Origin of the sequence: Halobacillus seohaensis (assembly GCF_042663045.1) — a bacterium.
Lineage (GTDB): Bacteria > Bacillota > Bacilli > Bacillales > Halobacillaceae > Halobacillus_A > Halobacillus_A seohaensis.
This window is the reverse complement of the sequence record NZ_JBHSZV010000047.1, coordinates 1-57,671: the sequence shown is the minus strand read 5'-3', so window position 1 is coordinate 57,671 and position 57,671 is coordinate 1. Positions and strand designations below refer to the sequence as shown.

Annotated in this window: 49 protein-coding genes (1 of these 49 running past the window's edge); 37 read left to right on the top strand and 12 right to left on the bottom strand. The window is 39.4% G+C overall.

The genetic code is table 11. The features are described from left to right. From ACFQIC_RS16530 to ACFQIC_RS16480, 11 genes are all read left to right on the top strand, one after another. On the top strand, window positions 1-60 hold the 3' end of the coding sequence (locus ACFQIC_RS16530) for an MFS transporter (RefSeq protein WP_204708522.1). 1,203 nt of this gene lie to the left of the window's left edge; only the last 60 of its 1,263 coding nucleotides appear in the window; the start codon falls outside the window, past its left edge; it ends in the stop codon at window positions 58-60. Between the two features lie 4 nt (window positions 61-64). Continuing rightward, the gene (locus tag ACFQIC_RS16525; RefSeq protein ID WP_390217454.1) at window positions 65-634 is read left to right on the top strand and encodes a TetR/AcrR family transcriptional regulator; all 570 of its coding nucleotides are present in this window, start codon (window positions 65-67) and stop codon (window positions 632-634) included. A 731-nt stretch (window positions 635-1,365) separates the two neighbouring features. Next, window positions 1,366-2,388, top strand: a complete 1,023-nt coding sequence (locus ACFQIC_RS16520) for a LacI family DNA-binding transcriptional regulator (RefSeq protein WP_204708520.1) — start codon at window positions 1,366-1,368, stop codon at window positions 2,386-2,388. Window positions 2,389-2,402: 14 nt separating this feature from the next. Next, window positions 2,403-3,356, top strand: a complete 954-nt coding sequence (locus ACFQIC_RS16515) for a sugar kinase (protein WP_204708519.1) — start codon at window positions 2,403-2,405, stop codon at window positions 3,354-3,356. 9 nt (window positions 3,357-3,365) lie between these two features. Continuing rightward, entirely contained in the window at window positions 3,366-4,019 is a 654-nt protein-coding gene (gene hxlA, locus ACFQIC_RS16510) for a 3-hexulose-6-phosphate synthase (RefSeq protein ID WP_204708518.1), read from the top strand. After that, window positions 3,988-4,542, top strand: a complete 555-nt coding sequence (gene hxlB / locus ACFQIC_RS16505; protein ID WP_204708517.1) for a 6-phospho-3-hexuloisomerase — start codon at window positions 3,988-3,990, stop codon at window positions 4,540-4,542. The genes hxlA and hxlB overlap by 32 nt, the downstream gene beginning before the upstream one ends. Before the next feature lie 11 nt (window positions 4,543-4,553). Beyond that, a complete protein-coding gene (locus ACFQIC_RS16500) occupies window positions 4,554-5,192 on the top strand; it encodes a bifunctional 4-hydroxy-2-oxoglutarate aldolase/2-dehydro-3-deoxy-phosphogluconate aldolase (RefSeq protein WP_204708516.1) in 639 nt (212 codons plus the stop codon). A 57-nt stretch (window positions 5,193-5,249) separates the two neighbouring features. Then, window positions 5,250-6,284, top strand: a complete 1,035-nt coding sequence (locus tag ACFQIC_RS16495; protein WP_204708515.1) for a TRAP transporter substrate-binding protein — start codon at window positions 5,250-5,252, stop codon at window positions 6,282-6,284. Between the two features lie 73 nt (window positions 6,285-6,357). Further along, window positions 6,358-6,837: a TRAP transporter small permease gene (locus ACFQIC_RS16490; RefSeq protein WP_390217451.1), complete on the top strand. Its 480-nt coding sequence runs from the start codon at window positions 6,358-6,360 to the stop codon at window positions 6,835-6,837. After that, window positions 6,834-8,123 (top strand): TRAP transporter large permease, encoded by a 1,290-nt coding sequence (locus ACFQIC_RS16485; protein ID WP_204708514.1) that lies wholly within the window; start codon window positions 6,834-6,836, stop codon window positions 8,121-8,123. Before ACFQIC_RS16490 ends, ACFQIC_RS16485 begins: the two co-directional genes overlap by 4 nt. A 188-nt stretch (window positions 8,124-8,311) precedes the next feature. Beyond that, entirely contained in the window at window positions 8,312-10,129 is a 1,818-nt protein-coding gene (locus ACFQIC_RS16480) for a LysM peptidoglycan-binding domain-containing protein (protein ID WP_204708513.1), read from the top strand. 92 nt (window positions 10,130-10,221) lie between these two features. Here the strand turns inward: ACFQIC_RS16480 and ACFQIC_RS16475 are convergent, their stop codons facing one another. Next, window positions 10,222-10,713: a hypothetical protein gene (locus ACFQIC_RS16475; RefSeq protein WP_204708512.1), complete on the bottom strand. Its 492-nt coding sequence runs from the start codon at window positions 10,711-10,713 to the stop codon at window positions 10,222-10,224. Between the two features lie 656 nt (window positions 10,714-11,369). Here ACFQIC_RS16475 and ACFQIC_RS16470 point away from each other — a divergent pair. Then, window positions 11,370-12,773 (top strand): spore germination protein, encoded by a 1,404-nt coding sequence (locus tag ACFQIC_RS16470; RefSeq protein WP_390217501.1) that lies wholly within the window; start codon window positions 11,370-11,372, stop codon window positions 12,771-12,773. 728 nt (window positions 12,774-13,501) lie between these two features. On the opposite strand, the gene ACFQIC_RS16465 is transcribed toward ACFQIC_RS16470, so the two are convergent. Then, entirely contained in the window at window positions 13,502-14,512 is a 1,011-nt protein-coding gene (locus ACFQIC_RS16465) for a DUF3231 family protein (RefSeq protein ID WP_204708510.1), read from the bottom strand. Window positions 14,513-15,181: 669 nt separating this feature from the next. Here ACFQIC_RS16465 and ACFQIC_RS16460 point away from each other — a divergent pair. The 3 genes from ACFQIC_RS16460 (at window position 15,182) to ACFQIC_RS16450 (ending at window position 19,182) form a co-directional block, all read left to right on the top strand. Beyond that, window positions 15,182-16,792 (top strand): spore germination protein, encoded by a 1,611-nt coding sequence (locus tag ACFQIC_RS16460; RefSeq protein WP_204708509.1) that lies wholly within the window; start codon window positions 15,182-15,184, stop codon window positions 16,790-16,792. A gap of 9 nt (window positions 16,793-16,801) precedes the next feature. After that, window positions 16,802-18,004: a Ger(x)C family spore germination protein gene (locus ACFQIC_RS16455; protein WP_204708508.1), complete on the top strand. Its 1,203-nt coding sequence runs from the start codon at window positions 16,802-16,804 to the stop codon at window positions 18,002-18,004. Between the two features lie 83 nt (window positions 18,005-18,087). Then, a complete protein-coding gene (locus tag ACFQIC_RS16450; RefSeq protein ID WP_204708507.1) occupies window positions 18,088-19,182 on the top strand; it encodes a GerAB/ArcD/ProY family transporter in 1,095 nt (364 codons plus the stop codon). Here the strand turns inward: ACFQIC_RS16450 and ACFQIC_RS16445 are convergent. Continuing rightward, the gene (locus tag ACFQIC_RS16445; protein ID WP_204708506.1) at window positions 19,169-19,399 is read right to left on the bottom strand and encodes a YczF family membrane protein; all 231 of its coding nucleotides are present in this window, start codon (window positions 19,397-19,399) and stop codon (window positions 19,169-19,171) included. The genes ACFQIC_RS16450 and ACFQIC_RS16445 overlap by 14 nt on opposite strands. A gap of 208 nt (window positions 19,400-19,607) precedes the next feature. Between ACFQIC_RS16445 and ACFQIC_RS16440 the strand changes: the two genes are divergently transcribed. Then, window positions 19,608-20,702: a GerAB/ArcD/ProY family transporter gene (locus tag ACFQIC_RS16440; RefSeq protein WP_204708505.1), complete on the top strand. Its 1,095-nt coding sequence runs from the start codon at window positions 19,608-19,610 to the stop codon at window positions 20,700-20,702. A gap of 133 nt (window positions 20,703-20,835) precedes the next feature. Here the strand turns inward: ACFQIC_RS16440 and ACFQIC_RS16435 are convergent, their stop codons facing one another. Continuing rightward, window positions 20,836-21,753, bottom strand: coding sequence for a DMT family transporter (locus ACFQIC_RS16435; RefSeq protein ID WP_204708636.1), 918 nt, complete (start codon window positions 21,751-21,753; stop codon window positions 20,836-20,838). 105 nt (window positions 21,754-21,858) lie between these two features. Next, entirely contained in the window at window positions 21,859-22,686 is an 828-nt protein-coding gene (locus tag ACFQIC_RS16430; RefSeq protein ID WP_204708504.1) for an MBL fold metallo-hydrolase, read from the bottom strand. Window positions 22,687-22,956: 270 nt separating this feature from the next. Here ACFQIC_RS16430 and ACFQIC_RS16425 point away from each other — a divergent pair, with 270 nt between their 5' ends. Then, window positions 22,957-23,754, top strand: coding sequence for a transposase (locus tag ACFQIC_RS16425; protein ID WP_390217447.1), 798 nt, complete (start codon window positions 22,957-22,959; stop codon window positions 23,752-23,754). Window positions 23,755-23,830: 76 nt separating this feature from the next. Here the strand turns inward: ACFQIC_RS16425 and ACFQIC_RS16420 are convergent, their stop codons facing one another. The 3 genes from ACFQIC_RS16420 to ACFQIC_RS16410 form a co-directional block, all read right to left on the bottom strand. Then, complete coding sequence (locus ACFQIC_RS16420) at window positions 23,831-24,592, bottom strand: MerR family transcriptional regulator (protein WP_204708503.1); 762 nt, start codon at window positions 24,590-24,592, stop codon at window positions 23,831-23,833. A gap of 422 nt (window positions 24,593-25,014) precedes the next feature. Further along, window positions 25,015-25,518: a DoxX family protein gene (locus tag ACFQIC_RS16415; protein ID WP_204708502.1), complete on the bottom strand. Its 504-nt coding sequence runs from the start codon at window positions 25,516-25,518 to the stop codon at window positions 25,015-25,017. A 405-nt stretch (window positions 25,519-25,923) separates the two neighbouring features. Further along, window positions 25,924-26,820: a DMT family transporter gene (locus ACFQIC_RS16410; RefSeq protein ID WP_204708501.1), complete on the bottom strand. Its 897-nt coding sequence runs from the start codon at window positions 26,818-26,820 to the stop codon at window positions 25,924-25,926. 412 nt (window positions 26,821-27,232) lie between these two features. On the opposite strand from ACFQIC_RS16410, the gene ACFQIC_RS16405 reads away from it, so the two are divergent. After that, a complete protein-coding gene (locus ACFQIC_RS16405) occupies window positions 27,233-27,427 on the top strand; it encodes a DUF6199 family natural product biosynthesis protein (protein ID WP_204708500.1) in 195 nt (64 codons plus the stop codon). A 199-nt stretch (window positions 27,428-27,626) separates the two neighbouring features. Here ACFQIC_RS16405 and sleB read toward each other — a convergent pair whose 3' ends face one another. After that, on the bottom strand, window positions 27,627-28,367 hold the full coding sequence (gene sleB, locus ACFQIC_RS16400) for a spore cortex-lytic enzyme (protein ID WP_204708499.1): 741 nt from the start codon (window positions 28,365-28,367) through the stop codon (window positions 27,627-27,629). Window positions 28,368-28,941: 574 nt separating this feature from the next. Here sleB and ACFQIC_RS16395 point away from each other — a divergent pair. After that, on the top strand, window positions 28,942-29,115 hold the full coding sequence (locus ACFQIC_RS16395; protein ID WP_390217444.1) for a hypothetical protein: 174 nt from the start codon (window positions 28,942-28,944) through the stop codon (window positions 29,113-29,115). Window positions 29,116-29,277: 162 nt separating this feature from the next. Continuing rightward, complete coding sequence (locus tag ACFQIC_RS16390) at window positions 29,278-30,120, top strand: aldo/keto reductase (protein WP_204708497.1); 843 nt, start codon at window positions 29,278-29,280, stop codon at window positions 30,118-30,120. Between the two features lie 170 nt (window positions 30,121-30,290). Here the strand turns inward: ACFQIC_RS16390 and ACFQIC_RS16385 are convergent, their stop codons facing one another. Next, window positions 30,291-30,827: a YczE/YyaS/YitT family protein gene (locus tag ACFQIC_RS16385; protein ID WP_390217442.1), complete on the bottom strand. Its 537-nt coding sequence runs from the start codon at window positions 30,825-30,827 to the stop codon at window positions 30,291-30,293. Between the two features lie 498 nt (window positions 30,828-31,325). Here ACFQIC_RS16385 and ACFQIC_RS16380 point away from each other — a divergent pair, with 498 nt between their 5' ends. From ACFQIC_RS16380 to uxuA, 12 genes are all read left to right on the top strand, one after another. Beyond that, window positions 31,326-32,183 (top strand): VanW family protein, encoded by an 858-nt coding sequence (locus ACFQIC_RS16380; RefSeq protein ID WP_390217440.1) that lies wholly within the window; start codon window positions 31,326-31,328, stop codon window positions 32,181-32,183. A 190-nt stretch (window positions 32,184-32,373) separates the two neighbouring features. After that, a complete protein-coding gene (locus ACFQIC_RS16375) occupies window positions 32,374-33,288 on the top strand; it encodes an endonuclease I family protein (RefSeq protein ID WP_204708496.1) in 915 nt (304 codons plus the stop codon). A gap of 304 nt (window positions 33,289-33,592) precedes the next feature. Next, entirely contained in the window at window positions 33,593-35,158 is a 1,566-nt protein-coding gene (locus ACFQIC_RS16370) for a Vga family ABC-F type ribosomal protection protein (protein WP_204708495.1), read from the top strand. A gap of 336 nt (window positions 35,159-35,494) precedes the next feature. Beyond that, window positions 35,495-36,541, top strand: a complete 1,047-nt coding sequence (locus tag ACFQIC_RS16365; protein ID WP_204708494.1) for a lactonase family protein — start codon at window positions 35,495-35,497, stop codon at window positions 36,539-36,541. 331 nt (window positions 36,542-36,872) lie between these two features. Then, window positions 36,873-37,373: a hypothetical protein gene (locus ACFQIC_RS16360; RefSeq protein ID WP_204708493.1), complete on the top strand. Its 501-nt coding sequence runs from the start codon at window positions 36,873-36,875 to the stop codon at window positions 37,371-37,373. Window positions 37,374-38,256: 883 nt separating this feature from the next. Further along, window positions 38,257-39,555 carry an extracellular solute-binding protein gene (locus ACFQIC_RS16355; RefSeq protein WP_204708633.1) on the top strand — a complete coding sequence of 433 codons (1,299 nt, stop codon included), beginning with the start codon at window positions 38,257-38,259 and terminating at the stop codon, window positions 39,553-39,555. A 66-nt stretch (window positions 39,556-39,621) separates the two neighbouring features. Further along, window positions 39,622-40,497, top strand: a complete 876-nt coding sequence (locus ACFQIC_RS16350) for a carbohydrate ABC transporter permease (protein WP_204708491.1) — start codon at window positions 39,622-39,624, stop codon at window positions 40,495-40,497. Window positions 40,498-40,515: 18 nt separating this feature from the next. Beyond that, a complete protein-coding gene (locus ACFQIC_RS16345) occupies window positions 40,516-41,394 on the top strand; it encodes a carbohydrate ABC transporter permease (RefSeq protein WP_390217437.1) in 879 nt (292 codons plus the stop codon). A gap of 36 nt (window positions 41,395-41,430) precedes the next feature. Beyond that, window positions 41,431-43,224, top strand: a complete 1,794-nt coding sequence (locus ACFQIC_RS16340) for a sensor histidine kinase (RefSeq protein WP_204708489.1) — start codon at window positions 41,431-41,433, stop codon at window positions 43,222-43,224. After that, complete coding sequence (locus ACFQIC_RS16335) at window positions 43,214-44,758, top strand: response regulator transcription factor (RefSeq protein WP_204708488.1); 1,545 nt, start codon at window positions 43,214-43,216, stop codon at window positions 44,756-44,758. Before ACFQIC_RS16340 ends, ACFQIC_RS16335 begins: the two co-directional genes overlap by 11 nt. 57 nt (window positions 44,759-44,815) lie before the next feature. Further along, window positions 44,816-47,329, top strand: coding sequence for a beta-mannosidase (locus ACFQIC_RS16330; protein WP_204708487.1), 2,514 nt, complete (start codon window positions 44,816-44,818; stop codon window positions 47,327-47,329). 34 nt (window positions 47,330-47,363) lie between these two features. After that, window positions 47,364-48,428, top strand: coding sequence for a mannonate dehydratase (uxuA, locus tag ACFQIC_RS16325; RefSeq protein ID WP_204708486.1), 1,065 nt, complete (start codon window positions 47,364-47,366; stop codon window positions 48,426-48,428). Window positions 48,429-48,473: 45 nt separating this feature from the next. On the opposite strand, the gene ACFQIC_RS16320 is transcribed toward uxuA, so the two are convergent. Then, complete coding sequence (locus ACFQIC_RS16320) at window positions 48,474-49,646, bottom strand: MFS transporter (protein WP_204708485.1); 1,173 nt, start codon at window positions 49,644-49,646, stop codon at window positions 48,474-48,476. Between the two features lie 228 nt (window positions 49,647-49,874). Here ACFQIC_RS16320 and ACFQIC_RS16315 point away from each other — a divergent pair, with 228 nt between their 5' ends. From ACFQIC_RS16315 to ACFQIC_RS16295, 5 genes are all read left to right on the top strand, one after another. Further along, window positions 49,875-50,876 (top strand): LacI family DNA-binding transcriptional regulator, encoded by a 1,002-nt coding sequence (locus ACFQIC_RS16315; RefSeq protein WP_204708632.1) that lies wholly within the window; start codon window positions 49,875-49,877, stop codon window positions 50,874-50,876. A 64-nt stretch (window positions 50,877-50,940) separates the two neighbouring features. After that, on the top strand, window positions 50,941-51,978 hold the full coding sequence (locus ACFQIC_RS16310) for a LacI family DNA-binding transcriptional regulator (RefSeq protein ID WP_204708484.1): 1,038 nt from the start codon (window positions 50,941-50,943) through the stop codon (window positions 51,976-51,978). A gap of 143 nt (window positions 51,979-52,121) precedes the next feature. Then, window positions 52,122-54,680 (top strand): beta-mannosidase, encoded by a 2,559-nt coding sequence (locus ACFQIC_RS16305; RefSeq protein ID WP_204708483.1) that lies wholly within the window; start codon window positions 52,122-52,124, stop codon window positions 54,678-54,680. 363 nt (window positions 54,681-55,043) lie between these two features. Continuing rightward, window positions 55,044-56,003 (top strand): acetylxylan esterase, encoded by a 960-nt coding sequence (locus ACFQIC_RS16300; protein WP_204708482.1) that lies wholly within the window; start codon window positions 55,044-55,046, stop codon window positions 56,001-56,003. 159 nt (window positions 56,004-56,162) lie between these two features. Further along, window positions 56,163-56,513: a YuzC family spore coat inner layer protein gene (locus ACFQIC_RS16295; RefSeq protein ID WP_204708481.1), complete on the top strand. Its 351-nt coding sequence runs from the start codon at window positions 56,163-56,165 to the stop codon at window positions 56,511-56,513. Between the two features lie 189 nt (window positions 56,514-56,702). Here ACFQIC_RS16295 and ACFQIC_RS16290 read toward each other — a convergent pair whose 3' ends face one another. Continuing rightward, complete coding sequence (locus ACFQIC_RS16290; RefSeq protein WP_204708480.1) at window positions 56,703-56,915, bottom strand: YjcZ family sporulation protein; 213 nt, start codon at window positions 56,913-56,915, stop codon at window positions 56,703-56,705. Window positions 56,916-57,671 lie beyond the last annotated feature (756 nt).

Genomic DNA, 57,671 nt, shown 5'->3' with positions numbered 1-57,671 from the left:
CGAGGGAATGCAGATGTCTCCACGAGTAAGCAAAGAACACCTGAAGCAACGACGAGCTGACATTATGGAGGCCGCAACCAAAGTCTTCATCGAGCATGGCTATGAACATACGACGATGAAACACGTTTTGGAAGCCGCCAATGTCAGCCGAGGCGGTCTCTATCAATATTTTTCCAACAAAGAGGATTTGTTCGAAGCGATTCTTGAAGAAGGACTTAGTCATGAAGCGGAAACGACTGGTTTTTCTCTTGAAGAAGTAGAATCGCACTGGACATTGCTCATGAAGCTGATGTTCGGTGAAGATGGAAGTCCGGATTCGAAAATGGACCCACTCGCCCCGAGCAAGCTCGAATTTTTCATCACCGGCCGCAACGATGAGCGCCGTCGTGCCTATGGGGGAAAGCGCTATGAGAAGGGGCTCAGCATCTTCAATGAAATCATCAAAGCCGGTCAGGAAGCCGATGAGTTCAGCAACCGCTATGATAGCGAGTTGGTAGCGAGGTCGATCATTACGTTTGTGGATGGTTTGGCTCTTGATGATGCGATTTTGCCTGAGGAAAAGGTGAGAGTGAAGGAACAGTCGGTGTTGTTTGTGGATTATTTGAAGATGGCGTTGGGTGTGTCCTCCTCTTGATGAGGGGGATTTTTAGTTTGCCCTGATGGCTATGCGGCCTTTCCGTCGTAATATACATAAAGAAATCAGGAAAACAAGTGATTTCTCGGACCTCCAAACGCTTTCAACCATAACGGAAACAACATCTTACCAAGGTTATTTCAAATTCATCCATTTTCTCAGTGAAAATATCCATATAAAACCTTAGTAATTAATACAGTAGGATCTTCAGCTATTGCCCCTTATGTTTGAGAAGGTGAATGGGGGATGGAAACTACTGGCCCTGAAAAAAGTCCTAACAATTTAAAAAGAAGCGAGCGGCCTGCTCTATGTTGGTGGCTCGTTTTTTTATGTCTTTATGTGGTTTGTTTTGGCTTTCAATTTTTTAGTAAGTCAGTATTTCACAGCTGTCACGTTCATGTAATGATAATCATAATCCTCAACTTAAAGTGGTTTCGTTTTCCCTGATCCCATTCCTCTTTTTAAATACGGAACCATTCTTTTCACTCGCTACTCAACAATCCTGCTCTATAACTAAACGACAAAAAAACTTTTTGAAATTTTTTTGGAAAATCTTTATTCATTATTGATAGCGCTGTCATGGGGTTTGTGGTTTCTCACTATTAGATTAAGAGAGATTATGAATCAATCAAGGGTTGTAAAACGCTTACATGGGTTTTATACTATTACTAAATCGATTTACTAAACCGGTTTAGCAGAAATAAATAGTGATGAGATATGGAGATAACATTATGAAATCAATAACAATATCAGATGTTGCTGCACACGCAGAAGTTTCGAAAAGCACAGTATCTCAATTTCTTAATAAACGTTATGACTACATGGGTGAGAAGACGAAGCAGCGGATTGAGATGGCTATTGATACGTTGGGGTATCAACCAAATATTGTAGCTCGTAGCCTGAAACAAAAGTCTACGAAAACTATTGGAGTGATTGTCGCCAATATTTTACACAACTTCTCTACTGAGGTTAGCCGGGCGATTGAGGATGTTTGTAACCATTCAGGCTTCCATATGATCATTTGCAATGCGGATGATGATCCGGTTAAGGAAAAGCATTATATTGAGATTTTATTAGCGAAACAAGTCGATGGTTTGATTATTTTCCCAACAGGAAATAACCGTGATTTGTATCAGAAGATGCTTGATAATCAATATCCTCTTGTTTTTCTCGACCGTTCTGTTGAGGGGATTCCGATATCAGCGATTATGCTTGAGAATGAGAAGGCATCAAGACTTGCTGTTGAACATTTAGTTCAGAAAGACTACAAGCGAATAGGGATGCTTACAACTTCGATTATTCATAATATTTCACCAAGGTTAGAACGAGTTAGTGGTTATAAGAAAGCGCTTCATGATTATGGCTTGCCTATGAGAGATGATTATGTGAATAGTGTAGAGTCCTCTAGCGTTCAAGATTCACTTGAGGAGATGCTGGGTTTAAGTGAGCCGCCTGAAGCGATCGTAGCTGGTAATGATCTTGTTTTGATCGAAATCTTAAAGTTTGTTAAGCGCCATCATTTGCGCTTGCCTGAGGACTTGGCTGTCATAGGGATTGATGATGTATCTTTTGCAAGCTTCTTCACACCCCCGATAACTACCGTTGCTCAACCAACTTTCAAAATGGGCAAAATGGCTGCAGAAGTGTTAATGGATAAAATTAATCAGAAGAGAATTGAGGATGAACGGTTAGATTACCGATTTGAACCTACATTAATGGTTCGGGATTCTGTTGATAATAAGGATGTAACGTAAAGGAGGGGTAAAACATGAATGATGTAATTACGATAGGGGACGCGATGATAACATTTGATCCGTCACACAATGGACCCATGAGATATGCTTCATCTTTTGAAAGAAAAGCTGGAGGAGCTGAATTTAACTTTGCGATTGGTTGTGCCCGCCTTGGCTTAAATACGGGATGGATTAGCCGTTTAGGGAACGATGAATTCGGTAAATACATTCGAAATTTTGCTAGAGGTGAAGGAATTGATGTATCAGCGGTGGAGTTGAAGGAGGGCTATCCTACTTCGCTAAACTTTAAAGAGATCCGTGAAGATGGAAGTGGCAGGACATTTTATTATCGAGCCAATTCCCCAACAGAAACGTTAACCGAAAAGACCCTTGATGAGGCTGCGATTAGAAATGCACGTTTACTCCATATTACCGGTGTTTTTGTTGCGATTGATCCAGAGAAAAATATTGAACTGATCAAACGTGCTGTTACGATTGCTAAGGATAATGGAGTACTCGTTTCTTTTGATCCCAATATTCGTTTAAAGCTTTGGAATAAAGAACAAGCGAAACAAGTACTTACCCAGCTATTACCATATGTAGATATTATCTTAACAGGCTTAGATGAGGCGGAGTTACTGTTTGGTGTTAATCAACCAGACGAAATCCTAAAATGCTGTAAACGGTATGGAATTTCTACTGTTGCCATTAAAAAGGGAGCAGAGGGGGCGATGGCTAATCATGATAATGAATGGATTGAAAGATCGGCTGTACCACCACAGAAAGTAGTAGATACGGTCGGAGCTGGTGACGGCTTTGATGCAGGGTTTGTCTACGGTGTATTGCAAGGCTGGTCACTTGAAAAAACGCTGCGTTTTGCAAACACGATTGGTTCTATGGTTGTGAGTGTATATGGCGATAATGAAGGCCTTCCTGAATTAGATGATGTACTTGTTCAACTTGGTGAAAAAGAATTTATCGAACGGTGAGGTGATAAGATGAATCTTCAATTAGCGTTAGATCGTTTGTCTAAACAAGAATGTATGGATATCTTGGCTGATACAACGGATTCGATTGACTGGATTGAAATAGGAACAGGGGTAATTAAAGAGTATGGAATGGAAATTGTTCGCGAAGTAAGAGCAGCTTATCCATCCGTCACGATTGTTGCAGACATGAAAACTTGTGATACAGGGAAACATGAAGCAGCCCAAGCTTTTGAATCCGGAGCAGATATCACAACGGTTATGGCATTCTCTGCCGATCAAACCATTACAGATACACTAAAAGTAGCGGAAGATTACAGTGGAAGAATCATGATTGATTTGCTTGGAATTCAAGATCCGGAACGAATGGAGGAACTTTCTGACCTAGGGGTGGATCTGGTCAGTCTTCACTTTGGTAAAGATATGCAGCAAACGGGTGAGCTCGATGATGATCTGTTTTCACTAGTAAAAGATTATCCTAATTTGGAGGTGGCTGTAGCAGGAGGAATCAACCTTGAATCCTTACCTCTAATGTTAAAACACAATCCTGACACATTCATTGTTGGGAGCGCTATTACTAAACAGACAAATCGTACAGAAATCGCTGCAAAGATGAGAGGAGTGCTTGATGAATATGAAGCAAACAATTCACACGGTCGGTTATGAAATTAGCCAGGTCTTAGCAAATGTGGAGGAAGCGCAAGCAAAGAATTTTTCCAAGGCTATCGGGAAGGCTAAGCGAATCTTTGTTTCTGGAGAAGGACGTTCAGGGTTAATGGGAAAAGCTTTTGCCATGCGTCTGATGCACGGGGGATATAACGTATTTGTAACGGGTGAGACCATCACTCCAAGTATCGAAAAGGACGACCTGTTGGTTGCTATATCTGGGTCTGGTTCTACCAGCGCACTTTATCAATATGCAACGAAGGCAAAAGAGGCTGGGGCAACAGTGGCCTTAGTGACAACAAATCCTCAATCCAAAATAGCAGAAATCAGTGAGGTTACTCTTGTAGTTCCAGCAGCAACAAAGAAACGCTTGCCGGAAGAACCTGATACCATTCAGCCTTTAGGTAATCAATTTGATCAATCGGTTCATTTGTTATTAGATGCCATTATTATTTACACAATAGATCAAGGTGAACAAAGTTCTCATGAGCAAATGGCTAATCGTCATGCAAATTTGGAATAAGGGGTGTTTAAATGAGTGAAATTGAACGAATTAAACAAGCAAGAATTGTACCTGTCATCCGTAAGGCAAATCTCGAGAATATTGTACCGATTACAACTGCATTAGTAAAAGGGGGGATTCAAGCCATAGAAATTACGGCAGAAACACCACGTGTTGGCGAACTTATTCAAAAGGTAAAAGAAAATGTAAGTGATGAGCTTATGGTTGGTGCGGGAACCGTGCTCGACCCAGAGACGGCCAGGCAGCTGATGCTGGCAGGGGCTGAGTTTATTGTCTCTCCATCGTTAAACACGGAAACTATTAGGATGGCGAATCGATACGGTATTCCTTGTATTCCAGGAGCTTTAACACCAACAGAAATTTTGACCGCTTATGAAGCGGGAGCTAACATGGTTAAAGTATTTCCAGCCCACACATTTGGACCTCATTATATTAAGAACATTAAAGGTCCACTGCCTCATGTTTCTGTTATGGCGACAGGCGGGATTCATTTAGAAAATATGATGGATTATTTTGAAAATGGTGCGGAAGTTGTTGGGATTGGAAGTCAGCTTGTAAATGCAACGAAGCTAACGACAGAGGAAGATTATCAGAACTTGGAGACGCTTGCAGGTAGTTATAAAGAGAAAATTGCTGAGATGAACGATTAGCCTTTGAATCATTTGTAAACGTATACAATTTGTAAACAAAAGAGGGAGGATTTAATTATGAGAAAGTCAATATCGTTATTCTTTCTAATTATGATTTCAACTGTTGTCGGGTTAGTCGGTTGTGGTAGTGGAGAAGAAAGTGGTTCAGGAGATGATTCAGGGGATGGAGAGAGCCTGAAAATTATCGCCGCCCATAACCAGACTGATCCAGAAAACCCGTACCAAATTGGGATGAAAGAATTCAAAAAAGAAGCAGAAGCTTCAGATGCTAATATAGAAGTTGAAGTTCACGCAGGAACGCTAGGTACAAGTGAATCTGAGCTTGTAGAGAAACTTAAACTGGGAGGCGCAGATGTTGTACTAGTCTCTCCAGGGTTTATGTCTAAGACTGGCATTGACGAAATCGATCTTTTCGCAACACCGTATATTTTCGACAGCTACGATCACTGGGAAAAGGTTGTTGATGGTGAAATCGGTGACCAAATGGCAGAAACTATTAATGAAAAGTCCAACAATGACTTTAAACTACTAGGATATTGGACAGCTGGTGTCCGTCACTATTACGGAAAGAAACCTCTTGAGTCTATTGACGATATTGATGGAATGAAATATCGTACGCAGACATCTGGTGTAGTAGCGAACTATTGGGAGAAAACTGGTGCCGTACCGACTTCTGTAGCTTGGGGCGAACTTTATCAAGGTCTACAGCAAGGAGTCGTTGACGCTGCAGAAAATGCTTACCCATACTTTGTTCAGCAAAATCACCACAAAACAGATAACGGGAAATTCATCACAGAAACAGGTCACGATTACACGACTCGTTTCATGCTTATCAATGGAAAGAAATTTGATTCCTATTCAGAAGAACAACAGCAAGCGGTTATGGAAGCAGCTGATGCAGCTGTGAAGAAAGAACGCGAAGTTCTATATGAACAAGAAGAAGAGTATAAACAACAAGCCATTGACGATGGTGCTAAAGTGAATGAAATTGACCGTCAACCATTTATCGAACTGGCTAAACCGATTCAAGATCAAATGGCTGAAGAAAGCGGCGTAACCGATATGCTTGAGAAAATAAGAGACATGAAGTAAGAAAATATAAGATAGAGGTGAGGGCACGTGAAGTGTGTCCTTCCCTTTTATCTTCTTTAAAGGAGGTAGGAGCATGTTGATTAAACTTCTAGAGAAAATACAGTTAACGATTGGAGTTATCTTCCTCATTCTATTTTTCGTTACTATCGTTATACAAGTGACCACTCGGTTTATGGGGGTTTCTGCCGTTTGGACCGGGGAAGTTGCTACGTATTCATTTATATGGGCAGTCTTTATGGGAGCAGCAGTCATGCTCAACAGGAGAGAACATTTCAATTTTGACTTACTCTTGAAGAAGTTAAAAGGGAAGGGCAGGAACAGTCTCTATCTGTTCAATGACGTCATTCTATTATTGTTTAGCTTTGCCATCTTCTATTACGGCATTCAAACTGTACAGAACTTCTGGGACTATAATTGGGTATCCTTGCCAGAAATGAAAATGGGCTATGTATGGATTTCTGTACCCATTATGGGAGGTACAATGGCTATTTATACGTTGTCAAATATCTTTCGTACGATCAAAAATTTCAATAGAGAGGAGGCAGCTGAATGATTGGACCTATACTAGTCGGACTGTTCGTTATCTTAATGCTTGTAGGAATTCCGATCGCATTTGTTATTGGAATTGTTGCCATGATTGGGATTTTCAATGTACCTTACATTCCTGAAGTAACTGTTCCTGTTAAAATGCTGAACGGTCTAGATTCATTCGTACTACTCGCCGTCCCTTTGTTTATTTTGGCGGCAAACTTAATGAATAGTGGACAAATCTCTCAAAAACTGATTGATTTCTCACTTTCAATTGTTGGTCACATTCGTGGTGGCTTAGCTCATGCGAATATTCTAGTTTCAATGTTGTTTGCTGGAGTATCAGGAGCTTCACAAGCTGATACAGCCGGTGTCGGTAAAATTCTTATTCCTAATATGAAGAAACAAGGATATGATACCGAGAATGCTGTCGGAATTACAGCTGCCTCTTCTACTATTGGTGTGATCATCCCCCCAAGTATCCCGATGATTATATACGCGGGGTTAACGAACGTATCTGTGGGTGCATTGTTCCTTGTTGGAATCATCCCAGGGATTTTAGTGGGTCTTGGTATGATGACAATTGTCTTTATTCTTGCCAAGAAACGTGGATATCCAACTTACCAAAAGGCTTCATTGAAAAACTTTTTTAAGCAATTGCTAGATGCAACTCCTGCTTTAATGACACCAATTATTTTAATTGGCGGAATTATTACAGGCCTTTTCACAGCAACAGAAGCAGCAGCTATTGCTTCTCTGTATACTGTAGTCATTGCCATGTTCTACTATAAGACATTGAAGATAAAAGACTTTCCGAAGATTTTTGTAGATACACTAACGCTCAGTTCATTATCATTATTTGCCTTAGCAGCAGCTAACGCACTTGGTGAGCTTATGAGTTATTATCAACTCTCTACATGGGCAGAGCAATTCTTCGCTAATAATATTGATAGTAAGTGGATTTTCTTGCTTATTGTCATTGGTTTCTTCCTTTTCATTGGTACATTTATGGATGCAATTCCTGCCATGATCTTATTTATTCCGGTTATTCTTCCGGTAGCATTGAGCTTTGATGTAAGTCCAATACTACTCGGAATTATTACGATTATGACACTAGCTGTAGGTCTTGTTACACCACCATATGGACTTTGCTTATTATTAGCAGCCAAAATCGGGAAGTTACCGGTTGAGCGCTCGTTCAAAGCGGTCTTACCTTATATCGGTGTAGTTGTCGTTGTGTTGCTAGTTGTAGCATTTATCCCAGGTGTCGCCTTTTATATACCTGAAATGATTAATCCGAGTCTATTTTGACGACTAAGTAAAAGCCAAGAGCCTTTAAGCGCTCTTGGCTTTTTTGTGATTTATGGGTCACTAAAATCGCGGCTATGATCCTATTACAAATAGATAGAAAGGGGGCATGTTTAGCATCTTGTTGCGATAGGTTATAGTAATCGTTAAAAAAGTAGTGAATGAATATATTGCGGGAGGAGTAATGATGGATGCAATTTTTTTATACAGTCCGTCCAGGTGATACGCTGTATCAGATTGCGAGGCGATGGGAGCTGCCGGTCGAATCGCTGGCTGCCGCAAACAATCTGAGCTCACCGTATACGATTTTTGTTGGTCAGCAGCTTTCCGTTCCGCCGGGTGTTAATGTTGTTCGTGTGGATCCAGGGGACACGGTTTTTCGAATGTCTCAATTTTTTGGTGTCCCCTTATCGATAATTATTGAAACAAACCGGCTTCAGCCTCCTTATATTTTACAGATAGGTCAACTGTTAAACGTTCCTGCTGGTGTTCCTTACTATGTTGTTCAACCTGGGGACTCATTGTTTCAAATCGCTAGACGTTTTAACGTAACTACGAGTGGACATAGCAACCCTGAGTTGATCAGGAGGGTGAACCAGCTGTCTTCCACGGTTATTTTCCCAGGGGATAGGTTGACTATTCCTTATGCACCTCCAGGGGACCGAGGATTAATCGCTTATACATTTAACCGTGGGGGTGGCTATGATCTATGGTTATATAATCCGAGTAATGGTGGGAATAGACAGCTGACAACCGGCTTAGGAGAAGCTTTTTCTGTTCCTTTTTGGTCACCGGACAATTGCCGAATCGCTTTTGTAGGGAAAAGCGGAATTCTTTACGTCGTTTCATTAGCTGACGGTGTCGTTACACGGATTGATCAGTTTGAGGAAGGTTTAGGTGTTTATGTGAATTGGTCACCAAACGGTCAAAAATTAGCTTACACAAAACAAGAGGATATAATTTTATATCATGTGATTACTCATCAAGTAGAAAGAATCAATCAACCTGGGGCTAGTGATGTTCAGTGGTTTCCTAGCGGTACGGAATTGCTTTTTCAAGCACTTGATTCATCCGGGATCAGTCAGCTTTTCATGATGCAAACCGATGGATCTAGCAAACGGCAAATCACTGAAAACACTGGTTCCGCATATAATCATGTTCGGCTCTCCCCTGATGGATCGTTTGTACTTTATACAACTCCTGGAGCTAGCATTTCGATTATTTATACGATTGAGCTCTCAACAGGGAACGTATTTGAAGTGAGGGGAGGGCCGCTTGCCAAAAATTATTTTCCAGCATGGCCACCTGATTCTTCGAAAATTGCCTATAGCGCCACGGCGTTTGAGGACGTTGGATATTTTTCATTAATAAAAATAACAGGCAGTCAAGCCGAGGGTGATCGAACCAAAGCGATTTCTAATTGTTTTGCTACCCCTGTTACATGGTCCACTGATAGCAGGAAAGTTGCGTATCTATCAGGTTGTGACAACCAGGGAACGGCCAGCGAAATGTGGGTGATCGACGTAGCTCATCCTGTTCCGATCCGGTTAATAGCAGGGGGACTAATTACGTCTCTCCAATGGTCTCCTAAACCCGATTTTTATAGGAAAACGACTTATACGAATCAAGCATACAACGTACAGCTTCGATATCCAAGCCACTGGCAAAGAGTAGCGGATGATCGATATGAGGGGACCGATGGATTCTTTCAAATTTCAGCGATTTCTTCAGAGGAAAGTATTCGCGCTGTTTGCCAAGGTGAGGCCTTTCATCCATTATTACCATATGGTTCCGAACCCCGTATCGAAAGTAAGCAAATTCAAAATCAAGAAGCTTGCTTTATTTTTCCATCACATGACCAGCCTGCAGAAATGCGAAGTCAAGCCGCTTTGATTGTTCGTTATCCAGACCCCGTGCAAATCGAGGCAACCACCTATCATTATTTTATATTATGGGCAGACGAGAATCATTTGAAGGAAATAGGGTTGTCCGTGACTTTTCTGTCTTAAAGTTATAGTGCCAGTTGTTTCATGTCAAAAAGAATAGACGCAGTTTTCCGTTGAGGGAAAATCGCGTCTATTCTTTTTAAACAATGATATCCTTATTTACGTTGGGTGACCTGGTTTCGGTCAAAACTCCTTTGAGATGATCCAGATGAAAAAGGAATAAGCTGTTCATCCCTATCATATTCGGAAATACTTTGTTCCCCAAAGGACTTATATCTTATTTGAAATTCTTCTTGAAAATCAGGTGTATCTTGTGCTGGAAATGACTGTTTCATGCCAGCTATCCATGTTTCAAAATTATAAGTTCCTCTATCAATAATTACACATAGATCTTCAAGGGATGAGGTCAACTCAATTAAACAATCCAATCCGTTTTTTAAAAGAATCCCTCTTTTTTTTGCTTTTTCAATAGAGTGTTCCAACTTGTAAGAGTGATCCTGATAACTGAATTCAATAAAGCAACTGCTACGATCCCAATTGAAATTAAAATCTTCAATTTGTAGACGTTTCATAACACGTGTGAGTTTTCTTTCACACATACTTTGTTCTTTATGTGGCATCCATTTGAATAGATTATTCTTGAACATACCAATCACCTTCCTTGTTTGTGTCTAGTTTCTTGTGCAATAACCTCATATCTTATAGTTTCGACAAGGTGGATAAAATCCCTGTAGAAATCGTTTTCCATTTATCGACGTTTTTTTACAAATTGTTTTTTTAGATTATCTTCAATTACTTCTCCATTTTTAATCAGAAGGGGTGGTTCGCCTATTGAAGAAAAGGATCAGCCTGACCAACATCAAGAAACTAGTGGAATGAAAGAAAAAATAGGTTTGATCAAAGGGATGAAAGTTAAGTCGAATAAATCGTTTGATGCTTACCTGATATTAAACAACAGTCATATTGAGTTAAACCCTTCACATCAAGGGTTATACCCATTGAAGAATGAATCCTTGCAATCAATTTATTGTTAGGGGGATTAAAAATGAATGAAGTGGAACTATTCGGATAGTGAAAGGTCTCAAGAAAATAGATGCTGACCTCTTATAAACTATAATTATATTTTTGATTTTCAACCAACTATTAATCGTGAACATTCCCAGATAAATAGTTCTACCCTTGTAAGTATAAACCTCACTCTATTTGGAGAAGAATGATAGAAAGGAGGTGCGCCGTGAGTTACGAGGGTTATAACCGATCTAAACAACCAGTCTTTAATAGTTTTGATGACAACATTGAATATATGAAAAAGGAGCTTGGCATCGGCGAGAGTTTTGATGCTATTCATCTCGACTTGAACTATGCCGGGCGGGATATGGGTCTGTTTTTAATTGATGGTTTTGCAAAGGATGAAATTTTGCATTACTTAATGAAGTTGCTGGCAGATCTCAACCCAGATCAACTCGAATCTGAACCATTAATGAAACTGATGAAAACCTACCTTCCGTACATTGAAATAAGTACAGAAGATGACTTGGATAAAACCGTATTCTGGGTGTTAAGCGGAGCCTCAGCGCTGGTTGTTAATGGTATTGACAAAGTCATTATAATCGATGCAAGAACCTATCCTGTTAGAAGTCCAGCGGAGCCCGATTTGGAACGCGTTACCCGCGGGTCCCGTGATGGATTTGTAGAAACGATTGTGTTCAATACTGCACTAACGAGACGGCGTGTCCGGGATCCTTCCCTTAGGATGGAGTACTTGTCGATCGGGAGACGATCCCAAACAGACATTTGTTTATCGTATATAAAGGATATTGCTGACCCCGACATTATAAAACAGATTAAGAGTTCACTTGAAGAAATTGATACAGACGGGTTGCCCATGGGTGAGAAGACGGTGGAGGAATTTATTTGTGGGCGGGGCTGGAATCCGTATCCTACTGTTCGATTCACCGAGCGTCCCGATACGGCAGCTACTCATTTATACGAGGGTCACGTGCTTGTCATGGTCGACGGTTCGCCGAGCGTAATGATTACTCCAGCTACATTCTGGCATCACTTTCAACATGCTGAAGAGTACCGGCAACGTCCGATAGTAGGCGCCTACTACCGTTTAGTGAGGTTTTTTGCCATTTTGTTGTCAATCTTTTTGACCCCGATTTGGTTCTTCTTTGCCGAAAACCAACATTTATTACCTGAAGCACTAGCTTTTATCGGACCGAAAGAATCGATTGCGATCCCGTTACTTGTTCAGCTCATTTTAGTTGAACTCGGAATGGATATGTTGAGGATGGCGACCATTCATACGTCGTCCTCGATGGCAACGGCGCTCGGTCTTGTGGCAGCAGTTATTATCGGGCAGATCGCAGTTTCCATCGGTATTTTTACAAATGAAGTTATTTTCTACATTTCAATCGTGGCTATTGGTACATTCGCAACCCCATCGTATGAATTAAGTTTGGCGAACCGTTTATTTCGATTGCTTCTCCTGCTTGTAACAGCCGCCTTTGGTTTGATCGGTTTTGTAATTGGTACCACTTTGTTGGTTCTATCCCTTGCACGGATAAAGACATTCACCATTCCATATTTGTGGCCGTTTATCCCATTTTCTTTCCGTTCGATTAGGGATGTTGTTTTGAGAGCTCCAATGCCGTTGAAAAATAGACGACCAACTGCTTTACACCCAAAAGATCCTGATCGTTAAGATTTTCCCTATATATCAAATAGATATCTTAAGCGTCTATCCTAAAGGGTAGGCGTTTTGTCTATGTTCACTCTTAGACCTATATAATTGTACGTGAATTAAAGTGAGTGATAAGAGAGAGGTTCCACAGAAAAGTAGAAAGTTATAAATTGTGTGGTACCAGTTACCACACAATTATTTGGTTTCGAGATGATAGGGATTCGTTACCGTATAAGACTTAGGGGTGGCTTTGAAACAACTCACTTTCCTGTGGGGAAACTGGCGAGCTTACTCGGGCTGCGCCCTGCGGGATCTCTCCTAGCTCCTTCTCCCGCAGGAGTTTCGTCGTTTCAAAGCCCACCCCCATTCGACATGGAAATGAACGAGCCTCTAGCACATACCTATGCTATAGAATAAATCCTCACCCCACACGATTCTCACGCATGAGGCGTTCTACTCACGAAATCTAGAAGGTCAGGGAAAGCGAGCTGTTTCCCTGACCTCCCAAACTCCATACGACAAACGGAACCTCTTGTTATTAAACAACAGTGGGATTTAAAGGAATAAGATAAGTAATCTGCCTAATAAATAAATCGATACTTTTTGTATAAAATCAACAACTAGATTTACAATCCACATCAAAGATCACAATAATAATACACACGCTAATTTCAATGTGAAGTAACGTGTGTATTGATATTTTATTTAAATTTTTGACCGGTGAAGTAAAACCGTTAGAAGAAAGTAAGTTACCTCGGTTTGTTTTTTAATTCCTCTCTGTCTAAACTGGATGGAGGTTTTTCCATCCAACCATTTTTAATTAATAATTTTGCTCCCTCATTTATATATTGAGCAGTCTCTAATAATAGTTTTGAATAATTAACTCCTAAGTCCTTTCTTATACTTGCACTCAAGGCCGTCCCATAATCAGCGATTCCAACTGCACCTATCATATTTGTATGGAAAAGTAATAGTTTATCTGAGAATGGAGCTGTTGTTGATTCAGTGATTTCCCCATCCCATGTAGATGGATAAGATGTATCATCCTTCTTTAAAGTTTCTAAAAATATCGTTACCTGGTTTGCACTTATATCATAACCTTTTTTAAAATAATCACGTAGCTTTTGAGATTGAGCCACTTGACTGAAGCCTAATAGTAAAGTTTTCCCGACATTATTTACTTCAATATTTGTTCCTAAGTGGGCAATTTCTACATTAAGTAATGGCCTTTTCTCGCCAAAGAATCCACCTAAAAAACTATCATCCTCAACATACGATACTTTTGTTGGATAGGACGTATAAGGTGGCCTTACATAAACTCCTTTTTCTAATGATAAATCAGAGACCATATCAAATAATTTATCCGTTTGATCTAAGAACTTTTTAAATAAAGTTCTTAAATCTTTTCTCGTGGATATTGCTTTAGCTAAAGCGTATGTTGATAAGCCTGTTCTTCCCATGTATTCAAGGTACCTAAGGTAAAAAGTGTCTGACCATAGTTTTTGAGCGTTTAAGTCAACGTCCTGTTCATTAAACCCATTAGGAATGGGGATTTTTTCATTATTGAAAATTGATGTGATTTCTTTGAGGTGATCTTTTGAAATGGACAAAGCATATTCCAATATGGGGTTTGTTTCAGGAGTTTGATTTGTTGCCAAGAAATGCTTTAAAACACAGATAGAGAGTGTATCTGAAATGTATGTATTCCATAAAGTTGCTTGCTCTGAAGAGGTTAATTTTGCGTTATGAGAAACATTCATCTTATACGCTCCTTCCTGATTTACGTTATATAATCCTTTTCATCTATTAGATATTATTTCAATTACGAGTCAGAACTATTCAAAATCGCAGAAATAACGTTTGTTGCTGATTTCTTTATAAGGAAGTTGTTTCTCTGACTCCGTTAAAACATTGTTCGTTACCGTATAAGACTGAAGGGGTGGCTTTGAAACAACTCGCTTTCCTGCGGGGAACTTGGCAAGCCTCCTCGGTCGTTGTCACTCCCTGTGGGGTCTTGCCTAGCTCCTTCTCCCGCGGGAGTCTCGTCGTTTCAAAGCCACCCCATTCGACATGGAAATGAACGAACCCCTGGCCTCACGTGAAGTAGCGCATCCGATGCTGCCATTCTCCTTACGAAAGCAAGAGGGGCCGGGAAATTACGAGACTCCACATTTAAAAGCGGAGGTGCCTAATTGTTTGGTACCTGGTACCAAACAATTAGGCAGTTATCAGGATGACTCGATTCGGATATGATAGGAATTCGTTACCGTATAAGACTGAGGGGTGGATTTGAAACAACTCGCTTTCCTGGTGTTCTCCTTACGAAAGCAAGAAGGTCCGGGAAAATATGATCAGTTTGTCTAATCTTGTTTAAAATTCACGCCCTATGTCCATCATAAATAATAAAGTCATGTGACGAGGACGTGCCAATGAATATTTGGAATCGCTATAAGAATCGATCGAAAAAACAAACGACAAAAGATCAAGAACCAACGACGGAGAAAGTAAGCGCTCTCGATCAAAATATACGTGTTAACTTAAATAAATTGAAGGAAGAACTTGGCGATAGCGGTGATTTAGTTATTCGTCAATTTGAGTTGGGCGCAGCACCTTCCACACAGACAGCTGTGATTTATATAAGTGGGTTAGTGGATGAGAAAAGCGTCAACGAATTTGTCACAGCTTCTTTAAAAGTTGAATCTTCCTTAGAGGGGAAATCTCAGGAACTTACACAACAAAACGTGTTTGATTTTATTAAAGGTCATGCCCTTTCCGTTGAAAAGGTCGAGATGAAGACAGACTGGAATGAATTCCTATTATCGGTTTTGTCTGGTTATACAGCCATTCTTGTTGACGGTTATGATGAGGCCATTATTGGAAACACAATAGGTGGTGAAACACGCGGGGTTACCGAACCGACCACAGAACTCACGATTCGGGGCCCGAAGATCTCATTTACAGAATCCATTGGTACAAATGTAGCTATGGTACGTCGGTACCTCAAAAATCCCAATTTACGATTTGAGACGATGCAAATTGGAAGCATAAGCCAAACAGACGTTGCTATTATGTACATAAAAGGAATTGCGAATGAGAAGGTCTTTCGAGAAATAAAACAACGTCTGAACAAGATTGAAGTCGAGGACATTCTCGATTCTGGATATATTGAACAGTATATTGAGGATGAAACCTTTACATTGTTTCCAACGATCTACAATACAGAACGTCCGGATGCGGTTGTAGGGAATTTACTAGAAGGACGGATTGCAATTATAGTGGACGGGACGCCTTACGTTTTAGTGGCCCCCGCTTTATTTATCCAGTTTTTTCAAACCCCTTCCGATTATTATCAAAACTTTTTTATTGGTTCATTTTTACGATTTTTAAGGATAAGCACATTTGCCATTACTTTATTCACACCTTCCCTTTATATTGCTTTAACGACTTTTCATCCACAGATGATTCCTACATCTCTTTTAATCAGCTTGGCTGCCCAACAAGAAGGTGTGCCTTTTCCGCTGTTTATCGAGGTATTGATTATGGAGTTCACGTTTGAAATTATCCGTGAAGCCGGCCTTCGGATGCCGCGTGCCGTGGGGCAAGCAGTTTCTATTGTTGGTGGTCTTGTTCTTGGTCAGGCTGCCGTGCAAGCGGGCATTGTTTCTGCGGCAACAATTATTGTTGTGGCACTGACAGGGATTTCAAGCTTTGCGATCCCTTCTTACAATATGGCGGTGGCTCCACGACTTCTACGGTTTTTAATGATGTTTTTAGCTGGAAGCTTCGGTCTATATGGTGTTTCAATGGCCTTGTTTATTCTCGTTGCTCACTTAAGCAGTTTGCGTTCTTTTGGGATTCCTTATTTAACTCCTTTTGCACCGTTTGTATGGTCGGATATCAAGGATACCATCATCCGTCAGCCTTTATGGACGATGATCTTTCGTCCACGACTAACCAGCCAACAAAATGGTAAAAGGCAGGATAAAGGGCAAAAGCCAGGTCCGCCAGATTCCGATAATCCATACGTAAAGAAAGAATAGGGTGATGAGATGATACGCATATTTTCTCTATTATGGCTTTTGTCGCTGATTCTATTAGCGGGCTGTTGGGATCAAAACGAATTGGAAGAAGTGGCGTTGGTGATGGGGATGGGGATCGATAAGACAGAGGATGACTTATACCATGTCTCGTTCCAAGTTGTGAATCCAGGGCAAGTAACTGGTGGAGAAATGACGAAAGGTGGTGAGGGGACAGCGGTTACCACCTACAGTGAAAAGGGAAAAACCTTATTTGAAACCGTACGAAAAATTTCAAAGAAAGTACCGCGTAATCTTAGTTTCTCGCACATGGTTGTGCTGATCATCAGCGAAGATTTAGTAAAAGAACAGGGTCTTCTTGAAGTGATGGATTTTACCGAGAGATATTATGGGTTTCGCTCAACAGCACTTGTTCTCCTGGCAAGGGATGGAAAAGCAGAACCCATCTTAAGCATTCTTAATCCACTGGAAAGGATACCGGCCATGAAGATTCAGGAAACCTTAATCCAAACAGCGGAAGTGTGGGGGGAAAACCCTGAGCAAAATATCAATGATGTGATTCGAACATTGTCGAATAAAAGTAAAGGGGGTTCATTAAATGGAATTACCCTCGTCGGAAATAAAGAAGAAGGACAAAAGACATCTAAAAATCAACAAGCGGTGCCCACTACCTTTGTTGAAATTAACGGAGTAGCTCTTTTAAAAGATGGAAAGCTGGAAAGTTGGATGGATGATAAGGAAGCTCGTGGTGTATCATGGGTTCAAAATGAGATTCAAAAAACAGTCGTCACAGCTCAATGCGAGAAAAATGAACAAGAGATGGCTGTGGAAGTTCGACAATCGAATACAAAGCTGAAGGCAACAATGAGTCAAGGGAAGCCGGAGATCACATTAAACATACGGGCGGAAGGTCCATTGGAGGAAGTAGCGTGTCCGATTGACCTAACCAAGCCTGAAGTCATCTTTGACCTCAATAACAAATTTGCGTCAGCTATTAAACAAGAAGTGACCAAATCTATAAAGCTCGCTCAAGAACAAAAAAACGATGTCTTTGGTTTTGGAGATGCGGTCAATAGGAGCCATCCAAAAGAGTGGAAAAAGATAGAGGGAGAGTGGCCGGACACATTTGCTGACATGAACGTCCAAGTGAATGTTGAATTTTTCATCCGTGGTACAGGGTTAAGGACAAAACCTCTAATATTGGATAAAAAATAAAAGTGTTGGATTAGGGGGCAGAGGATTGACACCATGATTTAACACAGCTTCTTGATGGTACAAAAGGGGAGGTGTTGGTGATTATGGAAAAAGCCAAAGTGAATGGCTGGCAGTTGTTTGTATTAATGTTTTTATTTGAACTTGGCACAGCCATTGTAGTTAGTCCAGGGATGGGTGCGAAAAAGGACGCCTGGCTAGCCGTTTTATTAGGGTTGATCGTTGGCTTACTACTTTTTTTGGTATATTATGCACTTTATCGCCTTTATCCCGATCTTTCCTTGATAGGATACGCGAAGAAAATCCTTGGTAAATATATGGGGGGCGTTATCGGAATCCTGTATCTTTTTTACTTTCTCTATATTGCAGTGAGGGATTTACGCGACTTTGGTGAGCTATTGACTACATCTACGTATACTTACACACCGTTGTTTGTGATCAACACCATAATGATTCTAACGATTGCTTTTGTATTGTGGCACGGGATCGAGGTACTCGCAAGAACGGGGGAAATCTTCTTTGCCGTTCTAATGCTTATCGGAGTCGTGGGGACAACCATGGTCCTTGTTTCTGGTCAGATCGATGTCAATCAGTTACGTCCTATCTTGGAGGATGGTTGGGGCCCGGTGTTGAGTACACTGCCCGTTACCTCTACAGTTCCATTTGGGGAGATGATCGTGTTTACCATGTTACTTCCTTATCTAAACCGTCCTCAAATAGGGATCAGGGTGGGGTGGTCAGCCATGAGCTTTAGTGGAATCCTGTTGATATGGGTTGTGTCCATGGAGATTACTATTCTTGGGGTTTATATAGCTACCCGGTCAGCTTTCCCCTTGTTGACGGCTATCGGACTGATTGATATGGCGGGGCTGTTCCAACGTTTAGATGTTGCTGTTGTCTTGACACTTATGATCGGTGGCTTTTTTAAGATCGCCATCTTTTTATATGCGGCGCTTATAAGTGCTACCGAATTGTTCCGCGTTTCAAAATATACTCGGTTAATTTTTCCGTTCAGTATGATCGTTTTACTTTCATCAATGACCGTGGCGGATAATTTTGTTCATCACCTCGAAGAGGGTCATGAAACTCTTACTGTATATGTTAATCCTCCTGTTCAACTGGGAATTCCGTTACTTTTACTGGCCGTTGCCTTGATTCGAAAGTACTTTAAGTCTTCTTAGATTTGTGCTTTTTTCTGAAGGATAAAATGATTGGGTAGGCTAAGGTACATAAAGTTAATATGATCAAAAGTAAATATTCGAAAGGTTTCATCACCCAAAAGGGATTGAACATATTGATTATCGTTTCACTTTTTTGAATCCCCGTTAACAGATCCATACCAAGGTTAACCAATAACATACCAACACTCGTAAAAAGGAAAATGATAATGATTTTCATACTTAAACTCCTTCGTTTTTTTATTATTATGTATGGTGGAATGGAAATCTATCCAATGTTGCGCCATTGTTATTGGACTTTCACATTTAGCAGTTAAAAAGGATGAAGGAATGATTTATCATCTGTTCCTTTAAATCAATTTGAGATTAGTCGTAACTCCTGGAAAGTAAGGTAGGATATCTTTGATTCAAAAGGAGGTGCTGATGGTATGGAAAAAGCTAAAATGAGCGGCTGGCAGCTGTTTGTATTAATGTTATTGTTTGAACTTGGCACAGCCATTGTAGTTAGTCCAGGGATTAGCGCTAAAAAGGATGCCTGGCTAGCCGTATTATTGGGATTGATCGTTGGCTTACTAATTTTTCTTGTCTATTATGCACTTTTTCGCCTTTATCCTGACCTTTCTCTGATAGGGTACACGAAGAAAATTCTCGGTAAGTATGTAGGGGGAGTTATCGGGATATTGTACCTTTTTTACTTTCTCTATATTGCAGTGAGGGATCTGCGTGACTTTGGTGAACTATTGTCAGCATCTACGTATACCTACACGCCTTTATTTGTGATTAACGCAATAATGATTCTAACGATTGCTTACGTATTGTGGCACGGGATCGAGGTGCTCGCAAGAACGGGAGAAATTTTCTTCGTCATCTTAATGCTTATCGGAGTCGTGGGGACAACCATGGTCCTTGTTTCTGGTAGGATTGATGTCAACCAGTTACGTCCGATCTTGGAGGAAGGTTGGGGACCTGTGTTGAGTGCACTGCCCGTTACATCTACGTTTCCGTTTGGGGAAATGATCGTGTTCACCATGTTACTTCCTTATTTAAACCGACCTCAAATAGGCATAAGAGTGGGGTGGTCAGCTATGGGTATTAGTGGAATTCTGTTAATTTGGGTTGTGGCCATGGAGATAGCTGTACTCGGTGTTCATATAGCCAGTCGAACAGCTTTTCCTTTGTTGTCAGCGATCGGTTTAATTGATATGACCGGGCTGTTCCAACGTTTAGATGTCGCTGTTGTATTGACACTCATGATTGGTGGTTTTTTTAAGATCGCTATCTTTTTTTATGCAGCGCTTATAAGTGCTACCGAACTGTTTAAAGTTTCAAAATATAATCGATTAATTTTTCCGTTCAGTATTATCATTTTAATTTCCTCGATGACAGTGGCAAATAATTTTGTTGATCACATCAAGGAGGGTCTAGAAATCGTTCCTTATTATGTTTCTCTTCCATTTCAGATGGGAATTCCGTTACTTTTACTCGCGATCGCATGGATTCGAAAGCGCTTTAAGTCTCGTTAAGATTTATACTTTTTTTGAAAGATAAAATGCTTAGGGCAGCTTAGGTACATAAAGTTAATGAATGAAATTGCGAAAAGTGAATTATAAAGGACTCAGCTAAGGCTGAGTCCTTTAGTTGTTGTAGAGAATGATTTTAAAGAGCTGCTTCTTTTGAAATCAGTTTCTTTTTATTAGATTTTTTGACGGACTCTTGAACTATAATAACGGAAGCAATAACCATAACTATGCCAATATATTGCCATATGTTTAATTTTTCTTGGAAAACTAGAAACCCCATTATGGATGCAACTACGGGCTCGATGGTTGCTATTATAGACGCTTTACTAGATTCAATTGTATTTAATCCTTTTGTATAAAAAATGAATGGCAGCATAGTTGAAAGGAAGCCAAGGCCTATTATATAACCCCATACAGTTATACCTGAAAATAGAGGAATAACTGACCACAATCCACTAAAGGGAATTACCGCAATTGTTGCAAACAAAAATGTATAAACAGTAACGGTTAAAGAGTTATACTTTCTAAGGGCGAATTTCCCGAATATACTGTAAAGTGCATAAAAAAGTCCCGAACCAAGCCCGAGAACCAACCCATATAAAGAAATTGACTCATTGGCATTTGGTAATATGCCAATAACAAACGTGCAACCGATAAAAGTTACAAATAAAGCTAAGAGTTTTCGGATCGTTAGTGGTTCTTTAAATATCAACCTTGAGAAAATAGTCACAAAGGCAGGTGCCGTATAAAGAAGTATGGAGGCAACTGAAATAGAGGTTTCATCAATTGCACTAAACAGACACCAATTAAAAAAAACAATACTTATGATTCCGGTACCTACAAAGTATTTGCTATCAGTGATTTTGATTTTAAAGAGCTTACGATTCTTAAAAAGAACATATAATACGAGAAACAGGGTTGCGGTTAAAACACGCATTGTAACTACTTGTGTTGGGGTAAAACCGATTTCATAAAGGTAAGTTACAAATATGCCGATAACTCCCCATAACGATGCTCCTACACCTATAAATAGTAATGCTGATTTATTTTCTATCGGTGTCACCCCCAATACCTTAATACGTTGTATGATAACAAAGGTTGGGAATAATGAATATATCTTTACTTAAAATCTCTATAAAATTGTCTGAAAAGCTTATTTCTACTTTTCCTTCCTTTTATGTTTAGGGATGGCTAACTTTCTAAAATTAGCTGCTAGTTCCTGTAATTGCGTTGTTAACTGTTCTCCTTTCATTGGTAGTCCGTGTCCCGGTAAAACCATTTCCGGATTCAGTGCGGCTAGTTTTTTTACCGACTCCTCAGCTCTCTGCCAATTATGAGTGTAGTGGGCAGGAGGGCCGTGTATTTTTTGGCTTTGAAGGACTAAAGACATAACGGATTCTTCTTTTACAGTTATAATTGCATCACCTGAAATAAGTGTTTTATCTCGCTCTCGAAAAAGTGAAATATGGCCTGGTGTATGACCGGGTGTGTGAATGTACGTCCATTCCTCTAATAAAGGAATTTCTCCATTTCCAGGAAGTACAGTAACCCATTTACTTAGGTCTACAGGAGCTGTCGGGAAAAAAGGCGAGAATAAAGCAGCTAACCCACCACCCACAGTTGAATCTCCAACGGGATAGGATCGTGTTCCATCTACATAATTCAATTCATCGGGGTGGACATAGATGGGAATATTCCAATGCTTGGCAAGATCCTTTGCAGATCCGACATGATCGAAGTGCCCGTGGGTCAGAATGATGGCTTTAGGGGGGATGTCACCGAACCGCTTTTTACAAGCCTCAATTATACGATTACAATAATGAATGGGTCCCGTGTCAATTAGAACCCATTCTTTACTTTCAGGCTCCCCAATCATCCATATATTTGCGATCAAAGTTCGGTAGAAGGCCACATCTTCGAGTACTCCTGCTGGTTCTGCATGATCAAAGCATAATACTTCTGATTGTTTATCGATCTCTTTATCCATAAAGTATCGGCCTCCTTTTTTATTAATTTGCTTCATAACAGCAATACTTATTCGGGAAGCGTGGGGACGGTTCTCGTGCTTCCTCTCTGCAGGAAGCAAAGGGACGGTTCTCAAGCTTCCTACCGCTTAAAAAGCCCCAAAAAATCTTTTTCACAAGGAAAAACTCCATTTTTCTTGCCATCGAAACTGCCTAAAATTGAAATACACCTATTAGAGCTCTATAAGAATAACGTGTAAACTAATCAAACGATAGCGTGGATTTCCCAGAAGATGACGGAAGGTGATAAGATGCCGCGAAGAAGAAGGATGAAGAGCTGTAGTGGAATCTATCATGTGATTCTGCGCGGAGCGAATAGACAGGAAATTTTCCATAGTAACGAGGACCGAATGCGCTTTTTAGATACGCTGTTGAAATATAAAATACGGACATCAATGCAAGTATACGCCTGGTGTCTGATGGATAACCATCTTCATCTGCTTTTGAAGGAAGGAAACGAAAGTATTTCGCACGTCATGAAGCGGATCGGGATCAGTTTTGCCCATTATTATAACTGGACATATCGGACGACAGGCCATCTGTTTCAGGATCGTTTCCGGAGTGAGCAGGTGGAGGACCCCCGTTATTTTTTGACGGTTGTTCGATATATTCACAATAACCCGGTAAAAGCAGGGATGGCCAGCTGTCCCGAAAAATTTCACTGGAGCAGCTGTTGTGGGTATTACAACAAGAATGTTGATCCACCGGGGCTTCTGGATGAAGCATTTGTATTGGAAATGTTTTCTCACGACAAAACGATGTCTCGGGAAGCCTTCCGGGAATTCAACGAGAAAAGCAATACGGATGAGTGTCTGAGGCCTTTTAGCAATAAGCATCCGAGATTAACAGACGCGGAGGCACGGGTGAAAATTATTCAGGTGCTTGGCACGATCTCGATTCCCCAAGTGAAGAGTCTGCCGAGAGAGGAGAGGAATCCGATTTTGAAGAGAGTGAAAAAGATAGAGGGAGTATCGCTACGTCAAGCTGCACGAATTCTTGGTGTTTCCCCGAATTTGCTTTTTAAAGCTTGAGAACGAAGGAAGCATAAGAACCGTCCCCACGCTTCAGTAACCTTTCACCTGTTTACTATGATATTTGAACAGATTTTCATTTCCCCCCTAAATAAATCAAAATAGCGTCCCGTAAAAATCTAGTTCCACCTTTAATTACCTTGTCATAGTAAGCAGTGAAGCGTTCATCTGCAACATACATTTCTGCGAGACCGGCATGTGCTTCTTTAGAATAGCTATTCCATGAATACATTAACCAATCTTTATGCTTAGCAGCAAGTTCTTGTGCTTCTCGCGATGCTGGGTCTCCTGATTTGTATGCCTTTTCCAGTACAGAAAATATTTCTTTTTCTAATTCCATCATTGCCTGGTAGTCTTCTTGAGACATACCTTTTAGCTTGGCATTATTTTCATCTATCGTTGCATCGCCATATTTGTTACGAATCTCTTTTCCGTATTTCTCTTCATTTTTTTCAATCATTTTCTCCTTGAATCCTTCAAATTTATCTTTGTCCTGCATGGAGATTCCTCCTTCTTTGCTTTCGATAGTTTTTTCTACAGTCGCGATGATTTTATTAAGACGTGAACGTTTCTTCTTTAGTTTATCGTAGTGATTTTTCAAGGATTTTGTTTGATCAAAACCTGTTTGATGGATGATTCCAATAATATCTTCCAGGCTGACTTCTAATTCACGATAGAATAAGATTTGCTGAAGCAGATCTACTTCTTTTTGTCCATAAATCCGATAGCCAGACGAATTTATTCTTGCTGGTTTAAGCAATCCAATTTGATCATAGTAACGAATTGTGCGGCTGCTTACACCCGATAGTTGCGCCATTTTGTTAACTGTATATTCCATAACTTAGCCTCCTGATATTTAATATCATAAACCTTTACGTTGCGTAAAACTCAATAGGTTTATCTAATTAATTTTCGCTTATCTTAATTGTGTGGTACCAGGTACCACACAATTAAAGCTTGCCTCTTGTCCGAATAGGAGGGCAGATGTCCGGAAAAGCTCGCGTCTTGTCCGAATAAGAGAGCAGGTGTCCGGAAAAGCATGCCTAATGTACGGATTGGGCGGGAGGTTGTCAGAGATTGCAACGGCAACCACCGGGACTTCTTTAAACGAAGTTAAAAGTCTGGGAATCGTCTTTAACAAAAATGACCGACTAATGGGGACAGGAACGATGGCTTCAGTGCCACCGCGTCTGTCCCCTCGGTCTTTTTCTCTTGTAGAAAGGAGCACGAGAACCGTCCCCGCGCTTCCACCGCTTCCCACTAAACATGCTTAGGGTGATGAAAAACTTTTCTCATCGGTGTTTGCTGCTTAAGGTAAGGCATCACCCATCTGTCTAATCCATATTTACCCGCGTTCGCCCCAGCTACAATTAAGAAGATAGTCAGGATCACCATTTGCGGATTTGTGCTCGTTGTACCACTGAGTAGGAAGGCGAAGTTCATCATTATACCAGCAAGCGCTGCAAAGTTTGTAAACAACCCGAGGATAAGTGCGATGCCGACAAGAACCTCTCCCCACATGACGAGAAATGTGAATAGTTCATGGTTTGGCAAAGCCACCGTTTCTAAGAATGTTGCCCACCAAGGCTGGACGGCTGGATGAGCGCCTTGTGCATTACCAATTGCTCCTTGTAAGAACCCGCTCGTATCAAAACCACCTGTTACCTTTCCTATGCCTGCCGTAAGCCAAGTGTATCCAAGATAAATCCGTATGATTGCCAATACCATTGCCACTTTGTCGTTGTTTCTGAGCCATTGATTCATTATTCTCAACTCCCTTAAAGTTTGTTCACCATTTCACATGATGTGATATGAGTGATGTTTTTCTTTACACTTTAAGTATATAGGGGATAAGCATTTATTTCCATAGTTTGTGAATGTATTCACAAATCGTACATATCTTTGTGTCTGAATTATGAAAAGAGTAGAAGGACAGGTTCATGGACTTCCAAGTCCATGAACCTGTCCTTCAGATGGTGTTTATTACATTAGGGAATATGCATAACCAACTCAAATAAAAAAACAACGAAACTGCTAAATCATTACAGCAATCATGCACGGTAAATCCACTATTGTAGAATTGAAACAACCTTGACGAGTCTTAAAACGGAAGCGTTCTATAAATCATCCGTAGTCCCCGGTGTCCCCTGGGCTTTCTTCCTTTGAGCCTCAGGAAGCACGAGAACCGTCCCCCTGCTTTCTGGACTGCTTGACGCTAAGTACGGTGATCGTAACCAGAATGAGCACCATTCCAAGAATTTGAATAGTGGTTAAATGATCTCCGATAAGCAGAACACCAAATAATGAAGCTGTCACTGGCTCTACCATAGCGACCATTGAAGCAGTTGATGCGGCAGTCCATCGAATGCCAATCAAATACAATATAAATGAAATACCAGCACCTAGTAGCCCTAATAGAAGAAACCATCCTATATCGCTTGATGTCACCACAGCTGCTACTTCATCCTCGTCCGTAAATAGAAAAAGGATGAGACAAAATGAAAAAAAGGCGATGGTTAACGTGGTCTGTGGCCTACCGATAGAAGAGGCATTTTTAAACCCGAATATAAACAATGCATAGGAAAGGCCAGAAGCAAGTCCCGTTGTCGCCCCTAGAAAACTCACAGAAATTGATTCGGTGTTGTAGGCACCTGTCAGCAGAATGATCCCCATAAGTACACCAGTAATGCACCCCCATTTAAACCAAGTAGAATATTCAATCCGTAATAAAAAGGATATTAAAAGGACAAACACAGGGGCGGTGTACATTAAAGTAGCGGCCACAGCAACGCTTGAGGCTTCTATACTTATAAAATAAAAAGTGAAATTTCCGGCAACACCAATACCAGCTAACAGGGACCATACGTATAAACGAGTAGAGATAATCCAATTTTGTCTAAAGCGAAAGAGAAACCAAGCGAAAAAACATATAAATCCAACAGCACCTCGGTAAAATGAGATTACAATTGGATCCCAGCCTTTGTTCATTAAAATATCAGCAATTCCTCCACTAATGCCCCAGCATATAGCGGCTAGCATAACTAAGCCTACACCTGCATACCTCATCTTGTGCCCTCCTATAGATAAGTAATGGTAAGAATTATTGATCACTCTATTAAAGTCTAATGTGACCTTGATCACGTAATTTCAAGGATCAAACCATTCTTTTTACGCTCCTAATCGCACGTATGTTTTTTGAAAAAGGTGTTATGGGTCATTCCTTTAATTTCTCACATTTAAACCTAAATCAGCTCGCATGCAAAAAGAATAAATGAAACAACAAAGTTTAATTGAATTGTGAGTGATAAGAGGTATAACAATCTATCTATAATAAACATTACGGCAGGGGATAGAGGGAATAAGGGATCGCTTTCTACATTGAAGTAACGATGCAAGTTAGGTTAATAAGAATGAAACTTCGCGATCATACAGAACGTATAATTAAGTCAGAGAAAAATTCATTAGTAGGAGGTTTTTTATGTTTTTGGGTATTTTTTTCTTAACAGTCGGTATTTGGGGAATAACTTCACCATATTCGTGGTGGTTAATAGGAGAAAGTTGGAAAACAAAGGATGCAGACGGACCTTCAACTTTTTTTAAGAGGTCTACAAGCATTATTGGGATATTTTTTGTTGTAGTAGGTATTATTGGAATTGTAGATGCTTTTAATTAAACCATACGAGTTGAAAAGTAAAAAGAGCTCTATTTTTCCGATTTCAAGTCTTCCATATTAAACACAGCCAAATAAAAAAACCTTTACCAAAGATCTGGTAAAGGTTTAGGGATTCCTTTCATAAAAACCCTTTATCAAAGGAAAAGATATCATACATAAATAGAGGTAGGAAGTAAAATAGAGAAGGTGGGGAAGTTCTCTATTTACAAAATATATGTTTGCCGATTTTTTTGATTTGTGGTCGGGACCATATCCAATCTGAAGTAGCTGTTACCGGATTGAAATAATAAGTCGCGTTTAATGAGGGATCCCATCCATTCATTGCATCAAGTACAGCTTCTTTTGCTTGTTCATTTGGTGTCAACCATATTTGGCCATCTGATACGGCAGTAAAAGCTCGAGGTTCAAAAATAACTCCTGAAACTGAGTTCGGGAATGTAGCACTATCCACCCGATTGAGAATGACAGCAGCTACAGCAACTTGTCCTTCGTATGGTTCTCCACGTGCTTCTCCATAAACGGCGTTGGCGATTAATTGTATTTCATTTTTTGAGTATCCACCTGGGACATTTGTTGCTGTTGGTTCTGCAGGTGTATTTTGTTGGCCTGAGGGAAGATGTTTCTCATACCCTTTAGTTGCTTTAACTAATTTATCCTTAGCCTGCGGTCCTGCAAGACCATCAATATCCATTCCGAATTCATATTGAAAATTTCTTAAGGCCCAGTAAGTACCCCATCCAAACACACCATCTACAGCTCCAGTATAAAAACCTAAATGTTTTAAGCGAGCCTGTAATTCGATAACATCCTTTCCTACCGCACCTTGTTGAATGACTTGCTCCGTGAAGGCGTGAACTGGACTATGGGAGTTGAATTGTGGCACAGGTAAAATTAGAAGTGAGAACAATAAAAAAAATATCGTTATTTTTTTCCAATTCATCTCATGTACACCCCTGATTCATTCTTTTGTTTGTAAAGATATTTTTAGGAAATAAATCAAAAATATACATTTTTCAAGATGTTTTTATTTTATATTGGATTCTTTATGGAGCAACTCATTTTATTTATTCTATATTTTTAAGTATTTGACTTCTTTGGTGGATGGGAAATGATTGTATCCCATCCACCAAAGAAGTCAAACCCTCCCTTGAGATAATGGGGATTTAACGGTGTTTAACAAAAATCAACAACACTATTTAACAGAGCCATTAGTTAAAATGTTTCTTTTTACTATCAAATACTTTCCGGAATTTTACATAAACTATTGATAACAGTAAGCTGAGAAGGTGGGGGATGAGGGTGAAGCGATTTAAACTGATCATAGTGATATTGTGACTATCATTTCTGCTTTACTAGCCCTAAGAGGGAGTTGGAACTAGTGTATTATGAAAAAGATGCATCCATAACCCCCAAACTCTTAGTTTCCTACTATAAAGCGGTACAACAATTCAAAAGGAAAATCTCGTTTTTGTATGCTTTTTTCTTGAATTTAAATATTTTTAAGGAGAATGAGTATGAAGGAACGTGTAGAGTACTATTTTGTTATTACTACAATAATCATCGTTTTATTTGGTGGTATATATGTATCTGGTTTAATGACCGGAGTCGATTGGGGAAACTACAGTATACAATTTTCGTGGAATATGGTTAATATAAAAGAATTTAAGCAGATTGTAGGCGTTCAATAAGAAGGCAAGTTGGAGAAATATATTGGGGAAAGTGGCTGACTACAGCGAATGTTAATGTGCTTGCGCTGGAGGCAGGTGTTAATCTCACAGTAGCTCAATTATTTTGGATTTCTATCCACATAGGTGATATTCTTAGAATATTATGGAAAGGAGTGATTAGTTATGAGCACATCAATTCCAGAGATCACACTTAATGATGGCGTTACTTTGCCTGTTATAGGTTTTGGCACGTATAAACTAAATGGAAATGAAGGTGCCGATGCTATAAATAATGCAATTAATGCAGGTTATCGACTCATTGATACAGCTTATAATTATGAAAACGAAGGAACTGTAGGTGAAGCGGTTCGACGTAGTTCGGTTCCAAGAGAAGAGTTAAGAATTACGTCAAAGTTACCTGGTCGTTATCAAGCATACGATAAAGCTGTCACTACCATTCAAGAATCGTTATATCGTGCCAATCTGGATTATTATGATTTATATCTTATTCATTGGCCTAATCCTAATCAAGGGAACTATGTTGAAGCTTGGCAAGCATTAATCGATGCTAAAAAGTGGGGAATGATTCGTTCGATTGGTGTTTGTAACTTCTTACCTGAACATATGGAGCGTTTAGAAAAGGAAACGGGCACGAAACCAAGTATCAATCAAATAGAATTGCATCCATTTTTTAACCAGGAACATCAAAGAGTTTGGCACGAAGAGCACAACGTTAAAACAGAATCCTGGAGTCCATTAGCTCGGGCAAGTGCCGTTTTACAAAATGAAACTATTAGAAAGATTGCCAACCATCATGACAAGTCGATTTCACAAGTTATATTACGTTGGCATTATCAACTAGGGGCAGTCCCCATTCCGAAATCTACATCTCCTGAACGACAACTTGAAAATCTATCAATTTTTGATTTTTCTCTAAATGAAACAGAAATGAACATGATTTTGGAATTAACTCGTCCCGATGGTAGAATAAACGATCAAGATCCAGCTACTTACGAAGAATTTTAAAAATTTCAGATAAATCGCATGTCGGCACACCACTCTGTATATATGAGTGGTGCTTTTTTTGTATTTAAGTTCTGCAGTTATGTACGAGGTTAATTCATGAACGAACAACATGGCAGCTATGAAAAAGATCCCCTTCCACCATACTTTGTTGTAGGGCAAAGGGGGTCTTTCTAGAGCAACGGTTGAAACCTTTGTCGATAGAGCGGGTGATACAAATAATAGATAGGAAAACCAATCGTGTAAAAGTACTGAATAAGGGTGCCGGCGAAAGCAACGCCGAGTACGGTACCAAGGCCGACCGGGCCTCCGATTAGTAAGGCGGACGATGACGTAGTAAGTGCAACCGCTGTCTGACTCAAGCGTAAGCTGATGTTGAGCTTCTCAGCGATCACCAAGAATAATTGATCAACAGGTGCTCGTGGAAGCTGCGGTAAAATGTAAATCGATACGCCGAGCGCACTAAAAGTTATACCAAAAAACAGAGCCATTAGCTGAACAATAAATGGAGCGGAGGCTAAACTCATAGTACTAAAAACTATTTCTACCCAAAAGTCCAAAATTAAACTCTCTAAAACAAGGGGTAGTAAGGCTTTAATTTCGGGCTTTTGTTTCATTAACCATCCATTGACGAAAATGAAGAAGGGCTGGAAAATCGCATACCACATGCCTACGGTTAAGCCAAGTTTGTCTGAAATCCCGACAAACAAAGCGGTCTAAAACCCTGCTCCTAAGGTGGCTTTAATCAAAAGAGCGACACCAAGATAATTTACAAACATTCCAAGGATATATACCGTCATACGGTAAAGCATTTCTGACCCTCATCTTTCATGAAAATTGCCAAAGAGACGTCGTTTATATTTATCTTTCGGTAATCTTAATAGTCGTGAAGACTTAGGTCAATAGTTTATGTCTATAGTGGTAAAAGGCAGAGTTTTCTTACTTTTATCATAAGTCTTTGGTAATGAAATGTTATTGTGAGTAGTTTCGAAGAGAAGAATTATGGTTCCATTATTAGAAATATAGAAGGCTCACGGGAACGAATAATTTTTCGCGGACGAACGAGGAGATTTGGGGGATCGTCTGCGGAAAGCGACCAGTTTCCCATCCAATCTACAACACCATCCCTGATAAAAGACAAATGTGGATTTAGGAACAGTGCATGAAATCATCTCATTCATTCATACTACGATAAGAGGTGATTGGCGATGAATTTTATGTTTTTATCTTTCCTATTATTTTTTATAATGCCACAAGAAAATACGTCTGATTCATTTGTGCTTACGGATGATGGAGAAACCATTGAAACAATTCATAGATCTGATTTTACTATTCCCTACCTTGATGAAAAGTTTGTGAATCAACTTAAATTTGAGTCACTTATTGATGAATTAGACGATAAATTGGCTGAACCACCAGTAAATGCAACCATCTCTGAGGATGAAAGCATTGTTCAAGGAAAAACTGGAACGAAAGTAGATCGTACTAAAATAAGTGAATCGTTTTATCATCACTTTTATACGCGTCGTCAAGTTAAGACAGAAGTTCCGATGACACCTGTCTATCCACAAGTAGATAGTGAACTGATTGAGGAAATAAGAGTGAAACAAATTGGCAATTATGGGACGTACTTTAAAATGAACAATACAGGCAGGGTGAACAATATCTCCCTTGCGACAAAAGCGATTAATAATCATGTTATATTTCCGGGAGAACGATTTTCTTTTAACAAAGTAGTTGGAAAACGAACAAAAGAAAAAGGATACGTGCGTGCACCAGTTATTGTGAAGGGTGAGTTAGCGGAAGATATTGGTGGTGGGATTTGCCAAGTTTCCTCAACATTGTTTAATGCAGTAGATGAGGCGGGCCTTAAAATTGTGGAGCGCTATTCGCATAGTAGGAAAGTTCCCTATGTTCCAACTGGCCGGGACGCTACGGTTAGTTGGTACGGGCCAGATTTTACGTTTAAAAATGAATTTAACCAGCCTATTTTAATTCGGGCTAAATCAGTGGATGGCCAAATGATCGTTCAAATCCATTCCTCTGATCGTCTTAGGAAACAGTAATTGAGTCAACTTAAGATCTCCAAAATGTTCGCTAAGTATAAGAGGATTTTTGAGTGCAATATCGAACTTAGTGTTGAAGAGGAATCAGTAGAAAACAAAATCAATTGTAAAAGTTATTTTCCATCGTCTGAAGGGAATGGACTATCTTAGATCATCTTTAAGATGTTTTGATCAATGAGGGGGAATGAAAATGGTTTTAACCCAACAACAAAAGGAAAGGTTTATTCCAGTGACAACAGATCAACAGCGTCTGAACACTGTTCTTTCCCAACTCTCTGAGACGAAAGTCAAGATGAAAGAAAACGAAAAGGTTTATTTTGATGAGGAAAAAGATACGCGTACGGTTGAACGCTATTATAGCAATATCGATATTGAAAATAATAACGATCAGGAAATGATTCAATTATTAAGTCAGTTACTCAAACAAACCCATAAGAATGAGGTAAGATACGACCCGAGTGAGTATGTTTACCCATGGGTTGATTTAAGACCGGATGGAACCCTCACAAGTATTTATTCTGGGCAAAAAAGGTATGCAGAAGAGGTGATCAGTGAGGACTATGCAACCTCTAAAAAACGAAAAGCAGAAATAAAAAGGGCTTCGGAGTGTGATCTAGAGAGGATGGAACAGATCGAAAAGAAGTTCAAATATAATTGCGAGCATACTGTTCCCCAATCTTGGTTCAATGAGCAGGAACCGATGCGCGGCGACCTGCATCACTTATTTACCTGTGAACCTGTTTGTAATTCAATTAGAAGCAATTACCCTTATCATGATTTTTTAGATTATAATCCGGATCGATTTAAAATTAATCGAATAGAAGAAGCGTGTGGTAAAGCAGATGAGGGACGGTTTGAACCTGAATATGGGAAAGGGACAGTCGCAAGGGCCGTGCTGTATTTTTTAATAAGATATCCTGACCAAATTAAACAGGATCATAAAGAAAAAATCGATGCGCAGCTTTTACTAGATTGGCATCTGAGCTTTCTACCAGATCTTTATGAAAAGCACCGGAATCAAGCGATCTATGAAATTCAAGGGAACCGCAACCCATACATTGATTTTCCTTTCTTTAATTTTCTTGATAAACGATACTTAAAATAAATTGACAGTTTTTTAAGTATCGTTTAAAGTAACTATAAATAAAAGAGCGGAAGGGTGAACCAACTACATGAAGTACTAATCCTATTTTACGAAAACCAGAAATTGAAGGTATGGTTTGGCAGATGAACGTTACTGCTTTATTTTTGATGCCTTTAATCAAAGTTTTCAGAATAGGATTGGGATTTCTATAGTTGAACCAAAAAGGAGAAGTCTCTTTTTTTTGGTGTCCACCTATACCTATGCCTCCTATTCTGAATTAAATAGGGGGCATTTTTTTGCCCCTTAAAAAAATGGGGGCGTTTTTATGCTATTAGAAGCACACAATCTAAAGCATTATGTTAAGGACCGTTTATTACTCGATGTTGACCAGTTACACATTTACAATAATGATCGAATTGGATTAGTTGGATACAATGGAAGTGGAAAAACAACGCTATTAAACGTTTTGGCTGGAAAGGTATCGCCAGAAAACGGAAACATTATTCGTCATGTTCAATCTCAACTTTTGCCACAGCTAAAAATAACCGATTCAACGAAAAGTGGAGGAGAAGTGACACAGGAATACATTAATCAAGCACTTGCTAAGGCACCAGGACTTTTGCTTGCAGACGAACCAACCACAAATCTCGATACAGAACATCTTGAATGGTTGGAAAAGAAACTCCTTCATTGGAAAGGCGCTTTTGTGATTGTATCCCATGATCGTGCATTTCTTGATGCTATTTGCACAAGGATATGGGAAATTAACGAAGGGGAGTTGAAGGACTTTAAAGGCAACTATAGTGATTATGCAGTACAAAAAGAGTTGGAGCACCGACAAAAGCAAGTAGCCTATGAAAAATATGAGGCAAAGAAAAAACAGCTAGAAGACGCCTTGAAATTAAAAGAGAGAAAAGCTGAAAAAGCTACGAAAACTCCTAAAAATGTAAGCAAATCAGAAGCAAAAATAACGGGTGCTAAACCATACTTTGCCAAGAAACAAAAGAAGCTACAAAAAACGGGAAAAGCAATCGAAACGAGATTAGAAAAACTAGAAAAGGTAGAAAAAGTGAAAAAAAATCCTCCGATTAAAATGAATTTGCCGAATGAAGACACGTTTAAGGGAAGGATTATTCTTCGGGTAGAAGATGTTACAGGGGGCGTTGGTAAGCGTGTTCTATGGAAGAAAACAAGTTTTAATGTTCGTGGTGGTGATAAACTAGCGATTATCGGCCCGAATGGATGTGGGAAATCCACTCTTTTGAAAAAAGTCATCAATCATGAGGAGGGTATCACGATTTCTCCATCCATGAAGATAGGCTACTTTAGTCAAAATTTAAACATAGTAGATGTTGAAAAGTCGATATTAGAAAACGTTAGCTCTACTTCTAAGCAGGATGAAACTCTCATTCGTACGGTGCTTGCCAGACTTCATTTCATTCAAGAAGATGTTGATAAGTTTGTAAAGGTTTTGAGTGGCGGAGAGCGAGTAAAAGTAGCGCTGGCGAAACTATTTTTGAGCGATATTAATACGTTAATTTTGGATGAACCGACAAATTTTCTCGATATTGAAGCAGCCAGCGCATTGGAATCGCTCTTAAAAGAATATGAAGGCACCGTGGTCGTTGTTTCCCATGATCGACGTTTCATCGAGAATATTGCCACACGAATTTTAGCTATTAGGAATAAAGAAATTGAACTGTTTGAAGGAACCTATCATCACTTTAAAAATAGGAAACAGCAAAAGAAGCGAAATACAGAGGAAGATCAACGGCTCGTCCTTCAAACAAAAATATCAGAAGTGCTCAGCCGTTTAAGTATTGAACCATCTGAAGAATTAGAAAAGGAGTTTCAACAACTTTTAGAAATGAAAAGGAAATTGGACATTTGAGACTGGGTGTATTTCCGAGGTGATTGTGTGGAGAAAGAGGCGGTGGGGGAAGGATTCGCTTTCCGTGGGCGTGCGCTGAGCCTCCTTATGCATTCTTTTTCCACAGTCTGTTCCTCCGAATAAAAGAACGGAACATTTATATTCACCCGCGGACTATGTACATTCGTTGTTCACGCTAGGTAGGCTGTTAGGGACGAAACAATGGACAGGTTTTTGTCTCTTAAACACGGTTTAATATAGAGGTTATTTATTTAGGACTGAAACAGTTTATGAGATACTTAGGAAGGACAGTTTAGCTAGTGAGATTTTCATACTAATCTTTAAAGGAGTTTTACAATGGCAAAGTATGTAGGATATGTTGGAACTTATACAAAACAGGACAGTAAAGGCGTCTATCAGTTCACGCTTGATACGGACAACAAAGAAATAAGTGATGTGAAATTAGCTGCTGAATTAGAAAACCCTACGTATGTTACAGTAGGTGACGATCAGAAAAATTTATATGCAGCCACGAAAGAAGAAGAAAATGGTGGCGTTACGGCCTTTTCAATAAATGGTGAAACAGGGGAGTTAACAAAGTTAAATAGTCAAACCTCTGCAGGATCTCCTCCATGCCATGTGAGTGTCGATCATCAAACAAGCAATGTGGTAACAGCCAATTATCATACAACTAAAATTGTATCTTATCTAACAAATGATGATGGATCCCTGAATCCTGCCACATCTGTTATGGAACACGAGGGCTCTGGTCCACACGAGCGACAGGAAAAACCTCACATGCATTTTGCAGGCTTCACACCAGAAGAAAAATACGTTATTGCGATTGACCTAGGAAGTGATCGCGTGATTACTTACGCTGCTGATCATGGAAAATTAAATCAGGCACAAGTTTTAAAAACAAACCCTGGTAGCGGACCACGACATATTACTTTCCATCCGAATAAAAAGTTCGCCTATATTATGACCGAGCTAAGCTCAGAAGTCCTTGTCCTTCATTATGATGAGAAAGATGGAAGTTTTACAGAACAACAGTCTATTTCCACGATCCCCGAAGACTTTAATGAAACGAATGATGGAAGTGCCATTCATATTTCCTCTGATGGACAATATGTGTACGCCGGAAATCGCGGACATAACACCATTGCGGTATATAAGGTTGATCAAGACTCTGGTCAATTAACGTTTATCGAATGGACTTCAACAGAAGGAAATTGGCCGCGTGACTTTGTACTAGATCCTTCCGAAGAATTTCTCATCGCTACGAATCAAAAATCAAATACGATGACATTGTATGAAAGAGACAAATCTACAGGAATCCTATCCCTCATCCAATCCGGGGTGCATGTTCCTGAACCCGTTTGTGTGAAGTTTGTCCGCGTCTGATTCCCGTTGAAATGCAATGCCAGAAGGATACAGCCCACTTATTTTAATAAGTGGGTTTTTCTATTGTTCCGTTGCTATGGGTGGAGAAACAGGGTTAGGGGAAACGACTCGCTTTCTGTCATCGATTTCGAACCCAGTTATATGGCAAAGCGACTCCTTGCCCAGCTACCTTTCATCTCAATCATCTCGGAATCGAGTCTTCAACAATCCTGATCGTTAATTTAACAGATTGTAATCTATTATTTTTTTATATAGAAGGTTGAGTGATCTACCAAGTTTTGACATAATGTTAGGAAACTAACAACGAATGGTGTCGCTTGGAGGGGATATAATGAAAATCAAAAATCTAAGTATATTTGTCTTATTATTGTTATTTGGTTGCAACGGGGAAGCAGCGGAGACAGAAAGGATAAGTATTCTTAAAGAGGAAAGTAATGTAGCATTTGTTGAGGAACTTCATATATTGGCACCTAAAGTGTGTATGCAAAACAATGTCCAAGACCAAGAATCAATAGAGCCGTTTTTGATCGATATTGAAGTAACTGGCGAATTAAAAGGTTTGGTGGACGAGAAGTGGAATGAAACCATGGATAGTCGGAATATGCTTCAGGACGATGAAAGTTTAGGCAAGTTCGAGACAAATGGGGAGCCTTTTTGTACTAGTAACAACTTAGAGTTAAATGAAGAAATCACTCAAGATGAGGTAGAGAAGATGGTTACAGATGGGGGCATTAAGGTATCTTTAACTGAGCAAGATGGCGAGGTTATTGTGACAGCACCTTTGACAGACTTTGTGTTAGGTCAACCTGATGGGTCCGTCGAAAAACCCTAAAATGCTTAGTGAGTTGCTCCCTCTTGTACCATGAGTTGAAGTTATAAAATACATCATCTGGAGTCAGACATTCACTCCCCTTCATGATTAATCCACAACCCTTTAAAGGTAGCCATGGTAGATTTACATTTAAGTCCAATGCTTGTCCCACAGGTGAAAGAGGAAGGGATTTTATGGAGAGATTTTATATAATGTCGAAGTGCTGGACATCGGATCTTCGAGTGATGTTATCCTCAGCAGTTAGGAAGTGAATCTATTCAGCTATGAAGAAGTTGTGCTAACTTTGAGTATAGTGAATGATCGTAATCTTGCGGTCGATATGTATAACGAGGAAGCAGCTGTGAAAATCCAATCTAATATTATGACTTGTTCCAGCTTTGGTTGGAAAGAATGAAGGATTCTTAAGTAAATGATCCATAAATAGAATGATGCTTCTCATTAGTTTTTTCGGCAAACGGAGGTATTTTATATGATCTATCATCATTTTTCTATTGGTGTATACTAATAAACAAGATATGTATAGTTATATTTGTAATTGCTAACACGCAGGAAAATGAGTAATGGCTAAGTTTATTTCTTAACTTAGCCACCTTTATTTTAATATAAAATCATCCCCTAGATATACGAGTTTTCATGTATCATCTTGTATATCTGGGGGGTTTTTGTCTGAATTTATCCGGTCCAGTCATACATAAACGAAATGTAAAATATAAAACGGGAAAGTAAACTCTTTTTCTAGTGAAAATTTTAAAATTTCTGATAGTTGCGTGAAAATTTAGGATATAATCTTAATTTTTTCGTATTATCAGATAATGAAATCCTGTTTATAATCTAAATGTAAGCGCTTTACTAATCATAAAGGGGGAGTTACATTTTGAAAAGTATGAAAGTTCGTAGTTTCTTGGGCCTTATGATCTTAATTTTAGTTTTTATGTCGGCTTGTTCTGGTAGTGGTGATGATGAAGCTTCTGGTAATTCTGATGGGGGAGATGGTGACAAGATTGAATTGTCTTTCTGGAATATTTGGACAGAACCTTCACCGCAGAATGATGCTAGTTTAGCGCGGGTTGAGCAATTTATGGAGGAAAACCCAGATATCGTGATTAACCAACAAAACATTGCACATGATCAATTTAAAGTAAAAGTAAAAACGCAAGCGGCTGGTAAGCAGTTGCCAGATTTAGTTCAAGCGTTTCCAGGAGCTGAGTTGAAGCCTTTAGTGGATGGGGAACTTGTTCAGCCGATTGATGGCATTCTAGATCACTGGGATGGTTTAATTCCTGAAGGTCAATTGGGAGATTACCAGATCGATGGTAAACAATATGCTTTGCCAGCTAACGTTACTCCAACTAGTCTGGTTTATTATGACAAAGATATGTTAAGTGAAGTAGGTTATGATGAGTTTCCACAAACGTATGACGAATTTAAAGAACTTGTTAAGGAGTTAAAGGGTAATGATACGATTCCGATTACGCTCGGTAATAAGGCTCAATGGGTATTACAATCTTCTTATATCAGTACAATTGCTGATCGTATGACGGGTGATGATTTCTTAACTCAGGTCTTAGATACAGGAGAAAAGAAATTCACGGATGAAAAGTTTGTTGAGAGTGTTGGCGTCATTCAAGAGTTAGCTGAAATGGAAGCTTTTAATGAAGATCTTAACTCCATTGATAATATACAACACAGAGATTTATTTATCTTAGGGGAGGCAGCTATGATGATTGATGGGGCATGGTCGCTTGGACCAACCTTAGAAGCTGCACCTGATAAGAACATTGGCATGGCTTTGTTCCCTGAAATTGAAGGTGGCGAAGGAGATCCAGATGCTGTCTCTGCTGTTACAGGAACAGGGATCGCTCTTAACAGTGAGTTAGAAGGGGAAAAATTAGAAGCTGCAGAAAAATTTCTGAAATTCTTTTATTCAGAGGATTATTATAAGGAATTAATGAAAGCAGACATTCTCGTTGCTGCTGATATAGAAGCTCCAGATGATGTTAGTCCACTTTTGAAAGAAGTTTCTGAGCTAACTAGTGAAAATATTGTACCTGTTTACGATGCCAAATTGCCAACGGATGTGACCGATACAATTAATTCCGGTTTGCAAGAAATAACGTTAGGCACCATGACTCCGGAAGAGTTAGGCGAACAGTTGCAAGAAGCAGTAGATAAGCAGAAATAAAAATTGTTTGGTTGGAAATCAAGGGGGATTCGTCCTTGATTTCCTCCCATTTAAAGGTGGGAGACGATGCATCTATTAAGCCGAAGTAAATGGCCTGCGATTATAGGGTTGGCTCCAGCGTTCATTATTTATATGGTCTTTGCTATTATTCCGATTCTCATTTCATTTTATTATTCCGTTATGCAATGGGATGGATTTACGGAAATGCAATTTATCGGATTAGCTAACTTCCGTGAAGCTCTATCTGATCCAATTTTTTGGCAAGCCTTAAAAAACAATTTGATTGTTGTTGGTGCTTCTGTTTTCGGTCAAATTCCAATTGCCTTGTTTATGGCACTATTATTAAATCGCAAATTAAAAGGCGGTAAAATTTTTAGAACGATTGGGTTCATGCCTGTTGTCATTTCGACAGTTATCATTTCACTAGTGTGGGGGATGATGTATAACTCTAGAATGGGTTTGTTCAATCAGTTACTTGAAAACATCGGGTTAGGACAACTCGCTCAGAATTGGCTGGGAGATCCTGAATGGGCTATGTTTTCTGTTTCAATTACAATAATTTGGCAGTTTGTCGGACTTTACTTAATTATTTTTATGGCTGCACTACAAAACATTCCTCGAGAGATTTATGAGGCATCAGAGATTGATGGTGCTTCCGGTTGGAACAAGACCTTTCACATTACTCTTCCGATGATGAGGGACGCGATTATAGTCGCTGTTATTTTATGTATCAGCGGAAGTCTCCGGACATTTGATTTAATTTATGTCATGACGGCGGGTGGGCCGGGACATTCTACAGAAGTTTTAGCGATGTACATGTTTGATCAGACGTTCTCTTCTACGCGTTACGGGTATGGTAGTGCGTTATCGTTATTTATTTTCTTCTTCAGTTTAGGTCTTGTGTACTTATCGACACGTATCCTGCGCAAAAAATCATCTTAAATGGGAAGGAGAGATCATGTGGAACATACAACGAAAAAAACGAAATCTTACCTAAATGAATCAAAACTCAAATCTAAGAAGTTCACGAAAAAATCAATTATATATGCAATATTAATTATTTATGGATTAATTAATGCCTATCCAATTCTTTGGATGGTTATCAATTCATTTAAATCGAATGCGGAGTTTGCAGAAAACCCCTTTGCTTTTCCTGTTCATTGGTTATTTGAAAATTATCAAACCGCCTGGGAGACGGCACGGTTAGACACGTACTTTTTAAATAGTATCATCGTTTCAGTAGTGGCGGTGATTATAACCGTGTTAGCTGGTGCCTTTGCCTCGTATTTCCTTTCACGGTTTAATTTTAAATGGGGGAAATACATGTATGGATTTTTCGTCTTTGGTTTATTAATCCCTATTCATGCTACATTAGTACCGATGTTTTTGCTCATGAAGAATTTAGGGTTATTAAACACCCATGTGGGGTTGATTTTTCCATACATTGCGTTCAATCTGCCGATTACCATCTTTATCTTAGTCAGTTTCATGAAGGCATTTCCAAAAGATATTGAAGAATCGGCAATCATGGATGGCTGCGGCGTGTTTCGTATCTTTTGGTCGATTATTCTTCCGATGACAAGACCCGCTCTTGCTACTGTAGTTATTCTAAACTTTATTAACAATTGGAACGAATTTTCATTTGCCTTAGTACTTATTAATGAAGAATCGTTAAAAACTCTACCGTTAGGTCTCGCCAACTTTGCCGGACAATATACAACAAACTATGGGGCGCAAATGGCTGGGCTAACCTTAGCGATTATTCCTACGATTGTGATTTATATGCTTTTAGAAGAACATTTGGTAAAAGGGATGACAGCAGGAGCCGTGAAAGGATAAGCTTAATGTAAACATCCAAAGATTGAGGTTGATGGTATGGGTCGATTAAGTTTTTTTTTCGGTTGGAAGCTTCAATGGAAATTCCTTTTTATTTTTCTAGTTCTCGTTCTAGTGCCGATGCTTGGGTTTAGTATTTTTATTTATTCTCAAGCGAATCAAGCGGTACAAGAGCAGGCTATCGCCAATACAAGAGATCACCTGGATAAAGTGGATCAGAATCTTTCAGCGGTGACACAAGATATCGAGGATATTTCCTCCTATATGATCTATAGTGAAGACATCCGGTCCTTCTTGGAAACGAAAGATACGCCGGAGAATAGTATGCGTTTAAGAAATCTAGAAGAGCAGATTATCGGATTTACGACTTTTCACCTGACGTCTAAATCGTATCTCACTTCGATTTCGCTTTTTGATACGAAAGAGAAGCGTATCGATATTGGAACGCCACTCACTCAAATGAACGAAGACCGATGGAAACAGAATGCGTATGACTTAACAGGTAAACCTTACTGGAGTGATGCTTACACCATTGAGGATTTCTGGGGACGTGAGAATACTGTGATCAGTTTATATCGCGTGATCAATGACATAAATAATGTCTCTAATCCTTTAGGTATGGTCACGGTTCGTTTAGATGCTGAAATGTTGTACCAGCTGATTGAATCAGATATTAAAGATTTAGAACAAATGGTTATCTTAAATCAGAACGGATCAGTGGTCATGCATCCTAATTCGGATCTGATTGGGCAACCTTATCCGAAAAGTGAAATTGTTGAATCTTTAAGTAAGAATCCGACTACTTCGATGACTTTAAGTTATCAAGAAGACAGTACAGATTATAATGCAGTCACTCAGCCAGTTCAAGATACGGATTTAGTTGTACTGGGAATCGTAAATGAAGAAAGTGTAGCGGAAGGAATAAACGGGATCCAAGGCTCGATTCGGGTTATGATGATTGTGCTTACGGTCTTCGGGATTCTCGCGCTTCTAGGGTTTTACCATTTTAATATTAAGCGAATCATTGACCTAGGAAAGCAAACCCAACAAGTTGAAAAAGGTGATTTCTCTGCGAATGTTACCGTGACTTCAAAAGATGAAATTGGCGTGCTTGGCCTACGATTTAATCAGATGGTGGAGCGTTTACGACATTTAATTGAAAACGAATACCAAATGGAAATACAGAATCGAGAGTCGGAACTGAAATTATTGCAAAGCCAGATTAACCCCCACTTTCTTTATAACACGTTGGACATGATTCGGTGGACGGCCCGGATGGAGAAAGCCTATGAAACGAGTGAAATGATTGAGCAGCTATCGAAAATGTTCCGAATTAGTCTGAATCGCGGGAAACCGTGGATCATTCTCAAAGACGAATTGACCTATAGTCAAAGCTATTTAAATTTACAAAAAAGAAGGATGGGCGACAAACTTCAGTACACGATTTATTATGATGCAGATATAGTCGATGCTGTACTATTAAAACAAACGATTCAGCCATTAATCGAAAATAGTATTCATCATGGGTTTGAGAAAAAACGCTCCTTGCAAAAAATTTATATACGTTGTTTTCGCAAAAAAGAACTGTTGGTGTTAGACGTGATTGATAATGGAAAAGGGTTTCCAAGCGGTGACTTTCAATTATCAGCACAAGCTGGCTATGCCTTACAAAACATTCAGGATCGTTTAATGTTTGCATTTGGTTCAAAGGCTTCAATTGAAATTAAACAAAAACATACTCCAGGTGCCTGGGTAAGAGTCACGATGCCCTATCATGAGAAAAATGATAAGGACGATTTCTCTAAAAGTGTAGGTGAACTAGATGAGTCTTAAGGTATTGATTGTTGATGATGAACCGATTATTTGTCAGGGGCTTAGTCGGACCGTCCCTTGGGAGGATTTGGGAGCTGAAGTTGTCGGAGAAGCATACGACGGGGAAGAAGCCCTCGAATTCATGGATGAAGAGGATGTCGACTTGGTGTTATCTGACGTGCGAATGCCTGTGATGGACGGGTTAGAGTTAGCTGAACAAATTCGTTGTCAATACCCTCAGACAAGAATGATTATTATTAGCGGATATGATGAGTTTGATTATGCTAAGCGTGCAATGCGCCAAGGTGTGAAGGATTACTTGCTCAAACCGGTCGATATCAATGAACTGATGAAGCTTGTAGAAATTACTCGGGATCATTTAGTCAAGGAAAAGCAGGATCGTTTGCATTTAGAATTAAAACAATTACTGTCTTCCTTTGCTATCGGAAGGGAAGAGTATGACGACGATGAGGCGATAAACAAGGAATTAGGAGCAGGATGTCAATTAATAGCGACTGAAATACAAGGCTTTAGCGAAAAAACGTCAGCTTTTTCCGACAAAGAAATCACTCAGATGAAACACGAATGGCTGTCTTTGATTGAAGAAGAATTAGAGAACGTTGGAATGTATGCGGTTTCCTTATTTATTGAAGAAAATCGTCTCATAACTTGTTGTACTTTTGAAAAAGAACAATTGGAGGACGATACGTATCATAGGATTTTAACTCGGATAAAAGACAAGTTGCCTTTTCAGCTGTTCTTATGTTATGCACCCGTTTCGAAAACGGTTGATGACCTTCGCAGTCACTTTCAGCTGTTGCAAAAAGGAATGCAAGGACAGGTGTTCGTTGATGTAAAAGTATGTAAGGCAGTGGATGTGGTTAATATTCTCAAGCAGTTCACCTATGAATATCCAGTAACTTATGAAAAAGAGTTGAATCGAGTCGAGGATCATGATGAAGAAAAGCTTCAGCAAATTACCGATCGTTTATTTGAAACCTTTAGGGCTAATCAATGGCCACTGGAAAGTGTAGTAGAAGCTTTAGTAGAGATAGAAAATAAGATATTCAAAGATTTTTCAGAAGGATTACATGGGCGGATAACTAAAGATGTGAATGTGACCGTTCATAATTCTTATCAACAGCTGAGTCGTTTGTTTATGGATGACCTTAAGGATTTCTTCTCCCATCAACAAGTGGTAATGAAAAAGGGTGGCCAACGTTGGTTAATTAAGAAAGCGCTCGCTTATATTAACGAGTTTTATGCTCAGGATTTAAAGGCAACAGAAGTGGCTGATGTGATCAACGTATCACCTAATCACTTTAGCCAACTAATTAAAAAAGAAACGAGTAAACACTTTAATGATTATTTGCATGATGTGCGGATTCGTCAAGCGAAACTGTTATTAAATGAAACATCGTACCGAATCTATGAAGTTGCCGAGTTAGTCGGGTACAAAGACTATAAATATTTCGTGCAAATCTTTAAGAAAAGTACCTCTCTGACACCCACCCAATTTCGGACGCTTGCTGATTTTACAGAAGGTGATGGCTAGTGTGTATGGTGATTTTTTAGGGAATATACGAAACTAAATGTTAGAAAGGACTAATTTATGAATCTTACTAGTGAATGGAAACTACAATGGTTTGAACCGAACACAATGAATCCATTAGAAATTTCAGCCCCTTACTATATTGACCATTTCTGGATGACGACCAATGTTCCTGGCGACGTTCATTCTACTCTCATAGACAAAAACTTAATTGAAGATCCATTTGTCGGTCATAACGATTTAAAGTGTCGTTGGATCGAAGAAAAGGAATGGTGGTACCGAACGACTTTCCATTGGGAAGATAACTGTAATGACGAAGAATGTTTAGAGCTTAACTTTGAAGGATTAGATACGTACGCTACCGTCTTTTTAAATGGCTTAGAGATTGGTTCTACTGCTAACATGCTCGTAGAACACACATTTGATATTAGCGATGAAATTCGAAAGGGTAAAAACGTTTTAGCGGTTAAATTTGACCCGCTTTCTGTTCATATTGCAGAAAAAGAAAGAGATTATTGGTGCAGCTATGGAAAAGAACGGATATGGGCGAGAAAATCAGCGATGAATTTTGGCTGGGATTGGGGTCCAAGACTAGTTACAACAGGGATTTGGAAGGATGTTCAACTTAAGAAACATATTAAGGCTAAATTTGATAGTGTGTTTATCCAAACCGCAGAGCTGTCAGATGAAGCTGCAACGGTAAACGTGCAAGTAGACGTTGGTGAACAATTTTATAATCAGGAATCGCTGCGTTTTGAGGTAGAGTTAACATCAGGGGAGGATCTACATACGGCTAAAGGGCTTATTGAAAAAGACACAGGCCAAGCAGAAATATATGTTCGCTCCCCAAAATTATGGTGGACGCATGATTTAGGTTCCCCTCATTTATATGATTGCACGATTCGTTTGCTAGATGAAGCGGATCAAACGATTGATGAGCATCAGCAAAAGTTTGGGATTCGTGAAGTGAAAGTAGAGCAAAAACATGAAAATAACGAAAACTTATTTACATTTAACCTAAACGGGGTTCGCTTGTTTGCCAAAGGGGCCAACTGGATTCCTGTTCATAATTTTATCGGAGCGGTAGAAGACGATCGGTACCGTGACTTGTTAGCATTAGCCAAGGATGCGCATATGAATATGATGCGCGTGTGGGGCGGTGGAATTTATGAGAAGGAGATATTTTACGACCAATGTGATCAACTGGGTCTTTTAGTTTGGCAGGATTTTATGTTTGCCAATGCCTTGTACCCTGATTACAACAAAAATTTCATGAACAATGTAAGAGACGAAGTAACAAAAGTTGTTAAACGGTTGCGGAATCACACGTCCCTTGCCTTGTGGTGTGGAAATAATGAGATTGACTGGATTTATGATCGTAAAAGCTCAGGCGGGGAAATAACGACGCCCTTTTATGGAGAGAAAATCTATCACCATCTTATTCCTAGAGAGCTAAAAGAACTGGATCCGACTCGTTTATATTGGCCAAGTTCTCCTTTTGGAGGCAACGATCTTGATGCAGAAAATATCGGGGATCGCCATAATTGGCAAGTGTGGCACGGGAATGTAGAACCCCGTAAAATAGGAGAACCTGTTGAGCAGGATATTTCACTTGAAGGCGTATCTTTTAAAAATTATAAAAAAGACCTCACCCTTTTTTCGAGTGAATTTGGTATGCACGCATCTTCCAATAGATATACACTAGACAAGTTCATTCCGGACGGACAGTTTTATTGGAAAAGTGACGAAATGTCTTATCGGAACAAAGATCATTTTCATGAAAAAGGTATCCTGTTAATGGAAGGGTATACGGGTGTTCCTGAGACGATTGAGGACTATATGAATTTTTCTATGCTTACCCAAGCGGAAGGATTAAAGTATGGAATTGAACATTATCGCCGGAGAAAACCGTTCACAAGTGGGGCACTAATTTGGCAGTTGAATGATTGCTGGCCGGGCACAAGCTGGTCAATGATCGATTATGAACTGCTTCCGAAAGCTTCACATTACTACGCCAAAAAGTTCTTTGATCCAGTAATGGCGTGCTTAGAACATGACCCAGGGCGTCCACTCTCGCTATGGATCATCAATGATAGGTTAGATGCGCTTAAAGATACTCTTGTTTTCGAAGTTTCAACGTTTGGTGGTTCATCTGTTTTTTCTAAAGAATTAGAAATTAATATTGAAAGCAATGACACCATCAAGCTTGCAGAATTCACGGAAGAGGCAATTCTGGATGGGATCGACGCTTCTGAAGTGGTTGTCCGCTTACAGTCAAAAAACGGTCACTTTCAAGACAATGTCTATTTCCTAAGAGATTTTAAAGACATTACTTACCCTCTTACAAAACTTGAAGTAAAGCATGATGCTAACGAACAAACCATTACCATAACATCAGACAAACTAGCACGCTTTGTAACGGTAGACTTTTCGGTTGGCAAAGCTCAATGTTCAGACAATTTCTTTGATCTGTGGCCTAGTGAATCGAAAACAATTCAATTGAGTCATTTAGATGATTTTGAAATCAAACGTAGTGATTTTAGCGTGCATGCCATTAATAGTAATCATGAGTGATAGACTCCATCAAAAGAAAGGAGGGAGAAGCGCAGTGAAAATGACATTCCGTTGGTTTGGCGAAACTAATGATTCGATTTCATTGCAGCACATTAAACAAATTCCTGGAGTCGAAGGAATTGTTTGGGCACTTCATGACGTACCGGTAGGGGAAGAGTGGCCTCTTGAAAAAATCCAGGAAGTCAAACAGCAAGCCGATCAATCAGGCCTATCGATTGACGTGGTAGAAAGTGTGAATGTACACGAAGATATTAAACTAGGTTTGAATACGAGAGATCAATATATTGAAAACTATAAACAAACGATAGAGAAACTGGCAAGTGTCGGTGTAAAAGTAATCTGTTATAATTTTATGCCGGTCTTTGATTGGTTTCGGAGCGATCTAAATGAACCTTTGCATGATGGTTCCCATGCACTGTTTTATGACAAGGCTAAAGTGGAAGACATTAATCCGTTAGAAATTGTTCGAAAAAATTCCGATGAGCTTGATTTTAAAATGCCGGGCTGGGAGCCGGAGAGGTTAGCTGATCTCGCCCACCTTTTTGAGGCGTATCAAGATATTAAGGAAGAGGATCTTTGGGAGAATTTGAGTTATTTTTTGCAGGAAATTATTCCGGTTGCTGAAGCTCATGATATTCAAATGGCGATCCATCCTGATGATCCGCCTTGGTCAATCTTTGGGTTACCGCGAATCATAACGAATGCAGAAAATATTCGCCGTTTGCTCAGTATAGTGGACAGTTCTTATCATGGAATTACACTTTGCAGCGGGTCGCTCGGGGCTAACCCTCTTAATCATGTGGGCGATATGGTAAGAGAGTTTGCCGACCGTATTCCTTTTGCTCATATTCGAAACGTCAAAGTCTATGAAAATGGCAGTTTTATTGAAACCTCTCATCGGACGGAAGATGGATCTGTTGATATTTATGATATTGTCAAAGCTTATCATGAAGCAGGATTTACGGGGTACGTTAGACCTGATCATGGTCGACACCTTTGGGATGAGGTATGCAGGCCTGGCTATGGTCTATATGATCGAGCCTTAGGGATTATGTATTTATGGGGTATATGGGATTCATTAGTAAGAAGTGAAAAATGAATCAAAAAAGACCCAGAACCGATTTATTCGGACTGGGTCTTTTTCTTATGATTGATAGACTTGTTTCTGAGGTGTGACACGATAAAACAATTTATAAATAATGAGCCCAATCGATCCAAGTAAGGCCATATACCCTAACCACTCGTAAAGGACTGAACCTCCAAATGTATCGAGCGTAAACCCGCCAAACAAAGCACCAATAATGCCTGAAAGTCCAAAGCTTACACTTAAGAATAGTAAGTGGCCAGTGGACTGTAACTCATTTGGAACAACATCACTAAGAAACTCTAAGGCGGCCACGTATAAAACAGCAAAACAGATGCCATGTGTCAGCTGTAAGATCATAATCTCAAACGGCTGATCAGCTGCAGACATAAATAGCCAGCGAAAACTATACAATAAGCTTGCAAAAATAATGAAGGTAAGCGGTTGGAAGCGTCTGAACCAGAGGGCACTAAATGCAAATACAAGCGCTTCACTGAACACGCCGATAAACCATACCCATCCGATTAGACTGGCATCCCCACCGATATCTGTTACATACATGCCAATGAAGTTATCATTTGTACGGTGTGTTGTTGTGACAAATAAGACGATAACGAGAAAGGATACCAATTTTTTATTGATTAATAGTTTTGCTGCATCGGCTAGGGCAACGGGTTTACTGCTTACCGTCGCATCGCTTAAGGTTAAGCCAACTAAAATGGTCATGCTCACAATGACGAGAAAAGGGTAAAATAAGAATTCGATTCCGATGATTGATAGAATTTTCCCGCTTATTAAAGATGTACAGGCAAAACCAATTGATCCCCACATGCGAATTTTTCCAAACGGGATGCCGCGTTGCATCGACGTTTTTTTCGCAAGATTATCACCCAGTCCTCCGAGGGCTGACATAAATAGAAAAAAGAAAGCTCCTATTAAAATTAATGAAGTAAATGTATCCATTTTAAATAAAAATAGACTGCTAAAAAGTAAACCTACTAAACAAATGAGTAAGGTTTTTTTCACTGTTTTGTACTTATCACTAAAATATCCCCACATTGGCTGGGAGAATAAACCGATTAATGGGCCAATCGCTAATAAGAAGCCGATCTCTGATCCTGTAAATCCTTTATCTTCAAAATAGACCGGTAAGTAACTAATGATTAACGTAATAATCGAATTACTAAAAAACAGAAAAATGCATAGAAACAGTAATGATCTAGTTTTAAACAATATGTTCTCCTTATCTACCTAAACGGATATGTATATGTCCCGGTCCGTAAGTGGTTGGTTAAGTTTTTTAATTTAAGGGCACCGATTCCAATGAATACAGCGTCTTGAGGGCATAATGCAGTTAACTTGATGTTACTTGACAAAAATAAAAACGTAAAGTAACGTCAATCATAGAATAGCACAAGATGAAAGGATTGGAAAGCGTTGTCACGTAAAAAGAAACCTTCAATGACTGATATTGCCACACATTTGAATATATCGAAAAATGCCGTTTCCTTAGCTTTAAATCAGAAGCAAGGAGTAAGTAAGGAACTAAGGGAACAGATCCTTAAAGTAGCAGAAGAACTTGGTTATGGAGAGTTCGCGAAAAATAGAAAATCAGCACGTTCGATTTTGGTGATGGTCCCTGAACGTATAATGGGCTACGAAGATAATGACCACTTTTTGTTTTATCATGATTTAATTTGGGGGGTAGAACGTTCGATTAAAGAACGAGGGGTCCAGCCGGTGATTGCCAAAATCGATCGTTCGATGGAACAGAACCTTACCCTTCCGCAGTTATTTGATGACATTGACTTTGAAGGGGTAATTTTATTTGGCATTGTCAGTGAAAATTACGCTCGTATGGTATATCAACAAGGGTGTCCACTCGTATTATTTGATTCGTATTATCATGACATCCATTGTCCTGTCGTAACTTCAGCTAATTTTGAAGGAGGCTATCAGGCGGTTAAGCATTTAATCGAAAATGGACATCGTTCGATTGGATTTATAGGACCGACTAATTTAACGTCCAGTCATGAGGAACGCTATTTTGGCTATTGGAAAGCGATGCAAGATCACAACCTCATTCCCTTTGATGGTTTACTTCGGTTTAAGGGTTATCAAGAAAATAAACAGGAGATTCAAAAGTATGTCAGCCAATTAAAAGAGAGACCGTCGGCGATTTTTTGTGGGAATGATCGAATGGCGATTTTGTTAATGGATGTGTTCCGAGAACAGAATATTCGTGTCCCTGAAGATATTTCGATTGTTGGATTTGATGATCTTGAACTCGCAGCTACTGCAAACCCCCGATTAACTACGATACAAGTACATAAACAAGAAATGTGTGAAGCCGCCATCGACATGACCCTACGTACATCGGATAATAAAAAGCATGCCCTCATTAAGTGGGAAGTTCCAGGTGAATTTATTTCTAGGGACTCCGTTAAAGATGTGAGTCGGTAAGATGTTTTCTATTTTTGTTAGCATTATGTTAGTTTTATTGTTAGATGAGAAATGAGGTGTGCCAATGGCCCGTAAAATCACTATTCAACAAATTGCGGACTATCTAGGGGTTTCTAAGTATGTTGTTTCAAGAGCCTTATCAGGTCGAAGCGGTGTAAAAGAAGAGACAAAGGAGAAAGTTTTTCAAGCAGCTTCTAAATTAGGTTATTTCATACAAAACTCTCGAATTAAATCATCAAATGTGCAAGAATTCTCCCGAGAAAAGAAAAATATATTAGTCGTTATGCCTAACACTCGTCAACAGATGCAAGAATCAAGCTATTGGGGTGGTATTATTGATGGCATTAGAAGCAGTGTTGAAAGCAAAGGCTTTGGAGTTATCATCATAACGGAGGGAGATACGGATGACCTTTCTGCGATTATTAATCTTGATGCCGTCTTAGGTTTAATTGGAGTAGGCAAAGTTTCGACTTCATTGTTACTGAAGGTAAGACAGCTTAACTTTCCGATAGTGCTAATTGATCATGAAGATCGTTTATTGTCGGTAGATACTGTTTTTACAAATAATTTTGATAGCAGCGCCATGCTCACTGATCACCTGATTGGCCTTGGACATAAGCGGATTTGGTTTTTAGGAAACATTACTTATTCTAGAAGTTTTTTTGATCGCTGGCTTGGCTTTCGTAGTGCTCTAGAATTAAGCGGGATGACCGCCCCTAAGGATGAAGCCACAAGCGCCAAAAATAGTGATGATATGTGTATCGATACAATGACATGGATGGAATCATTGCAACAAGACCAGGAGTTACCTACGGCGATCATGTGTGCTAATGATTCGATTGCCATCGAACTTCTTACAGTACTGAAAGAACTTTCCATCGATGTTCCTGGAGAGATTAGTGTAACAGGATTTGATAATATTGAGGATTCCTACCTGGTCAGTCCAACGCTTACTACTGTTCATGTTCCAAAAGAACAAATAGGGAAGCGAGCGGTCAAAGCTTTGTTTGCAAGACTATATGACAGTGAATCTCCTGGTGAGAAAACGTTACTATCTTGTGAATCGATTTTTAGAGAATCTACTCTTGCTAAAAACGAATAAGGATGTGATGAGGACAGAATAGTCGAGAGCTATTCTGTTTTTTAGTAGAATTATGAAAGCGTTTTATTTACTTATTTTCACAATAACGTTATAATTAAAACTAACAATAAAATAACTAAAATAACAAAAGGAGTGAAGGTATAATGTCTACTACCTCAAATGAGCATAAAGTGAATTTGAAGAGAATGGTGTTATCTGATTGGCAGTTTAAACAGCAGGGAGACAATCAATGGATGCCTGCACAGGTGCCGGGGTGCATACATACAGATTTATTAAAAAATAATAAAATCCTTGACCCGTTTCATGGGAAAAACGAGCTGGAACTTCAATGGATTGATAAAAAGGACTGGAACTATGAAACGACATTTGACGTTTCGGAGCAGTTGCTGGATTCTTCTCACATTCATTTAGTTTTTGATGGATTGGATACGTATGCGGATGTGTATGTCAATGACCAACATATTCTATCAGCTGATAATATGTTTAGAACATGGAAGGTGGATGTCCGTTCGCTAGTGCAGAAAGAAAACAATCGGCTATCTATCCATTTTCGCTCACCCATTAATGAAGATTTAGTTAAACTTGAGCAGCAAGGATATAATCTGCCTGCTGTTAATGATCATTCAGAAGATGGTGGGGTCGGAGAGAAGAATCTTAGTGTTTTTGCGAGAAAAGCTCCATATCATTATGGTTGGGATTGGGGTCCAAGGTTTGTGACAAGTGGGGTATGGAAGGAAGTCTACTTAGAAGGCTGGTCAGACTGTAGAGTGACGGACCTTTTTATTCAACAAAACAATGTGACGGCTTCTTCGGCAGATTTAAAAGCTCTGATAGAAATTGAATCAGAGTCAGCGTGGAGTGGAAGCCTTCAGTTGTCGACAGAAGGGATAGAAATCAAGGAGGAAGTAGAGGTCACAGAAGGAAAAAATCAACTAGAGATGTGCTTCACTATAGACGAACCCAAGCTTTGGTGGTCGAGAGGTCTGGGGGAACAGCACTTATATGAGTTTTCTGCCTCCCTTTTAAGAGAAGATCGTGTAGTTGCTGACAAATCGGTGAGAACGGGGGTTCGCTCGATACGTGTGGTACAAGAAAAAGATGAGGTAGGGAAATCATTTTATGTGGAAGTGAATGGAGTCCGTGTCTTTGCTAAAGGGGCGAATCACATTCCTAACGATAGCTTTGAAACTGAAGTTACGTATGAGCGATATAAACACGAGATCCTTAGTGCCGTAGAATCAAATATGAACATGCTGCGTATTTGGGGTGGCGGTATTTATGAATATGATGCTTTTTATGAGCTTTGTGATGAATACGGAATTCTTGTCTGGCAGGATTTCATGTTTGCCTGCAGCATGTACCCTGGAGATGAAGCCTTTTTAGAAAATGTAAAAGCTGAAGCAGAAGAGAATGTGAAGCGGCTTCGAAACCATCCAAGTATTGCTTTATGGTGTGGAAATAACGAAATGGATACCGCGTGGTCTGCCTACGATGAAAACGGTGGATGGGGGTGGAAAGAACAGTATGCAGAAGATGTCGGTGATAAAATTTGGCGGGATTATGAAGCTGTTTTCCATGAAATTTTACCAGAAGCGGTCACAGCATATGATCCAGGTACGTATTATTGGCCTTCCTCTCCGATGAGTGATTGGACGGGGGATGAAAACCAACATACAAGCAATACAGCAACCAGTGGAGATATTCATTATTGGGATGTTTGGCATGGGTTGAAGCCATTTGAAGAATATAATAATCACGTTGGACGATTTATGAGTGAATATGGTTTTCAATCTTTCCCTGAAGAAAAAACAGTCCGCACTTATGCGGAAGAGGAAGATATGGCATTAGAAACAGAAGTCATGCTTCATCATCAGAAGAATGATAGTGGAAATTATTTAATTAAAGAATATATGGAGAAGTACTTGCCAGAACCAAAGGATTTCTCTTCTTTCCTTTATATGAGCCAGGTGCTTCAAGCCGAAGGGATTAAAACAGCGATTGAAGCCCATCGCCGAAAAAAACCTTATTGTATGGGGACTCTTTATTGGCAGATGAATGATTGCTGGCCTGTCGCCTCCTGGGCAAGTATGGATTATTACGGAAGATGGAAAGCGTTACATTACTATGCTAAGAAAAGCTTTCAAGATGTCATGGTATCTATTGATGGAACAGAGCAAGAGAGAGTCGATATCCATGTTGTATCCGATATTCTTGAAGAAATCACAGGAACTTTGAACGTAAAACTGTTAAATTTTCAAGGGGAAGTTGTTAAAGAATATGTCGAGCAAGTACACATTCCTTCCAATCAAGCAAAAAACGTGCTTTCACTTCCAACGAAAAAAATGCTGGAGGGACTTAATCCAAGTCAACTCGTATTAGTGGCTCAATTGAAGCAAAAAGGGGAAGTCTTAGATGAAAAAGAACACTATTTTATTTCCATTCGCGATCTTGTTCTTGATCAGCCAAACATTATGGTGACCGAAGTGCTGGAGTCAACGGGAAGTGAATTTATAGTAGAAACTGATAAGCTTGCGAAATCAGTCTGGATCTCTTCGGAAAATGAAGGAGTGTTTACAGACAATTACTTTGATTTACTTCCAGGAGTAGCTAAGAAAGTGCAATTCCACTCACGAGACACATCCTTTTCACCATCATCTCCTGGAAATATAGTTGTTCAATCCATGTACAATTTTATGGCATAATAAGAGCAACCCCCGAGTTTTTTGTAGCGCGGCGGGTTGCTTTTTACTCTGGCTATGTAAAAGTTCAGGGTGTTGATATTTCCCTGATTAAGGGTGAGGGATATAGGTTTCTCGCAGAAAAATGGTTCTGTTGATAGATGAAAGAAAGGGGATCAAGGAAACGATTCGCATTCTACGGAAGAACCAGCGAGTCTTCTCGTCCGTCCCTGGAATGGGAGTCAACTTCCCACCCATCAACAGTATATTCATCTTTAGGGGGAATTTAAAGAAATAAGATAAGTAACTTACAGATTAGGAAGTTACCATTTTATATAACTAAGAATCAACAGCTTTTACTTAAATTGAAAAGGAGACCACAGGAGTATGTTCAACGACATGTCTTTAACAGAATTAAAATTATATAAAGGAAAAAGTCCAAGACCAGAAGATTTTAATGACTACTGGGAAACGGCATTAAAAGAACTAGATCAACAATCGTTAGAATATGAGCTAATTCCTGCAGACTTCAATAATAAACTAGCTGATTGTTACCACTTGTATTTTACAGGTGTCGGTGGAGCGAGGATCCATTGTAAACTGGCTCAACCAAAAGAAGTGCAGGAACAAGGAGCAGGTCTCGTTATGTTCCATGGCTACAAAGGAAACAGTGGGGATTGGTTTGACAAGATTGCCTATGCAGCTCAAGGTATTACTGTGCTTGCCATGGACTGTCGCGGTCAGGGAGGTTTATCAGAAGATAATTTGTCTGTACAAGGTTCTACCGTAAGAGGACATATCATTCGTGGAATTGATGACCCTTCTGAACACAACTTATACTATAGAAATGTCTTTTTGGACACTGTACATACGGCAAGAATATTAATGTCGATGGATCACGTAGACCCAAATCGAGTCGGGGCTTATGGGATATCACAGGGAGGGGCACTAGCTGTGGTATGTTCAGCGCTTGAACCAAAGCTAAAAGAACTAGTTGCGGTTTATCCATTTTTGTCTGATTATAAAAGGGCTTGGGAACATAACATAAACGCATCCGCCTATGAGGAAATTGTATATTATTTTCGTTTTTTTGACCCAACACATGAAAAGGAAGAAGCGTTCTTTAATAGGTTAGGTTATATTGATATTCAGCATTTTGCAGAGCGGATAAAAGCTCGTGTGCTTTGGGTGACAGGGCTCGCCGACGAAGTTTGTCCACCTTCTACCCAATTCGCAGCTTTTAATAAAATTGCAGCTGAAAAAGAATTAAAAATTTACTATGAATACGGTCATGAGCGTTTGCCGAAGCTGCAAGATCATGTTTTTCAAAAAATGCTGCAATTATAAAAGTGGAAAGAACCCTATAATTCTTCAAGCATACCAACCGTAAAGTATCTGTCAGCAGCTTTATGGTTGTTTTTTGTATATTAACTCTTCTTTATTCCCAGAACTAAGCATCCAGACATATAATTAAATGTATGTATTTACTGGGAGGGAATCTCATTTATGTATTATCCTTATCACCCTCGTTACTATTACCCTGGTTATTGGCCTATTCGTCTATATGAAGATGTGAACCCTGATTTTTTGCAACAATCTGCACACCAATCGAAGAAACTTATGCAAGATGCAAGTAAGGTACTTGATAAGTTATCGGAGTCAAAAGATTTTGATGCTGAATTAATGCATGCTGCCCAAGTATCTGACCAAGATAAGGTGGAACGACTCATTCACTCAATTGGAATTACTTCAGAAGTTGACATTAACTATAATCCTGATGGTTTACGACTTGAGTTTAAGACGAAAGTAGCTGAAATAGACTGCTGCAAGCTGCATGTTGCCTTACGTTGGCGTTGAAATATGTGTCGAAAACAAACGGCTTCGGTTTTAAAGAAGAAAACTATTAAAATGCTCCGGGCTTTTGCTCCGAGCATTTTTGTCCGAAATGAGATTTGTTGATCAATGAATTTTAAAAAATCAAAAGTCAGGACAAGGGTCCTGACTATTCAATAATCAATGTGAACATAATACAGAATATCTATTTATTTAGTGTTTAGTGTAAGCTGCTCCAACAATAATCAATAGAATAAACAAAACAACGATTAACGCAAATCCACTGCCAGCTCTTTTTTTGTGACAACCATAGCCACCGTATCCGCCAACTCCTGGACCGCCACCGAAACCTGCGACATTATTGCCAGGACCACCGAAACCGCCAACGTTCGTAGGGCCGCCATAACCATATCCGCCGTAGCTCATAACTTCACCACCTTTATGTCAATACTTTACTTTATGACGTTGTTGAAAAAGCGGCAAGGCATATGACTAGTAGGCGCTTAAACTATTGAAAGAAACCAGTTATCTTTCATCTGTATTGAGGAAGATTGAAAATTTATTGATTATTTCTGATGGAGCGTATCGTCATCAATAGTAGCAAGAAAATAGTGTCGGTTTCCAGGTTAAGTATTCTGGAGTTCCACTTTTCTTCATTATTATATAATTTAAGATATCCGATTTTGTTTATTTGCTGCTGTTTGTTCTTCTAAACTATAAAGCTATATTTTTTTCAATATACCATTGCATTCATCTTTTCTGCATGGTATATTTATTCTTGTCGCTTTTTAGAGAGCGATGCACCGATCCAATTCGCTGATCGAAAAAACAAAACAGCGGTAAAACGTTGTTGACATTCATTTCATTAGCATGGTATATTTATTCTTGTCGCTTTTTAGAAGGCGATGCACCGATTCATTCATCTGACCGGAAAATCATAACAATGAAAATGCGTTATTGACTTCACTTCGTCAGCATGGTATATTTATTAAGTCGCCATTTTGAAGCGGCGAACCTATTGATCTTTGAAAACTGAACGAACCAACCAGTACGTCAATTATTCTTTCTATTATATAGAAGGAAGTAAAACAAGCACACTTGATGTGCAAATGAGCATTTCATTCTCAACTTTTATGGAGAGTTTGATCCTGGCTCAGGACGAACGCTGGCGGCGTGCCTAAT

What these genes read in the sequence shown, in the direction of transcription:
- ACFQIC_RS16525 (WP_390217454.1), top strand. Translation starts at nt 65, where the DNA reads ATGGAGGCCGCAACCAAAGTCTTCATCGAGCATGGCTATGAACATACG.
- ACFQIC_RS16520 (WP_204708520.1), top strand. Translation starts at nt 1,366, where the DNA reads ATGAAATCAATAACAATATCAGATGTTGCTGCACACGCAGAAGTTTCG.
- ACFQIC_RS16515 (WP_204708519.1), top strand. Translation starts at nt 2,403, where the DNA reads ATGAATGATGTAATTACGATAGGGGACGCGATGATAACATTTGATCCG.
- hxlA (WP_204708518.1), top strand. Translation starts at nt 3,366, where the DNA reads ATGAATCTTCAATTAGCGTTAGATCGTTTGTCTAAACAAGAATGTATG.
- hxlB (WP_204708517.1), top strand. Translation starts at nt 3,988, where the DNA reads ATGAAGCAAACAATTCACACGGTCGGTTATGAAATTAGCCAGGTCTTA.
- ACFQIC_RS16500 (WP_204708516.1), top strand. Translation starts at nt 4,554, where the DNA reads ATGAGTGAAATTGAACGAATTAAACAAGCAAGAATTGTACCTGTCATC.
- ACFQIC_RS16495 (WP_204708515.1), top strand. Translation starts at nt 5,250, where the DNA reads ATGAGAAAGTCAATATCGTTATTCTTTCTAATTATGATTTCAACTGTT.
- ACFQIC_RS16490 (WP_390217451.1), top strand. Translation starts at nt 6,358, where the DNA reads ATGTTGATTAAACTTCTAGAGAAAATACAGTTAACGATTGGAGTTATC.
- ACFQIC_RS16485 (WP_204708514.1), top strand. Translation starts at nt 6,834, where the DNA reads ATGATTGGACCTATACTAGTCGGACTGTTCGTTATCTTAATGCTTGTA.
- ACFQIC_RS16480 (WP_204708513.1), top strand. Translation starts at nt 8,312, where the DNA reads ATGCAATTTTTTTATACAGTCCGTCCAGGTGATACGCTGTATCAGATT.
- ACFQIC_RS16475 (WP_204708512.1), bottom strand. Translation starts at nt 10,713, where the DNA reads ATGTTCAAGAATAATCTATTCAAATGGATGCCACATAAAGAACAAAGT.
- ACFQIC_RS16470 (WP_390217501.1), top strand. Translation starts at nt 11,370, where the DNA reads ATGAAAAAGGAGCTTGGCATCGGCGAGAGTTTTGATGCTATTCATCTC.
- ACFQIC_RS16465 (WP_204708510.1), bottom strand. Translation starts at nt 14,512, where the DNA reads ATGAATGTTTCTCATAACGCAAAATTAACCTCTTCAGAGCAAGCAACT.
- ACFQIC_RS16460 (WP_204708509.1), top strand. Translation starts at nt 15,182, where the DNA reads ATGAATATTTGGAATCGCTATAAGAATCGATCGAAAAAACAAACGACA.
- ACFQIC_RS16455 (WP_204708508.1), top strand. Translation starts at nt 16,802, where the DNA reads ATGATACGCATATTTTCTCTATTATGGCTTTTGTCGCTGATTCTATTA.
- ACFQIC_RS16450 (WP_204708507.1), top strand. Translation starts at nt 18,088, where the DNA reads ATGGAAAAAGCCAAAGTGAATGGCTGGCAGTTGTTTGTATTAATGTTT.
- ACFQIC_RS16445 (WP_204708506.1), bottom strand. Translation starts at nt 19,399, where the DNA reads ATGAAAATCATTATCATTTTCCTTTTTACGAGTGTTGGTATGTTATTG.
- ACFQIC_RS16440 (WP_204708505.1), top strand. Translation starts at nt 19,608, where the DNA reads ATGGAAAAAGCTAAAATGAGCGGCTGGCAGCTGTTTGTATTAATGTTA.
- ACFQIC_RS16430 (WP_204708504.1), bottom strand. Translation starts at nt 22,686, where the DNA reads ATGGATAAAGAGATCGATAAACAATCAGAAGTATTATGCTTTGATCAT.
- ACFQIC_RS16425 (WP_390217447.1), top strand. Translation starts at nt 22,957, where the DNA reads ATGACGGAAGGTGATAAGATGCCGCGAAGAAGAAGGATGAAGAGCTGT.
- ACFQIC_RS16420 (WP_204708503.1), bottom strand. Translation starts at nt 24,592, where the DNA reads ATGGAATATACAGTTAACAAAATGGCGCAACTATCGGGTGTAAGCAGC.
- ACFQIC_RS16415 (WP_204708502.1), bottom strand. Translation starts at nt 25,518, where the DNA reads ATGAATCAATGGCTCAGAAACAACGACAAAGTGGCAATGGTATTGGCA.
- ACFQIC_RS16410 (WP_204708501.1), bottom strand. Translation starts at nt 26,820, where the DNA reads ATGAGGTATGCAGGTGTAGGCTTAGTTATGCTAGCCGCTATATGCTGG.
- ACFQIC_RS16405 (WP_204708500.1), top strand. Translation starts at nt 27,233, where the DNA reads ATGTTTTTGGGTATTTTTTTCTTAACAGTCGGTATTTGGGGAATAACT.
- sleB (WP_204708499.1), bottom strand. Translation starts at nt 28,367, where the DNA reads ATGAATTGGAAAAAAATAACGATATTTTTTTTATTGTTCTCACTTCTA.
- ACFQIC_RS16395 (WP_390217444.1), top strand. Translation starts at nt 28,942, where the DNA reads ATGAAGGAACGTGTAGAGTACTATTTTGTTATTACTACAATAATCATC.
- ACFQIC_RS16390 (WP_204708497.1), top strand. Translation starts at nt 29,278, where the DNA reads ATGAGCACATCAATTCCAGAGATCACACTTAATGATGGCGTTACTTTG.
- ACFQIC_RS16380 (WP_390217440.1), top strand. Translation starts at nt 31,326, where the DNA reads ATGAATTTTATGTTTTTATCTTTCCTATTATTTTTTATAATGCCACAA.
- ACFQIC_RS16375 (WP_204708496.1), top strand. Translation starts at nt 32,374, where the DNA reads ATGGTTTTAACCCAACAACAAAAGGAAAGGTTTATTCCAGTGACAACA.
- ACFQIC_RS16370 (WP_204708495.1), top strand. Translation starts at nt 33,593, where the DNA reads ATGCTATTAGAAGCACACAATCTAAAGCATTATGTTAAGGACCGTTTA.
- ACFQIC_RS16365 (WP_204708494.1), top strand. Translation starts at nt 35,495, where the DNA reads ATGGCAAAGTATGTAGGATATGTTGGAACTTATACAAAACAGGACAGT.
- ACFQIC_RS16360 (WP_204708493.1), top strand. Translation starts at nt 36,873, where the DNA reads ATGAAAATCAAAAATCTAAGTATATTTGTCTTATTATTGTTATTTGGT.
- ACFQIC_RS16355 (WP_204708633.1), top strand. Translation starts at nt 38,257, where the DNA reads ATGAAAGTTCGTAGTTTCTTGGGCCTTATGATCTTAATTTTAGTTTTT.
- ACFQIC_RS16350 (WP_204708491.1), top strand. Translation starts at nt 39,622, where the DNA reads ATGCATCTATTAAGCCGAAGTAAATGGCCTGCGATTATAGGGTTGGCT.
- ACFQIC_RS16340 (WP_204708489.1), top strand. Translation starts at nt 41,431, where the DNA reads ATGGGTCGATTAAGTTTTTTTTTCGGTTGGAAGCTTCAATGGAAATTC.
- ACFQIC_RS16335 (WP_204708488.1), top strand. Translation starts at nt 43,214, where the DNA reads ATGAGTCTTAAGGTATTGATTGTTGATGATGAACCGATTATTTGTCAG.
- ACFQIC_RS16330 (WP_204708487.1), top strand. Translation starts at nt 44,816, where the DNA reads ATGAATCTTACTAGTGAATGGAAACTACAATGGTTTGAACCGAACACA.
- ACFQIC_RS16315 (WP_204708632.1), top strand. Translation starts at nt 49,875, where the DNA reads ATGACTGATATTGCCACACATTTGAATATATCGAAAAATGCCGTTTCC.
- ACFQIC_RS16310 (WP_204708484.1), top strand. Translation starts at nt 50,941, where the DNA reads ATGGCCCGTAAAATCACTATTCAACAAATTGCGGACTATCTAGGGGTT.
- ACFQIC_RS16305 (WP_204708483.1), top strand. Translation starts at nt 52,122, where the DNA reads ATGTCTACTACCTCAAATGAGCATAAAGTGAATTTGAAGAGAATGGTG.
- ACFQIC_RS16300 (WP_204708482.1), top strand. Translation starts at nt 55,044, where the DNA reads ATGTTCAACGACATGTCTTTAACAGAATTAAAATTATATAAAGGAAAA.
- ACFQIC_RS16295 (WP_204708481.1), top strand. Translation starts at nt 56,163, where the DNA reads ATGTATTATCCTTATCACCCTCGTTACTATTACCCTGGTTATTGGCCT.
- ACFQIC_RS16290 (WP_204708480.1), bottom strand. Translation starts at nt 56,915, where the DNA reads ATGAGCTACGGCGGATATGGTTATGGCGGCCCTACGAACGTTGGCGGT.